The organism is Streptomyces sp. NBC_01463, assembly GCA_036227345.1.
GTDB lineage: Bacteria > Actinomycetota > Actinomycetes > Streptomycetales > Streptomycetaceae > Streptomyces.
Genome location: CP109468.1, coordinates 8,052,855 through 8,108,753, shown reverse-complemented (window position 1 = coordinate 8,108,753; position 55,899 = coordinate 8,052,855). Strand labels below are relative to the sequence as shown.

54 protein-coding genes and 1 tRNA gene (1 of these 55 cut by a window edge) are annotated in these 55,899 nt (G+C 72.0%); 30 read left to right on the top strand and 25 right to left on the bottom strand.

Annotated elements, in window-relative coordinates; all coding sequences use genetic code 11:
- The 3 genes from OG521_35590 to OG521_35580 form a co-directional block, all read left to right on the top strand.
- Positions 1-994, top strand: the 3' portion of a protein-coding gene (locus OG521_35590) for a serine/threonine-protein phosphatase (protein WUW25802.1). The gene continues 179 nt to the left of window position 1, outside the view; only the last 994 of its 1,173 coding nucleotides appear in the window; its start codon lies off the left edge, out of view; it ends in the stop codon at positions 992-994.
- Between the two features lie 88 nt (positions 995-1,082).
- Positions 1,083-1,622: a hypothetical protein gene (locus OG521_35585; protein ID WUW25801.1), complete on the top strand. Its 540-nt coding sequence runs from the start codon at positions 1,083-1,085 to the stop codon at positions 1,620-1,622.
- A 41-nt stretch (positions 1,623-1,663) separates the two neighbouring features.
- Positions 1,664-2,227: a YcxB family protein gene (locus OG521_35580; protein WUW25800.1), complete on the top strand. Its 564-nt coding sequence runs from the start codon at positions 1,664-1,666 to the stop codon at positions 2,225-2,227.
- Between the two features lie 81 nt (positions 2,228-2,308).
- On the opposite strand, the gene OG521_35575 is transcribed toward OG521_35580, so the two are convergent.
- Complete coding sequence (locus OG521_35575) at positions 2,309-3,001, bottom strand: hypothetical protein (protein WUW25799.1); 693 nt, start codon at positions 2,999-3,001, stop codon at positions 2,309-2,311.
- A 281-nt stretch (positions 3,002-3,282) separates the two neighbouring features.
- A complete protein-coding gene (locus OG521_35570; protein ID WUW25798.1) occupies positions 3,283-4,080 on the bottom strand; it encodes a hypothetical protein in 798 nt (265 codons plus the stop codon).
- Positions 4,081-4,397: 317 nt separating this feature from the next.
- Here OG521_35570 and OG521_35565 point away from each other — a divergent pair, with 317 nt between their 5' ends.
- The gene (locus OG521_35565) at positions 4,398-4,673 is read left to right on the top strand and encodes a hypothetical protein (protein ID WUW25797.1); all 276 of its coding nucleotides are present in this window, start codon (positions 4,398-4,400) and stop codon (positions 4,671-4,673) included.
- A gap of 346 nt (positions 4,674-5,019) precedes the next feature.
- Positions 5,020-6,405, top strand: coding sequence for an MHS family MFS transporter (locus tag OG521_35560; protein WUW25796.1), 1,386 nt, complete (start codon positions 5,020-5,022; stop codon positions 6,403-6,405).
- Between the two features lie 60 nt (positions 6,406-6,465).
- Here the strand turns inward: OG521_35560 and OG521_35555 are convergent, their stop codons facing one another.
- On the bottom strand, positions 6,466-6,948 hold the full coding sequence (locus tag OG521_35555) for an NUDIX domain-containing protein (GenBank protein WUW25795.1): 483 nt from the start codon (positions 6,946-6,948) through the stop codon (positions 6,466-6,468).
- Positions 6,949-6,978: 30 nt separating this feature from the next.
- The gene (gene lnt, locus OG521_35550) at positions 6,979-8,574 is read right to left on the bottom strand and encodes an apolipoprotein N-acyltransferase (GenBank protein ID WUW25794.1); all 1,596 of its coding nucleotides are present in this window, start codon (positions 8,572-8,574) and stop codon (positions 6,979-6,981) included.
- A gap of 194 nt (positions 8,575-8,768) precedes the next feature.
- Between lnt and OG521_35545 the strand changes: the two genes are divergently transcribed.
- On the top strand, positions 8,769-9,854 hold the full coding sequence (locus OG521_35545) for an O-antigen ligase family protein (protein WUW25793.1): 1,086 nt from the start codon (positions 8,769-8,771) through the stop codon (positions 9,852-9,854).
- 39 nt (positions 9,855-9,893) lie between these two features.
- Here the strand turns inward: OG521_35545 and OG521_35540 are convergent, their stop codons facing one another.
- A complete protein-coding gene (locus OG521_35540; protein WUW25792.1) occupies positions 9,894-10,463 on the bottom strand; it encodes a hypothetical protein in 570 nt (189 codons plus the stop codon).
- A gap of 69 nt (positions 10,464-10,532) precedes the next feature.
- Positions 10,533-11,318, bottom strand: coding sequence for an aspartate/glutamate racemase family protein (locus tag OG521_35535; protein WUW25791.1), 786 nt, complete (start codon positions 11,316-11,318; stop codon positions 10,533-10,535).
- A gap of 58 nt (positions 11,319-11,376) precedes the next feature.
- Between OG521_35535 and OG521_35530 the strand changes: the two genes are divergently transcribed.
- Complete coding sequence (locus OG521_35530; protein ID WUW25790.1) at positions 11,377-12,549, top strand: glycosyltransferase; 1,173 nt, start codon at positions 11,377-11,379, stop codon at positions 12,547-12,549.
- Between the two features lie 16 nt (positions 12,550-12,565).
- Here OG521_35530 and OG521_35525 read toward each other — a convergent pair whose 3' ends face one another.
- Entirely contained in the window at positions 12,566-13,915 is a 1,350-nt protein-coding gene (locus tag OG521_35525) for a TerD domain-containing protein (protein ID WUW25789.1), read from the bottom strand.
- Positions 13,916-14,171: 256 nt separating this feature from the next.
- Between OG521_35525 and OG521_35520 the strand changes: the two genes are divergently transcribed.
- From OG521_35520 to OG521_35505, 4 genes are all read left to right on the top strand, one after another.
- A complete protein-coding gene (locus OG521_35520) occupies positions 14,172-14,651 on the top strand; it encodes a hypothetical protein (protein ID WUW25788.1) in 480 nt (159 codons plus the stop codon).
- 63 nt (positions 14,652-14,714) lie between these two features.
- Positions 14,715-15,041: an MOSC domain-containing protein gene (locus tag OG521_35515; GenBank protein WUW25787.1), complete on the top strand. Its 327-nt coding sequence runs from the start codon at positions 14,715-14,717 to the stop codon at positions 15,039-15,041.
- Positions 15,042-15,231: 190 nt separating this feature from the next.
- On the top strand, positions 15,232-15,837 hold the full coding sequence (locus tag OG521_35510; GenBank protein WUW25786.1) for a hypothetical protein: 606 nt from the start codon (positions 15,232-15,234) through the stop codon (positions 15,835-15,837).
- Between the two features lie 151 nt (positions 15,838-15,988).
- A complete protein-coding gene (locus OG521_35505) occupies positions 15,989-18,424 on the top strand; it encodes a right-handed parallel beta-helix repeat-containing protein (protein WUW25785.1) in 2,436 nt (811 codons plus the stop codon).
- On the opposite strand, the gene OG521_35500 is transcribed toward OG521_35505, so the two are convergent.
- Entirely contained in the window at positions 18,384-20,666 is a 2,283-nt protein-coding gene (locus OG521_35500; GenBank protein WUW26908.1) for a hypothetical protein, read from the bottom strand. The two genes, OG521_35505 and OG521_35500, sit on opposite strands and share 41 nt — an antisense overlap.
- Positions 20,667-20,947: 281 nt before the next feature.
- On the opposite strand from OG521_35500, the gene OG521_35495 reads away from it, so the two are divergent.
- From OG521_35495 to OG521_35480, 4 genes are all read left to right on the top strand, one after another.
- The gene (locus tag OG521_35495) at positions 20,948-21,790 is read left to right on the top strand and encodes a DeoR/GlpR family DNA-binding transcription regulator (protein ID WUW25784.1); all 843 of its coding nucleotides are present in this window, start codon (positions 20,948-20,950) and stop codon (positions 21,788-21,790) included.
- Positions 21,791-21,854: 64 nt separating this feature from the next.
- Positions 21,855-22,307, top strand: coding sequence for an SRPBCC family protein (locus OG521_35490; protein WUW25783.1), 453 nt, complete (start codon positions 21,855-21,857; stop codon positions 22,305-22,307).
- Between the two features lie 120 nt (positions 22,308-22,427).
- Positions 22,428-24,437 (top strand): hypothetical protein, encoded by a 2,010-nt coding sequence (locus tag OG521_35485; GenBank protein ID WUW25782.1) that lies wholly within the window; start codon positions 22,428-22,430, stop codon positions 24,435-24,437.
- A 116-nt stretch (positions 24,438-24,553) separates the two neighbouring features.
- Complete coding sequence (locus OG521_35480; protein WUW25781.1) at positions 24,554-25,033, top strand: SRPBCC family protein; 480 nt, start codon at positions 24,554-24,556, stop codon at positions 25,031-25,033.
- A gap of 8 nt (positions 25,034-25,041) precedes the next feature.
- On the opposite strand, the gene OG521_35475 is transcribed toward OG521_35480, so the two are convergent.
- On the bottom strand, positions 25,042-26,202 hold the full coding sequence (locus OG521_35475; GenBank protein WUW25780.1) for a PLP-dependent cysteine synthase family protein: 1,161 nt from the start codon (positions 26,200-26,202) through the stop codon (positions 25,042-25,044).
- Positions 26,203-26,421: 219 nt separating this feature from the next.
- Here OG521_35475 and OG521_35470 point away from each other — a divergent pair, with 219 nt between their 5' ends.
- Together OG521_35470 and OG521_35465 are read left to right on the top strand one after the other, a co-directional pair.
- Positions 26,422-26,775 (top strand): hypothetical protein, encoded by a 354-nt coding sequence (locus OG521_35470; GenBank protein WUW25779.1) that lies wholly within the window; start codon positions 26,422-26,424, stop codon positions 26,773-26,775.
- A gap of 186 nt (positions 26,776-26,961) precedes the next feature.
- Entirely contained in the window at positions 26,962-27,483 is a 522-nt protein-coding gene (locus tag OG521_35465) for an ATP-binding protein (protein ID WUW25778.1), read from the top strand.
- A 68-nt stretch (positions 27,484-27,551) separates the two neighbouring features.
- Here OG521_35465 and OG521_35460 read toward each other — a convergent pair whose 3' ends face one another.
- The 3 genes from OG521_35460 to OG521_35450 are packed head-to-tail and all read right to left on the bottom strand — an operon-like array spanning position 27,552 to position 31,179.
- Positions 27,552-30,122, bottom strand: a complete 2,571-nt coding sequence (locus OG521_35460) for an ABC transporter permease (protein WUW25777.1) — start codon at positions 30,120-30,122, stop codon at positions 27,552-27,554.
- Positions 30,119-30,895, bottom strand: coding sequence for an ABC transporter ATP-binding protein (locus OG521_35455; protein WUW25776.1), 777 nt, complete (start codon positions 30,893-30,895; stop codon positions 30,119-30,121). The genes OG521_35460 and OG521_35455 overlap by 4 nt, the downstream gene beginning before the upstream one ends.
- Positions 30,892-31,179: an SHOCT domain-containing protein gene (locus OG521_35450; protein ID WUW25775.1), complete on the bottom strand. Its 288-nt coding sequence runs from the start codon at positions 31,177-31,179 to the stop codon at positions 30,892-30,894. The genes OG521_35455 and OG521_35450 overlap by 4 nt, the downstream gene beginning before the upstream one ends.
- Before the next feature lie 203 nt (positions 31,180-31,382).
- Here OG521_35450 and OG521_35445 point away from each other — a divergent pair, with 203 nt between their 5' ends.
- Genes OG521_35445 through OG521_35430 form a run of 4 tightly spaced genes read left to right on the top strand, consistent with a single transcriptional unit; the run spans position 31,383 to position 33,898 of the window.
- Entirely contained in the window at positions 31,383-31,952 is a 570-nt protein-coding gene (locus tag OG521_35445) for a TetR/AcrR family transcriptional regulator (GenBank protein ID WUW25774.1), read from the top strand.
- Positions 31,953-31,993: 41 nt separating this feature from the next.
- Positions 31,994-32,392 carry a cupin domain-containing protein gene (locus OG521_35440; GenBank protein ID WUW25773.1) on the top strand — a complete coding sequence of 133 codons (399 nt, stop codon included), beginning with the start codon at positions 31,994-31,996 and terminating at the stop codon, positions 32,390-32,392.
- Positions 32,393-32,402: 10 nt separating this feature from the next.
- Positions 32,403-32,984 carry a DUF4865 family protein gene (locus OG521_35435; GenBank protein ID WUW25772.1) on the top strand — a complete coding sequence of 194 codons (582 nt, stop codon included), beginning with the start codon at positions 32,403-32,405 and terminating at the stop codon, positions 32,982-32,984.
- On the top strand, positions 32,978-33,898 hold the full coding sequence (locus OG521_35430; protein WUW25771.1) for a phosphotriesterase: 921 nt from the start codon (positions 32,978-32,980) through the stop codon (positions 33,896-33,898). The genes OG521_35435 and OG521_35430 overlap by 7 nt, the downstream gene beginning before the upstream one ends.
- Before the next feature lie 35 nt (positions 33,899-33,933).
- Here OG521_35430 and OG521_35425 read toward each other — a convergent pair whose 3' ends face one another.
- The gene (locus OG521_35425; GenBank protein WUW25770.1) at positions 33,934-35,148 is read right to left on the bottom strand and encodes an ROK family protein; all 1,215 of its coding nucleotides are present in this window, start codon (positions 35,146-35,148) and stop codon (positions 33,934-33,936) included.
- A 179-nt stretch (positions 35,149-35,327) separates the two neighbouring features.
- On the opposite strand from OG521_35425, the gene OG521_35420 reads away from it, so the two are divergent.
- The 4 genes from OG521_35420 (at position 35,328) to OG521_35405 (ending at position 38,217) form a co-directional block, all read left to right on the top strand.
- Positions 35,328-36,545 carry an MFS transporter gene (locus tag OG521_35420; protein ID WUW25769.1) on the top strand — a complete coding sequence of 406 codons (1,218 nt, stop codon included), beginning with the start codon at positions 35,328-35,330 and terminating at the stop codon, positions 36,543-36,545.
- Positions 36,546-36,625: 80 nt separating this feature from the next.
- Positions 36,626-36,997 carry a hypothetical protein gene (locus OG521_35415; GenBank protein WUW25768.1) on the top strand — a complete coding sequence of 124 codons (372 nt, stop codon included), beginning with the start codon at positions 36,626-36,628 and terminating at the stop codon, positions 36,995-36,997.
- Between the two features lie 21 nt (positions 36,998-37,018).
- Positions 37,019-37,768 (top strand): maleylpyruvate isomerase family mycothiol-dependent enzyme, encoded by a 750-nt coding sequence (locus OG521_35410; protein WUW25767.1) that lies wholly within the window; start codon positions 37,019-37,021, stop codon positions 37,766-37,768.
- Positions 37,769-37,902: 134 nt separating this feature from the next.
- Positions 37,903-38,217, top strand: coding sequence for a DUF6332 family protein (locus OG521_35405; protein WUW25766.1), 315 nt, complete (start codon positions 37,903-37,905; stop codon positions 38,215-38,217).
- On the opposite strand, the gene OG521_35400 is transcribed toward OG521_35405, so the two are convergent.
- From OG521_35400 to OG521_35390, 3 genes are all read right to left on the bottom strand, one after another.
- Positions 38,178-38,843, bottom strand: coding sequence for a response regulator transcription factor (locus tag OG521_35400; GenBank protein ID WUW25765.1), 666 nt, complete (start codon positions 38,841-38,843; stop codon positions 38,178-38,180). The genes OG521_35405 and OG521_35400 overlap by 40 nt on opposite strands.
- Entirely contained in the window at positions 38,840-40,174 is a 1,335-nt protein-coding gene (locus tag OG521_35395) for a sensor histidine kinase (protein ID WUW25764.1), read from the bottom strand. The genes OG521_35400 and OG521_35395 overlap by 4 nt, the downstream gene beginning before the upstream one ends.
- A 144-nt stretch (positions 40,175-40,318) precedes the next feature.
- Complete coding sequence (locus OG521_35390; protein ID WUW25763.1) at positions 40,319-41,116, bottom strand: TetR/AcrR family transcriptional regulator; 798 nt, start codon at positions 41,114-41,116, stop codon at positions 40,319-40,321.
- Positions 41,117-41,244: 128 nt separating this feature from the next.
- Between OG521_35390 and OG521_35385 the strand changes: the two genes are divergently transcribed.
- Complete coding sequence (locus OG521_35385) at positions 41,245-41,697, top strand: nitroreductase family deazaflavin-dependent oxidoreductase (GenBank protein ID WUW25762.1); 453 nt, start codon at positions 41,245-41,247, stop codon at positions 41,695-41,697.
- A gap of 210 nt (positions 41,698-41,907) precedes the next feature.
- On the opposite strand, the gene OG521_35380 is transcribed toward OG521_35385, so the two are convergent.
- Positions 41,908-43,122: a geranylgeranyl reductase family protein gene (locus tag OG521_35380; protein ID WUW25761.1), complete on the bottom strand. Its 1,215-nt coding sequence runs from the start codon at positions 43,120-43,122 to the stop codon at positions 41,908-41,910.
- A gap of 183 nt (positions 43,123-43,305) precedes the next feature.
- Between OG521_35380 and OG521_35375 the strand changes: the two genes are divergently transcribed.
- On the top strand, positions 43,306-44,670 hold the full coding sequence (locus OG521_35375) for a dipeptidase (GenBank protein ID WUW25760.1): 1,365 nt from the start codon (positions 43,306-43,308) through the stop codon (positions 44,668-44,670).
- 166 nt (positions 44,671-44,836) lie between these two features.
- On the opposite strand, the gene OG521_35370 is transcribed toward OG521_35375, so the two are convergent.
- Entirely contained in the window at positions 44,837-45,874 is a 1,038-nt protein-coding gene (locus tag OG521_35370) for an NUDIX hydrolase (GenBank protein WUW25759.1), read from the bottom strand.
- Between the two features lie 217 nt (positions 45,875-46,091).
- On the opposite strand from OG521_35370, the gene OG521_35365 reads away from it, so the two are divergent.
- Positions 46,092-46,268 carry a hypothetical protein gene (locus tag OG521_35365; protein ID WUW25758.1) on the top strand — a complete coding sequence of 59 codons (177 nt, stop codon included), beginning with the start codon at positions 46,092-46,094 and terminating at the stop codon, positions 46,266-46,268.
- A gap of 157 nt (positions 46,269-46,425) precedes the next feature.
- Here OG521_35365 and OG521_35360 read toward each other — a convergent pair whose 3' ends face one another.
- Both OG521_35360 and OG521_35355 read right to left on the bottom strand, forming a co-directional pair.
- Complete coding sequence (locus OG521_35360; protein WUW25757.1) at positions 46,426-46,854, bottom strand: hypothetical protein; 429 nt, start codon at positions 46,852-46,854, stop codon at positions 46,426-46,428.
- 32 nt (positions 46,855-46,886) lie between these two features.
- The gene (locus OG521_35355; GenBank protein WUW25756.1) at positions 46,887-47,153 is read right to left on the bottom strand and encodes a hypothetical protein; all 267 of its coding nucleotides are present in this window, start codon (positions 47,151-47,153) and stop codon (positions 46,887-46,889) included.
- A gap of 125 nt (positions 47,154-47,278) precedes the next feature.
- Between OG521_35355 and OG521_35350 the strand changes: the two genes are divergently transcribed.
- Complete coding sequence (locus OG521_35350) at positions 47,279-48,403, top strand: hypothetical protein (protein WUW25755.1); 1,125 nt, start codon at positions 47,279-47,281, stop codon at positions 48,401-48,403.
- A 30-nt stretch (positions 48,404-48,433) separates the two neighbouring features.
- On the opposite strand, the gene OG521_35345 is transcribed toward OG521_35350, so the two are convergent.
- From OG521_35345 to OG521_35325, 5 genes are all read right to left on the bottom strand, one after another.
- On the bottom strand, positions 48,434-50,059 hold the full coding sequence (locus OG521_35345) for a TROVE domain-containing protein (protein ID WUW25754.1): 1,626 nt from the start codon (positions 50,057-50,059) through the stop codon (positions 48,434-48,436).
- A 102-nt stretch (positions 50,060-50,161) separates the two neighbouring features.
- Positions 50,162-50,232, bottom strand: a tRNA-Ser gene (locus OG521_35340).
- 213 nt (positions 50,233-50,445) lie between these two features.
- The gene (locus OG521_35335; GenBank protein WUW25753.1) at positions 50,446-51,360 is read right to left on the bottom strand and encodes a carbohydrate ABC transporter permease; all 915 of its coding nucleotides are present in this window, start codon (positions 51,358-51,360) and stop codon (positions 50,446-50,448) included.
- Positions 51,357-52,271: a sugar ABC transporter permease gene (locus tag OG521_35330; GenBank protein WUW25752.1), complete on the bottom strand. Its 915-nt coding sequence runs from the start codon at positions 52,269-52,271 to the stop codon at positions 51,357-51,359. The genes OG521_35335 and OG521_35330 overlap by 4 nt, the downstream gene beginning before the upstream one ends.
- A 16-nt stretch (positions 52,272-52,287) precedes the next feature.
- Entirely contained in the window at positions 52,288-53,577 is a 1,290-nt protein-coding gene (locus tag OG521_35325; protein WUW25751.1) for an ABC transporter substrate-binding protein, read from the bottom strand.
- A gap of 263 nt (positions 53,578-53,840) precedes the next feature.
- On the opposite strand from OG521_35325, the gene OG521_35320 reads away from it, so the two are divergent.
- Entirely contained in the window at positions 53,841-55,886 is a 2,046-nt protein-coding gene (locus OG521_35320; protein ID WUW25750.1) for an NPCBM/NEW2 domain-containing protein, read from the top strand.
- Positions 55,887-55,899: the final 13 nt, after the last annotated feature.

Below are 55,899 nucleotides of genomic sequence, written 5' to 3'. Positions count from 1 at the left end.
GTCGCAGTTCAACCGCCACGCCGGCCGTATTCAACTGGCCGGCAGCCTCTACGACCGAGTGCTGCGTGCCCAGGAACTGGTGCAGGCCCCCGACGCCGGTCGCGGAAAGCGGGTGCTCGCCCCGGTGAGCAATCGTGGCGACACGATCGGGGTGCTGGAGTTGTCCCTGCCGCACGTCGACCAGGAGATCCTGAAAGAGGTCCGCGAGGCCGCTCACGCGCTGGCGTACATCATCGTCACCGACCGTCGCTTCACCGACCTCTACCGCTTGGGCCAGCGCGCCACCCCGCTCAGCCTGGCCGCCGAGATCCAGCGGCAGCTCCTGCCCGACGCACCATCCTGCGAAGCCGCACAGTTCGCGCTCGCCGCGTCCCTCGTGCCGGCCGAATCCGCCGCCGGGGACACCTACGACTACACCCTTGACCACGACACCTTGCACCTGTCGATCACCGACGCCATGGGCCACGACATCAACGCAGCACTCATGGCCACTCTCCTGGTCAACGCCTCACGCAGCGCCCGCCGAGACGGCGCCGACCTGGCAGAGCAGGCCGGCCGGATCGACCAGGCCCTCCTCCACCACGGCAACCACACTCTCGCCACCGGCCAGCTACTGCGCGTCGCCCTGGACGGAACCGGCTCACAGCTCGTCAATGCCGGACACCCCCCACCCCTCCTCCTGCGCGCGGGCGCAGTGAAAGAGGCGCACCTGGACGTCGACCTGCTCTTCGGCGCACCCGGCGGCACCACCTACCGCATACAAAACCTCGATCTGCGCCCCGGCGACCGCCTCCTGCTCTACACCGACGGCATGCAGGAGCGGCAGGCCGGCTCCGTCGATCTGCCCCGCCTGATCCAGGACACCGCCACCGAACACCCCCGCGAGGTCGTGCGTGTCCTGGCAACGGCAGTCACCGACGCCTTCGACGGCCCCCTGGCCGACGACGCCACCGTACTGTGCCTCGACTGGCACGGCCCCCGCCACGAGAGCTGACCCGAGCCGGACACAGCACGGGCCACGAGGGAATTGATGAACGCGCGTTACAGTGTCCGCTCGTTACTGAGGGGCATAGGGGGCGGCCGTGGCAGAAAGGCTGAGCGAAGCGGCAGGTGCTGTCGTCGAGCTGAGATTCGAGTTGGGGCAGCCGGATTGGGCCGACGCGTTCCAAGCACGCGGGCGGGTGCGGGGGTTCAAGGGCCGACTGCATGGACTGCTCTTGCCGGTGCTCTTCGCAGTGGCGGTGTGGTTGCTTGCCAACAGCGTCCTGGCAGCGGGAGGCGCCTTCCTCGGCAGCCTGTTCGGGTTCATGGCCAGAAGGGGACTGCTGACCGCGCGGCATGCCAAGATGGGTGCCCCGCTGGGGCCTTGGACCGTGAACGTCGACGAGTCCAATGACGTTGTGTGCTTCACGGGTACGCACATGGAGACGCGCCGGGGCTGGCGGAGCCTTGGCGGGTACGTGGAGACCGCCGGCGGATTCGTGCTGCTGACGCCCGCGCCGTACCTGCTCATCGCGCACTATCTGCCCAAGCGCGCATTGGGCAGGGACGATACCAACCGGCTGCGTGGCATACTCGACCGCCACCTCCCCCGGCACGGCGGCCGTCCGCCCCGGCACTGAGGTTCGGTAGGGTTCGCAGTCTTTATGCCGGGGGAGGAACAATGGCCGAGGGCCAGAACGCCGAAGGCGTGCACCACACGCCATCGGTTGACGATGTCGTGGACGAGCAGACCGCGGTCCAGGTGGTGTACAAGCCTCGGTCTGATGACACACTGGTCGGCCTGCGGGTCCGCGGGCGGATCAAGCGGACCGGGTTGCTGCTGCGGGGTGTGTTTCTCACTCTGTGGGTAGGGCAGTGGTTGTTCGCCACTGTAGGTCGCGGCAAAGTCGACTTGGTCTCAACCGTCTTGTTCTTGTTCGTCGTTCTGACCGTGTGGGGGTACCCGCGCCTGCAGGCCGCCAGTGTGCAGCGGCTCGTCGGTTGGCAGGGCGAGTACCGCGCCATCGTGTCCCCGGCGGGGGTCACCTGCCAGACCGACCACAGCACGCTGGTCCTGAAGTGGTCCGTCTTCCAGGGCTACCGGGAGACTGCCGGCCATTTCGTCCTGCTGAGCCGGGACCCCAACATCATGTACCTCGGTGTCCTGCCCAAGCGGGGCGTGCATGAAGCCGAGGGCCTCGACCGGCTGCGGGCCATCCTGAACCAGCACACCACTCGCGTCTGAGCAACGCGAAGGGCCCCGCGCCGGCGGTCGAGCCGACTAAGTCCGCTGCCGCAAGGCTTTGCACCGCGCCGCTGCTGCTCGTCAGTAGCGGTGACCGGGCCAGAGTGGATCCATATAGCGGTCCTTACCGGTGAGCCCGAGCAGTCGTATCCGGTGCTGGAGCTCTGCCGGGGCGCCCGACTCGTGTAGCCGCACCGCAGCGTGGCCGACGAGCCAGGCGACCAGTTCGGCGCGCATCTCTTCCTCGTCGTGCTCATACCAGCCGATGTGCCACGGCAGGCTGTCTCCCAGGAGTTCGTACTCCCATTCTGCGACGGCCTCGGCGAGGCGGCGGTTGCTGAGTCTCCCGGTTTGCTTCTCCCAATCGGCAAGCCAGGGGCCAACCGTTCCGGATGCCTCGGCACACAGTACGAAGACCTGGTGCGCCGGGACGGCCGTATCCGGATCGGTGAGGCTGTGCTCCCACCAGGCATGCAGAAACTCGCGTACGCAAGCGGCGTGGTCGTCCGGCCACTGCTGCCAGCGGCCTCGGGCGAAGGAATACCCGGCCTCTTCCAGTCCGAACACGGGATCCGCGCGACCGGCGACCAGTACCGGGGCGAACTGCGGCAGGACGCGCTTCAGCACGGCGGCATGATCGGTCCAGTCTATGGCCGTCCAGGTCCGGCGCAGGAGGTCCGGTTCCAGTTCCACGTCCGGCGTCTTCAACAGGGCTAGTTCCCGCGCACTGCCCCAATGGCACTCGCAGTTACTCTCGTCCGGATGCGCGGTCATACCTCGGAAAGTGACGGCGAGGTCATCCAGGGCGGCGCTGAGGCGGTGGCGTGAGGGATGGTCGACGAGATGCATGATGGTGTGCCCGGCCTTCGAAGACTTCGTACGGCTTCCGCCAGCCGAAGAGCGCTACCTTACCGAGTTCTGCGGGCCTGCGGCTGGTCGGGCTGCCAGTTGGGCGTCGGAAGTGTATGGGGCTGCGCGGTCCGCAGCTGCCGGCGCCAGGAGTAGCACCTCGAGCGGGCGAGGTGGCTGCGGACCTCATTGGCGGTCGAGTTCGGTCAGTCGCTCTCCTGGTAGTTCATGAACCAGTGGGTATCGAAATAGCGGGCCATCGTGAACCGGTGGTGCGGGTCGATGAGGATGCGACAGACGAACTCCGCGGTTTGACAGTCGAAGAGGACGTCCCCGTCGTCGAAGGTCCGGACGGCGACGGGCCACTGGTCAGGGTCGTCGCCGCTGACCCGCCAGCAGTACAGCTCCTCGTGCTCCGTGCCCGCCCAGATGAGTAGCCCGTCCTCTCTGAGACTCGTCCACGGCTCCTGATGCAGGCTCAGCCATGCATCGAAGGCACCGTCGCCGAACGTATTGACCATGCGCTTGTAGTCGGTCGGAAGCGTGGTGCCCAGGCGTGACTCCACATCCACCCAACGCGCGTCCGGCTGTTGGACAGGCTGCGTCCAGCCGGTGATCTGTACGAGTCGCTCCACCCAGTCAGCGTTCTCGTGAGGAGCGAATGCCAGAGGTTCCATCACCCGCCTGTGAGCGACCACCAGCACCGGCCGCTCGGCGTCTTCGTCATCTCGGGTCGCGCCCATGCCGACCCACTGATCCCCATAGGCCCAGGCCCGCATCGTTACAGCACGGTCGCCGAAAGGGGCGAGGAGACCGGCTCCGCTGAGCTCTTCGACCGACGGATCGGTGAAACCGTCGAGGACGAGGGTGCGTGGGGTTCCGTATCTGTCGGCGAGCAGGTCGGTCAGAACTTGCGGATCCAGGTCATCTGGAAGGTACATGTGGCCGTCCGCCGGGCCAAGCTGAGCCAACAGATCGTTGATGGTCATCTGCGTGAGCTTCATGGCGGACAGTGAAGCGCACGGCACTGACAAGGGACTTGCTCCAGCGCATCCTCCGCCGTCTATCTGACGGTTGCCGGGCCGGTGTTCCTCCAGCGAGATCGCGGTGGCCTTTGAGTTCTTGGCGAGCACAGCACGCCGGCGCGCCCACCGACACGGCAGGCTCTGCAATCGTGGACATCAGCCGGACCACGTATGCCGTCACCGACTGCTGAGACCCACTCTGCGCGCCCCACTGGCATCCTCCGGGCGCACGACATACACCATGCTGGCTGGCCGAGCGGCAAACCCGCTGGCCCCGCACCCTCAACCGGCACGTCTTGGTGTCCCGACAGACCGCCAACGGCACCAACCCGGTCAGCGCCTACTTCCTCAAACGGCAGCTCACGCTGCACGGTGTCAGTCTGGACGGGGTTCGCGCCGACCGCGTCCTGGGCGAGGCACTCGCAAGCGGAGCCGACCCCCTGCACCTGATCGCGATCTTCCGCCTCTCCGAGGCAACCGCCCTGAAGTACGCAACCCTCACCCGCCGGCTCCTCGCCCCGGGAGACCGCGAAGCCGCACTCAAGGCGCGACCCCCTCACAGCCAGCGGTAACAGCCCTGGGTTCTCGCGGAAGAACTCTCAGAAATCTTGAACCCACGGTCCATACCTGCGGCAGCGTCGGCGCCGCCGTCCTCACAGACCCCTTCGAGACTGAGATGCGCGCCCCACGCAGCACGGGAGTCAGCACCGCCCTGCGAAACATACCGAACAGTGCAACTCGGACAACCCTCTACCGCCCACCCCTGAAGCGGAAACGGGCTCGCGCCCCCGCCCCGTAGCGCCGGCCCGCACACCGGCAACCCGAACTATGGTGTCCCGCCACATACGCCCCTGACCTGGCCCTTCCTACGGTGTGGCGACACGAACCGTCCCCGCCCACCGTCCGGAAGTGGTATCCATGGCCGCCCCAGCATCCGCTCCCCCACCCCCCGCCAGCCTCAAGCGCATCGTCGCCGCCAGCCTCATCGGCACGACCATCGAGTGGTACGACTTCTTCCTGTACGGATCAGCGGCCGCCCTGGTCTTCAACAAGCTGTTCTTCCCCGAGTCCGAACCGCTCGTCGGCACTCTCCTGTCCTTCCTCACGTACGCCGTCGGCTTCGCCGCGCGGCCGATCGGCGCGCTGGTCTTCGGGCACTACGGCGACCGGCTCGGGCGCAAGAAGCTGCTGGTGCTCAGCCTGCTGATGATGGGCGGGGCCACGTTCGCGATCGGGCTGCTGCCGACGCACGCGACCGTGGGGGTCGCCGCTCCCGTGCTGCTCACCGTGTTGCGGCTGGTGCAGGGCTTCGCCCTCGGCGGTGAGTGGGGCGGGGCCGTGCTGCTCGTGTCGGAGCACGGGGACGCGAAGCGGCGCGGGTTCTGGGCCTCGTGGCCGCAGACCGGCGCACCGGCCGGGCAGCTGCTCGCCACCGGGGTGCTGTCCGCGCTCACCGCGCTCATGTCGGACTCGGCCTTCGAGGCCTGGGGCTGGCGTATCCCCTTCCTGCTCTCGGGCGTTCTGGTCATGGTCGGTCTGTGGATTCGTCTGTCTGTCGATGAATCGCCTTTGTTCAAGGCCGCGCTGGCCCGTGCCGAGGAGCGCAGGACCGCCTCCGGGGCTGCGGAGAAGATGCCGGTCGTGTCCGTGCTCCGGCACCACTGGCGCGATGTGCTGATCGCCATGGGCGCCCGGATGGCGGAGAACATCAGCTACTACGTCATCACGGCGTTCGTCCTCGTCTACGCGATGACCGCAGCCGATCTGAGCAAGCAGACGGCGCTCAACGCCGTGCTCATCGCGTCGGCGGTCCACTTCGCCGTGATCCCGCTGTGGGGCGCGCTGTCCGACCGGGTCGGGCGCAGGCCCGTCTATCTGGTCGGCGCCGTCGGGGTGGGGCTCTGGGTGTTCCCGTTCTTCGCGCTGATCGACACCCGCGGCTTCGGGAACCTGCTGCTCGCCGTCACGGTCGGGCTGTTCTTCCACGGGGCGATGTACGCGCCGCAGGCGGCGTTCTTCTCGGAGCTGTTCGCGACCCGGATGCGGTACTCGGGTGCCTCGATGGGTGCCCAGTTCTCGTCCGTCGCGGCCGGCGCCCCGGCCCCGCTCATCGCCACCGCGCTGCTCGCGGACTACGACAGCTCGACGCCGATCGCGCTGTACGTGATCGCGGCGGCGATCATCACCGTGCTGGCGGTCCTGTGCGCCAAGGAGACCCGGCACCGCGATCTGGCGGACGTCGAGCCTGGTGCCGGGAAGGACGCGCCCGCGGAGCCCGCCCCGGACGCCGTGCGCAGCGTCTGATCCGGAACGGGCCGGGGGCCGGGTGGTGCGTGCGTGCACGGACCACCCAACCCCTTCCCGTCATGCCTGCGGTGCGGTGGCCTCGAACCAGGTGGGGGCGTCGGACATCGACTGCTTGATCCGGAAGAGCGCGAACTCCTCCAGCGGCGGCAGCGCGTCCACGTGGAACCAGCCCACCTCAAGCGACTCGTCGTCGTTCACCCGGGCCGTGCCGCCGGTGGCACGGCAGCGGAAGGTGACGTCCAGGTACTGGCAGCGGTCGCCGTTCTCGTACTGCATGGCCGGCAGGGCCTGGGTGAGGACCACCCGCTCCGCCACGCAGTGCACGGCCGTCTCCTCGTACACCTCGCGCTCCGCCGTCGCCGCGGGCTGCTCGCCCGGCTCGGAGATGCCGCCGATGACCGACCACTCGCCGGTGTCGGAACGCCGTCCGAGCAGCACTCTTCCCTCGTCGTCGAAGACGATGGCGGTGACGCCCGGCAGCAGGAGCAACTGGTGACCCGCGGTGGCGCGGATCTCGCGGATGAAGTCAGGAGTGGCCATGGGACGACCCTACGTGGCGCCCGGGCCGAGTCAGCGGGCGCGTCGGGCGCGTACCGCCCGCGTGGCCACCCAGCCGAGGCCGATCACCGCGAGCAGCGACAGCAGCCCCTCGGGGAGCGGGCCCATCCGGGTCGCGGGGGTCAGCGAGGAGCGCAGGGGCACCTCGTCCACCAGGGCGTCCGGCGTGAACATCTTCGTCTTCTGGACGATGGTGCCGTCCGGGCGGATGACCGCGCTGACCCCGCTGGTGACGGGGACGACCACGGACCGGCTGTGCTCGACCGCGCGCACCCGGGACATGGCGAGCTGCTGGTAGGTCATCTCGCTGCGGCCGAAGGTGGCGTTGTTGCTGGGGACTGCGATCATCTGGGCGCCGTGCTCGACGGTGTCGCGCACGGCGTCGTCGAACGCGGCCTCGTAGCAGGTGACGAGCCCGACGTCGGTGCCCGCCAGGTCGAAGACGCCGACCTTCTTGCCGGGGCCGAAGTCGCGCTGCACCCGGTCCACGTCCGAGCTGAAGATGCGGACGAAGGACCGCATCGGCATGTACTCGCCGAACGGCTGGATGTGCCGCTTGTCGTACGTGGCCACGGGGCCCTTGTCCGGGTCCCACTGAATGAGGGTGTTGCGGAGGTTCCCGGTGTCGGGTTCGACGACCGCGCCGACGACGGTCGGCACCCCGATCGCCTTCACCGCGTCGTCGATGACGATCCGCGCGTCGGCGTTGCGGTAGGGGTCGAGGTCGGAGGAGTTCTCGGGCCACAGGACGAAGTCGGGCTGGGGGACCTTGCCCGCCTTCACGTCCCGGGCGAGCTGCTCGGTGCGGTTGGCATGGTTGTCCAGGACGGCGCGGCGCTGCGAGTTGAAGTCGAGTCCGAGCCGCGGCACGTTGCCCTGCACCGCGGCGACGGTGGCGGTGCCGTCCTCGGCCGAGTCGTCCACCAGCGGCAGCGACGCGAGGGCCGCGGCCACGGGTACGAGGACGGTCGCGGCAACCGCGACGACGGCGCCCCGGGGCAGTTCACCGGTGGCGCGGTGGATGCGGAAGCGGCGGACCGCCTCGAAGAGGCCGAAGCCGCACAGCACCACGGCGAACGAGAGCAGGGGCGTACCGCCCAGTGCCGCGAGCGGCAGGAACACGCTGTCCGCCTGCCCGAAGGCGATCTTGCCCCAGGGGAAGCCGCCGAACGGCACCCGGGCGCGGAGCGCCTCGTCGAGCGTCCAGACCGCGGCTGCCCAGAGCGGCCCGCAGGCGAGCCGGGAGACCGCGGAGATGCCGATGCAGCCCACGGCGATGAACAGCGCCTCGGCGGCGGCCAGCGCCAGCCACGGCACCGGTCCGACCTCCTCGCCGGTCCAGTGCAGCAGCGGCAGCATGAAGCCGAGCCCGGCGAGCAGGCCGAGGCCGAACGCGGCGCGGAACCTGCGCTCGAACAGCACCCAGCCGAGCAGCGCGAAACCGGGCAGAACCAGCCACCACAGCGGCCGGGGCGGGAAGCTCGCGTACAGCAGCACCCCGGAGAGCACGGCGGCGGCGGGCCGCGCGAGACGCGGCAGCAGGCGCCCTGCTCGGGGGGCGGGGACGGGCTTCTGCGGGTCGCCGACCTGGGCGATGGTGGTGCTCACCCGGCGGAGTCTACGGTGACGGGCCAGTTCTCCGGCAGCCCCGTCGTGCTGACGGAATCCCTGCCGCCGGATCGTTTCTTCGCATCTCGCGCCCATATGACCGCTGTGACCGTTAACCTGTGCGCCAGTCCCCCGCCGACCGGCCGGATCCGGCCTTCGCGATCGGGACGGTCACAGGCCGGGGGACGGACGTGATGACTGCACGAGCAGAGCGCGGGCCCGAGGACGCGAACGCGTCCGACGCCGCCGGGGCCCTGATTCTCGCCGCGTGTGCGATCTGGTCGCTGATCAGCGCGGCCGGCCGCGAGACCCGGCCCGAGGGCGTGCTGCTCGCCCTGCTCGCCGTCGCCGCGGGATTCGCCTGCGGACGCATCTGCGGAACGCTCCTGCCGGTCGCCACCGCGGCCGTGGCCGCCCTGGCCTCGCTCGTCATGGCGTTCGTCTGGCGCCACGGCATGCCCGGCGCGACGGCCACCATGGACACCGCCCCCGGACACACCGGTGCGGCCGCGGCGCTGCTGGTCCTGGCGGCCGGGGCCGCCTGCTGCGCGGCGGCCGCGGCCCGCGGGGAGTCACTGCGGCTCACCCTGCGGCTGCTGGCCCTCGGCACGGCCTGCGCCTCGCTCTGGCTCGGCTCGGTCGCCGGGTTCGCGGCGGCGCTCGGCGTGCTGCTGTGCTCCCTGGCCGCGGTCAGGACGCGCCGGCGGCTGCTCGGTCTCGCCGGGCTGGCCCTGGCCGCGGCCCTGATGGCCGGACTCTCGTGGGCGGTGGCCGAGGACGTACTGCCCGACGGGCTCACCGCCTCCCTGGAGGGCCGGCTCACCGGCTACCGGGTGCGGCTGTGGCAGGACGCGGCTCGGCTGGCCGGTGAACACCCGTTGCTCGGCATCGGCCCCGACCGCTTCGCCGAGCTGAGCCCCACCGCGCAGCAGACCCTCGGCTCCGACGGCAAGCCGCACTCGGCCGCGCTGCAGCAGGCGGCCGAGCAGGGTGTGGTGGGGGTGGTGCTGCTGGCGGCCGCGTTCGGCTGGCTCCTGTACGTCCTGTGGCGCTCGCCCCGCAGCACCGCGGTCGCCCTGACCGCCGGCGCCGCGCTCACGGCTCTGGCGGCCCTGGCGAGCGTCGGCAACGCGCTGAGCTTCACGCCGGTGACGGCGGGGGCGGGGCTGCTCGCAGGACTGGCTTCGGCGCGGCGGCCGATCGGGGCGGAGGGCTCTCCGGACACTCCCGGGGACGGGATCGGTGCGCGGCGGCTGCCTCGCGACCGCGCGGGCCGGTGAGACGCGGAGCCGCACCGCACGCAGAGGTACCTGCGGCGGTCAGGCGCCCGCCGGTGCTCCCGTGGACGGCAGGTGCAGGCGGTCGCGGATGAACCGGACACCCGCCTCCGCGTCGTCCACCGTGACCGTGAAGGTCCGTCCGTCGCCCAGCCTGAGCACCAGGCCCTCGCCCCGGCGCACGACCACGGCCGTGCCCTGCTCGGGACGCCAGCGGTAGCCCCAGCCGCCCCACTGGCGCGGGGTGACCCGCGGGGCGAAATCCGCGCCCACCACATGGGTGAGCAGGATCCTGCGGCGCGGCAGCCCCATGTGGCCGCAGCGCACTTCGAGGGCGTCGCCGTCGACGCGGACCGCCACGTTCACGAAGGCGAGGGTCCCGAACAGCATGAGCAGTCCGGCCGCCACACAGCCGATCACCGACATGAGCAGCGGGGCGATGCCGGAGGTCCAGGTGGAGCTGACGGCGAGCTGGATGCCGAGCGCCAGGCAGGCGGCGCCTGCGGCCGCGAGCACCCACTGGGTCCGGTTGCTGGCCCGGCCGGTCCAGACCGCGGTGGCGGCGTGGGTGTCGGCACCGGTGCGGGTCGGTTCTCGGGAGTGGTCCCTCATGCCAAGCAGCGTACTGAAGAATCCGCGCGCGGGGACGGGCCCGAAGGCTCCTGTCGGGCCGCCGGAGGGTCAGCGGGCGGAGCCGACGACGGCGAGCAGGCGCCCTTCCGGGTAGGCCAGGGCGACATCCGGCAGCTCGCCGGCGTGTCCGCCGAGGAGCACGGCGATGCCTGCGGCGGGTTCGGCCGACGGGGCGGGTTCGGCCCCGATCCGGCGCAGGGCCTGGGCGGCCACGGCGTCGGCCGAGCCGTACAGGTCCACGCCCGGCCGGCCGGGCTGCCGCACGGCGTCGCGGATGCGCTCGGCGACGAGCTCGTAGTGGGTGCAGCCCAGGACGACGGCGCGGACGTCGGGCGGGGTGAGCGCCGCGGCTGCGGCCAGGGCCTTCTCGATCCCGGCCTCGTCCGCGTACTGCACGGCGTCGGCCAGTCCGGGGCACGGCACCTCGGTGACGGCCGCGGTCCCGGAGAAGTCACGGATGAGCCCGCGCTGGTACGGGCTGCCCGTGGTGGCCGGGGTGGCCCAGATCGCGACCGGGCCGCCCGCCGCGGCGGCGGGCTTGATCGCGGGGACGGTGCCGATGACGGGCAGCGCCGGCTCCAGCTCGGCCCGCAATGCCGCCAGCGCGTGGACCGATGCCGTGTTGCAGGCGACGATCAGCGCGTCGGGCCGGTGGGCGGCGGCCGCCCGGGCGACCGCGAGGGCGCGCGCCGTGACGTCCTCGGGCGTCCGGGGCCCCCAGGGCATGCTGCCGGGGTCCGAGGAGAGCACCAGATCGGCGTCCGGCCTCAGCCGGCGTACTGCGGCGGCGGCGGCGAGCAGGCCGATTCCGGAGTCCATGAGCGCGATCTTCACCCGGTCACCATAGTCGACCACCCTTGCGGTCCCGGCTCAGTGGGGCAGACTTCGGCGAATGAGCGCCGTTGCCTGGATCGCCGTGGGTTCGCTGGTCGTGTGGGTGTGGCTGCTGCTGGGGCAGGGGTTCTTCTGGCGGACCGACCAGCGGCTGCCACGCCGGGCGGAACCGGCGCACTGGCCCTCGGTCGCGGTGGTCGTGCCCGCGCGTGACGAGGCGGACATGCTGCCGGTGAGCCTGCCGTCGCTGCTCGCGCAGGACTATCCGGGGGCCGCCGAGATCTTCCTGGTCGACGACTGCAGCAAGGACGGCACCGGTGATCTCGCCCGTGAGCTGTCCGTACGGTACGGCGGGCTGCCGGTCACAGTGGTCTCGCCCGGGGAGCCCGAGCCCGGCTGGACGGGCAAGCTCTGGGCCGTGCGGCACGGCATCGCGCTGGCCCGGTCCCGGGATCCGGAGTACCTGCTGCTGACGGACGCCGACATCGCGCACGAGCCGGACAGTCTGCGGGAGCTGGTGGCCGCCGCCGGGTCGGGCGGCTTCGACCTGGTCTCGCAGATGGCGCGGCTGCGGGTGGAGAGCGTCTGGGAACGCCTGGTCGTGCCGGCCTTCGTCTACTTCTTCTCGCAGCTCTATCCGTTCCGGTGGGTGAACCGGGCGGGGGCGCGGACGGCGGCCGCGGCGGGCGGCTGCGTACTGCTGCGGACCGAGGCGGCCGTGCGGGCCCGGGTACCGGAGTCGATCCGGCAGGCCGTGATCGACGACGTGTCCCTGGCCCGGGCGGTGCGGAACAGCGGGGGGCGGATCTGGCTGGGGCTCGCGGAGCGGGTGGACAGCGTGCGGCCCTATCCGCGCCTGGCGGACCTGTGGCGCATGGTCTCGCGGAGCGCGTACGCCCAGCTGCGGCACAGTCCGCTGGTGCTGGCCGGCACGGTGCTCGGGCTCGCGATCGTGTACCTGGCCCCGCCCGTGACGCTCGTGGCGGGGCTGCTGGGCGGCGATCCGGCGGCCGCCTGGGCCGGTGGCGCGGCGTGGGCCGTGATGGCCGGGACGTACATGCCGATGCTCGGGTACTACCGGCAGTCGCTGTGGCTCGCCCCGCTGCTGCCGTTCACCGCGCTGCTGTACCTGCTGATGACGGTCGACTCCGCGGTGCAGCACTACCGCGGCCGCGGTGCGGCCTGGAAGGGGCGTACGTACGCCCGTCCCGAGGCCGCACCGGATCAGTGACCGGCGCCTCGGCCCGCTACTTGCGGCCGGGCGTCCAGTTCATGCCCCAGCCGTAGGCCTGGTCGATGGTGCGCTGCGGGCTCACTCCGCGCTGCGGTACGAGATAGCGGGCCTCGCGCTGCACGGTGAGGTCGTTCCCGTTGGTGGTGATGAGGGCGAGCGCGCAGACCGTCGAGGGGACGGTGCATTCGTCGAGCGAGAAGTCGATCGCCGCGCCGTGCTGTGGCTGGAGGGTGACGGTGGCGTGCAGATCGGCGAAACTCCGGGCGCCCTCGTAGATGGTGACGAAGATCAGGACGCGGCGGATCCTGGCCTTCTGGTCGAGGTTGATCGTCAGGTTCTCGCCGGAGGCGACGGCGCCCGTGCGGTCGTCGCCGTCGAGCTGGATATAGGGCGGCTGGTGAAGAGCGCCGAAGGCGTTTCCGAGTGCCTGCACCACGCCCTTGCGGCCGTCGGTGAGTTCGTACAGCGCGCAGAGATCAAGATCGAGATCCGCGTGGTGCGCGACGGCCCGGCCGAGTTTGCTGCCCCACCCCTTGAACTGCTTGCGCACTTCCCAGTTGAGATTGACACGCATGGCGCCCGAGGTGCCGCCCTGTTTCGCGAGCGAGACGGACGGGGCCTCCTTCGTCAGCGTCACCTTGGTGAGGCGGACCGGCTGGGGTGCGGGCGGCGCCGGGGGTGCGGGAGGGGCCGGCGGTGCCATCGGGGCGGCGAGCGTCGGCTGGGGATACTGAGGAGGCGGGGTGGCGGCCACCCGCGTTGCAGGGTGGGGCGGTTGGGGCTGCGGAGGTGCTTGGGGCTGGGGGGCCTGCTGCGGCTGCTGCGGTTCGTCGACGGAGATCCCGAAGTCCGTGGCGAGGCCTTCGAGTCCGGTGCCGTAGCCCTGGCCGACCGCCCGGAACTTCCAGGCGCCCTGGCGCCGGTAGAGCTCCCCGAGGATGAACGCCGTCTCGACGGTGGCGTCGGTGCTGTCGAAGCGGGCCAGCTCCGCCCCCGTCGCCGCGTCCGCGACCCGTACGTAGAGCCCGGTCACCCGGCCGAACGAACCGCCGTCCGAGGAGGCCGCGAGGACCACCCGGTCGATGGCGGGTTCCACCCGGGCCAGGTCGACGGCGAGCGTGTCGGTGGCCGCGCCCCCGGCGGTCCGCTTGCCCTCGTGGCGCACCGCTCCGGAGGCGTGGGCCGGCTGGTTGTAAAAGACGAAGTCGGCGTCGCTGCGGACCTTTCCCGAGCCGAGGAGAAGGAGCGCCGAGGCGTCCACGTCCGGTGTCCCGGGGGCGGTGTGCCACCCCAATTCGACGCGCACGGCCTGAGCCGTCACCGGAACATTGGTTCCTTTAAGCATGGTCATGCTCGCCCCCATCGCGAGTCCTGCTGCCGAGACTTATCCCGGTCAACCTAATGCCCCTCGCGCCACGAGGCCCACAGTGGTGCCGGGACGGGTCCGCGGACCCGTGGGTAACCCCTCGTGATCTCGCCTTTTACACGATCACTACGCTTCCGGGCGCCCTTTTTTCCCAAGTTCGCTCGCATTGGGGATCGCCGTTCACTCACAACACGTAAAACAACCCTCTTATCGGGCTCCCCAATCAGCACATCGTGGGCTTAACTTAGGTGCCATGACCTCCCCCCGCTCCACCTACGGCGGCGGCTACTACGCCGCACCGTCGTTCCCCGACACTCCGATCTACGACTCCCTGGTCGCGGAGCGGGGCACGCCTCAGATCGCACCGATCCGAGTGCCTGCCGCCTATGACACCGGCAACAGCTATCTGCCGGCGCTCCCGTCGGCCCTGCCGGCCCTCCCCGCGGCGCCGTCCCAGCCCGGGCCGTCCTACGGCTACCAGCAGCCGATGGCGCAGCAGGGCTACGCGCCGATGCAGCCGGCGCAGCTGCAGCACGCCCCGGCGCCGTACATCCCGCAGCAGCCGACCGCGGCCCGCGGCGGGTACCAGTCGCCCCCGCAGCAGCATCAGCAGCAGCGGCCCGCGCCGGGCACCGGCTACGAGTCGATGCGTCCCGCGTCGCCGCGCCCCGCCCCCGCGCAGTCCCCGTACGAGGACCCGTACAACCGTCCGTACCAGGGCCGGGGCTACTAGGGAGCACCGCGCCCGCGGCGCGGCCGGCCCGCGGGCCGCCGGGTGGTGGCAGGCCATGGGTGCATGCTCTCCGCCGAACTGCGTGCGGTCCACATCCATCCGGTCGGGTCGCCGGCCGCACAGGCCGTCGGTGAGGCCGTCGTCGAGCCATGGGGACTCGACGGCGACCGCCGCTGGATGCCGGCCGGCACTGCGGGCAAGGTCGTCACGCGACGTCAGCAGCCCCGTACGGCGCTGATCTCCGCCCCCCCCCTCGCCGGGTGGCGGCATCACGCCGGCCGCGCCGGGGAGCGCGGCACTGACCGTGGAGGTCCCGGAGCCACGGGGGACGGTCAACGCGCTGCCGCACCGCGGGCCGGGAGCTGCGCTTCGGCCGGAGTCCGCATCTGATCCCTGGCACGGCGGGCGTCATCCGGGCCGGGGACCCGGTCAGTATCCTCGGCCGAAAAACCTCCCCGAGAGCGGGAACTCTCGGGGAGGCGTGGTGCGTTGGCCGGGTGAGGTTGCTCTCTCTTCGTCTCTTCAGCGCGCGGACCGCGCCGTATCGGGTTAAGACGGATACGGAAGGGGGTGCAGGACTGTGCGAGCGCTCACGGGAGTCTGGCGTTGGCGGCACAACCCCCTGCGCCGCGCCACGGACAGGCGCGAGGCGTGGGTGGCTCTGGTCGCGTTTCTTCTGCTGGTGCTGGCCGCACCGGCCCTCGGCTGGTACTGCGGAGCGCGTACCGACGACACACTGCAGCAGTCCGTGCGCGCCCAGCACGCGGGCCGGCAGCTCACCACCGCCGTCGTGGTCCGCCAGGTCTCGCCCCGGCACTACGTGTCCGACCCCGAGGTCGCCACGGACCGGATGGCGCAGACCCCGGTGGTGGCCCGCTGGCACGCCCCGGACGGCACGGCGCGCAGCGCCACGGTGACGACCACCTCGCACGACACAGCGGTCGGCGCGCGGGTGCGGATCTGGACCGACCGGTCGGGCAATCCCGCGCTGCGCCCGATGGACGCGCCGACGGCGCACACGCACGCCGCGCTGGCAGGTTTCGGTGCGGCCCTGCTGGCCGTGGTCCTGATCGAGGGCGGTCGCCGTCTGGTCGTATGGCGCATGGTGCAACGGCGGTACGAACGGCTCGACCGGGCCTGGGCCAAGGCCGGTCCGGACTGGGGCAGGACGGGCACGGGCAGCTGACGACCTGCTCATCGGGTCAACTCCCGCCCTCCGCGCGCGCTACGGTGGACCGGCCAGCCCGTCACTCCTTCGAGGGGATCCCGGGTGGTCGCTGCCGCGAGGCCGGTGACACGGGCATCACACACGCACGAGGTGGGGGCACAACAGCGCCATGGCACAGGGCACGGTCCAGGTGACGCACACCGGCACATCGCGGTGGCGGCGCCGCACAGGCGAGTACGCCTCCCTCACCGCGGCTCTGGAAGCGGCGGCGGACGGTGATGTCCTCACCGTCGCACCGGGCACCTATCGGGAGAACCTGGTCATCGCCCGCGCGGTGACCCTGCGCGGGCCCGAGGGCACCGTCGGCTCCGTACGGATCGCGCCCGTGGACGGCGTGCCGCTGACCCTGCGCGCCTCCGCCGTCGTCCAGGACCTGCATGTGGAGGGTCAGGACTCCGCCGCGCCGGCGCTGCTGGTCGAGGAGGGCGCACCGGACCTCTCGGACCTGCGGATCGTGACGCGCTCGGCCGCCGGCATCGAGGTGCGCGGCGCGGCCCGGCCTACCGTGCGCCGCTGCACCGTCGACAACCCGGCCGGGGTCGGCATCGCCGTACTCGACGGTGCGGGCGGGGTGTTCGAGGAGTGCGAGGTCGTCTCGGCCGGCCAGTCCGGAGTGTCGGTGCGCGACGGAGCGCACCCCCGGCTGGAGCGCTGCCGCATCCACCACTCCTCGGGCGCGGGACTCTCCGTGACGGGTGAGGGCAGCGGTCTGGAGGCCGTCGGCTGCGAGGTGTACGAGATCAAGGGCAGCGGGATACAGGTGTCCGCCCGGGCCTCGGCCCATCTCACCGACTGCACGGTGCACCGCACCTCCGCGGACGGGGTCACCCTCGACACCGACGCGGTGCTCACGCTGGCCGACTGCGACATCCACGACATCCCCGAGAACGCGGTGGACCTGCGCTCGCGCTCGGTCCTCACCCTGACCCGTTCGACGGTGCGGCGGTTCGGCCGCAACGGGCTCTCGGTCTGGGACCCGGGCACCCGGGTCGACGCGAACCAGTGCGAGATCCACGACAGTACGGGCGACTACCCGGCGGTCTGGGTCAGCGACGGTGCCACCGTGATACTGGATTCCTGCCGGGTCCACGACGTGCCGGACGCCCTCTTCGTGCTCGACCGGGGCTCACGCGCCGACGTCGTCGACAGCGATCTGTCCCAGGTCCGCAACACCGCGGTGTCGGTCAGCGACGGGGCGACGGCCCAGCTCGACGACTGCCGGATCCGGGAGGCGTCCACCGGCGCCTGGTTCCGCGACCACGGCAGTGGCGGCACGCTGAACAACTGCACGATCGACGCGGCACAGACCGGCGTGATCGTCACCAAGGGCGCGGATCCCACCATCGAGCGCTGCACCGTCATCTCCCCCGCCGAGGCCGGTTTCTACGTGTCGGCCGAGGGGCGCGGCACCTTCCACAGCTGCCGGGTGACCGGGAGCGAGGGCTACGGCTTCCATGTGATGGACGGCTGCCGTACGACGCTGACGCGCTGCCGTACCGAACGGTGTGCCCGTGGCGGGTACGAGTTCGCGGAGGGCGGGGCCCACGGGGACGGTTCGGGGACGGGGCCCGTGGTGGAGGACTGCACGAGCGACGAGAGCGGTCTGCGGACCGCCACTCCCCCGCCGCCCGCCGTGCTGACGGCCACGCAGTCGGCCCCCGGGCTGCTGGGCGCGGTGCCCGCACCGCGAGCGGTGGAGCCCGTCGCGGTGACGGAGGAGCCGGCCGAGCCGGCGCGCACCTCCGGCGCGGTGCTGGGTGAACTGGACGCGCTGGTCGGCCTCGACAGCGTGAAGCGCGAGGTGCGCGCCCTCACGGACATGATCGAGGTGGGGCGGCGGCGTCAGCAGGCGGGGCTGAAGGCCGCGTCGGTCCGCCGGCATCTGGTCTTCACCGGCTCCCCCGGCACCGGCAAGACCACGGTCGCCCGCCTGTACGGCGAGATCCTGGCCTCCCTCGGGGTGCTGGACCGGGGCCATCTCGTCGAGGTGTCCCGGGTCGACCTGGTCGGGGAGCACATCGGCTCGACGGCCATCCGCACCCAGGAGGCCTTCGACCGGGCGCGCGGCGGGGTGCTGTTCGTCGACGAGGCGTACGCCCTGTCCCCCGAGGACTCCGGCCGGGACTTCGGCCGGGAGGCCATCGACACGCTGGTGAAGCTGATGGAGGACCACCGGGAGGCGGTCGTCGTCATCGTCGCCGGGTACACCCACGAGATGGAGCGCTTCCTCACCGTCAACCCCGGCGTGGCGTCCCGGTTCTCACGGACCATCACCTTCAGCGACTACGACCCGGAGGAGCTGCTGAGGATCGTCGAGCAGCAGACCGAGGAGCAGGAGTACAGCCTGGCGTCCGGCACCGGGGACGCGCTGCTGAAGTACTTCACGGAGCTGCCCAAGGGGCCGGCCTTCGGCAACGGCCGTACCGCCCGCCAGACCTTCGAGTCGATGGTCGAGCGGCATGCCGGCCGGGTCGCCCAGCTCGCCGAGACGAGCACGGACGACCTCACTCTGCTGTATCCGGAAGACCTTCCGGAACTTCCCTGACGCCTCGGCCGGACCCGTCCGCCTGCTGGGGCAGGACGGGAGCCAGCCGTTCCAGGAGTGCGGCCCGCTCCTGGGCGAAGACGGGGTCGGCCTGGTAGTCGGAGTGTCCCAGCACCGGCTCGGGCAGCGGGTGTTCGGGAGTGCGTCCGTAGACCAGCGGGTCCTTCAGCGGGCCCCGGTCCACCTCGGGTCCGGACTCCTCGCCGAGCCGCACCGCGCCGCCGATCGGATCGGTGGCCCGCCACAGATTGCGCCAGCAGTGCACCGACCGGTGCAGCCCGTGCAGCTGGGCGGGGCCGAAGTAGGCCGGGAACCAGCGCCCGTAGAGCCGCTCGATGGGCGATCCGTAGGTGAGCAGGGCGACCCGGCCACGGGTCTCGGCGGGCAGCTGCCAGACCGCCGACGCGGCAAGCACGCTGCCCTGGGAGTGGCCGGAGATGACGAGCCTGCCGCGGGTGCGCGCGGTCCATCCGGACATCCGCGAGGCCAGGTCGGGCACGGCCCGCTCGGCGTAGCAGGGCGGTGCGAAGGGGTGCGCGGCGCGCGGCCAGAACGTACCGACGTCCCAGAGGATGCCGATGGTGCGCCGGGCCGAGGCGTCGCGGTAGGCGCGCCGCCCGCAGGCGACGAACAGCAGGAAGCCGAAGCCGATCAGCCAGGAGCCGGTGGACTGCGCGGCCTCGGCCACCGATTCGACGAAGGGGCTGCTGCCGTCCATGGCGAGCCCGGGGACCTGGCCGCTCGCCCACGCCCCGCCGACCGCCCCCGCGCCGAGCAGCAGCGTGGCACCGGAGACCAGGCCGAGCATGCCGGGTGCGGAGTCGGTCAGCGCGGCCGCGGCCCGGATCCTGGCGATCTGCCGGGTCCGCACGTCGTCGGGCCGCGCCTGTCCGTACTCCGAGTCGATCAGCGGTTCCAGCCGGCGGGCCGCACGGTAGGTCCGTACGCCCAGCACGAGGCCGGGGACCAGGAGCAGCACCAGCAGGACGGGGATGACGGAGGCCTGCCAGCTGAGGAGCACCGGCGGTCCCTCTATGACGGCGCTGCGGCCCATGCCGGGGCTGCCGGGACCGTCGAGCCAGTCGGCGACGCGCTGGGCCACGCCGCCGGTCATGACGCCGCCGAGCGCGCAGGCGAGCATCGCGACGGCGGGGCCACCGAGTCCGCGCATCACGGTGCGCGGCTCGGGGCTGCGCCGGTAGAGGCTCAGCGACACGACGGCGAGGACGACGACGAGGGCGCCCTGGGCGAGCGTGACGACGCGGAAGGTCATGTCACCGGGGAGGGTTCCGGCGGAGGTCCAGCCGGGCCGGGACCAGCCGGCGTGCAGTGAGGCGAGGACGAGCAGGGCGAGGGCGGTGACGGGCAGGTAGGTGACGACGGCGCGGTCGAGGCGGTTGTCGAGGCGCCGTTCGCTGCGGCCGCGCCGGCACACCACCCACAGGACGACGAGCATCCCCATCACGAGGGCCACCTCGATCAGCCGCCCGAACACCTCGGGCACCGGCCCGGCGACGGCACGGTCCCGGCGGGCGGTGGCGCCCGTGACGGATGCGGTGACGGTCAGGAACCCGGCGGCGGTGTGCGCGGCGCGCAGGCGCGCGACGAGCCGTCGTCCGTACCAGAATCCGGGCCGTCCGAGCGCGGGCCGCACCACGGGGGCGGTGGCCGGCGGTGCACCCTCCTCGGGGCCGGAGCCGCTGAGCGGGCGCGCCGACTCGTAGGTGCTCCAGGTCCGGTTGGAGAGGTACCAGAGGAGTCCCACCAGGGCGGTCGGCACCAGCGCGGCCAGTGCGAGCCTGCGCCCGGGCTGGGACCACCAGCCGCCCTGTGCGGAGGACAGGAAGCCCAGCCACGACCGCTGGTCGGAACAGTCCGGTACGCCCGCGCACTGCCAGGCGGTCAGATCGAGCGCGACCTCGCAGGCGGCGGCGGTCAGCAGCACGGTGAGGCTCAGGGCGAGGAGCCTGACGATCGCGCCGTACAGCCGGACCGTCCGGGGGCGGCGGGTGGCGGCCGGACGCATCCAGTGGGCGAGGTTGATCACCATGAACGGGAGCAGCAGGAGCCACAGCGCGCGGGAGCCGTTGCCGGAGGTGAGGTTGGACCAGCAGTACGCCTCGGCGATGGGCCGGTCCCGGTACCGCTCGGGGTGTGCCTCCGCGTCGATGTCGCCGGGGCGGCGGTATATGGCGGCAGTGGCGTCCCCGGTGACGCGGACCGTGCGCGGGTCGGTGAGCATCTCCTGGGGAGTGGCTCCGCCCACGCCGTGGACCAGCAGTTCCAGTGCGGGTCCTTCGCTCTGCGGGGCCTGGGTGGCAGGTGGCACGGGGGTGACTCGCTCTCGGAGGTGGAAGCCCTGGGACGACGCGGCTGACGCCCGGTCACCAGAGTGGTGGATGCGTCCGGGCGTCCGCACCGCTCTCACCGAATCTCCCCAGTGCGGCGGTGTGCGACACCGCGTGGCAGGATGAGCCGTCGACATGGACCGCCGCACGGCCAGAGGGAAGGACCGGACCCGCGTTGAGCGAGAATCAGAATCTGCTCGCGGAGCAGCGGCGTGCGCTGATCCTCGACGAGGTGCGCAGGCGCGGCGGGGTCCGGGTCAACGAGCTGACCCGGAAGCTGAACGTCTCCGACATGACGGTGCGCCGTGACCTGGACGCGCTGGCCCGCCAGGGCGTCATCGAGAAGGTGCACGGCGGCGCCGTGCCGGTGGTCGAGGCGAGTACCCACGAGCCCGGTTTCGAGGCGAAGTCGGCGCTGGAGCTGACCGCCAAGGAGGACATCGCCCGGGCGGCCTCGGCGATGGCCGTGCCCGGCAGCGCCATCGCGCTCTCCGGCGGCACCACCACCTACGCCCTGGCCCAGCAGCTGCTGGACGTACCGGACTTGACGGTGGTGACCAATTCGGTGCGGGTCGCCGACGTGTTCCATGCCGCGCAGCGTCCCGGTTCGCCGGGCGCGCGGCCCGGCGCCGCGACCGTGGTGCTCACCGGCGGGGTGCGGACCCCGTCCGACTCGCTGGTGGGCCCGGTCGCCGACCGGGCGATCGCCTCGCTCCACTTCGATGTGCTCTTCCTCGGGGTGCACGGGATCTCGGTGGAGGGCGGGCTGTCCACGCCGAATCTCGCGGAGGCCGAGACCAACCGCCGTTTCGTCCAGTCGGCACGGCGGGTGGTGGTCGTCGCCGACCACACCAAGTGGGGCACGGTGGGCCTGAGTTCGTTCGCCGCGCTGGACCAGGTGCACACGTTCGTCACCGACGCGGGTCTGTCGGAGGGCGCCCGCGAGGAGATCGAGGAGCATCTGCCGGGCCTCGTCGTGGCGGGCCGGACCGCGAGCGGTGAGCCCGCACAGGACTGAGCGGCCGCCCCGGCCCGGGTTCCACTCCGCTCGCGCCGTGGCCATGACGTCCTAGGATCGAGCTGTGGCCGTCTTCCGGATCGAACGCTTCACCCCTCTGCCCGCCGCCGAGTCCTGGCGCCGGGTGACGGACTGGGAACGGCACGCCGCACAGGTCCCGCTGACGACGATCACGGTGCCGACCGGCCTGCCGACCCGGGTCGGGACGGTGTTCGTGGCGCGTACCGGGATCGGCCCGCTGGCGTTCGACGATCCGATGGAAGTGGTGCGCTGGTCGCCTCCGGCGGGCAGCCGGGCGGGGATGTGCCGGCTGGAGAAGCGCGGCGGGGTGGTGCGGGGCCGTGCCTCGATCGACGTGTATCCCACCCATGCCGGCTCCCATGTGGTGTGGGTGGAGGAGCTCGCTGTGCGGCTGCTGCCCCGGTGGGGCGATCCACTGATCGCCGGCGCGGGACGGCGGGTGTTCGGCCGGGTGCTCGACTCCATGCTCGACCGGCCCGCGCAGCCGTACGCCTGACGGCGGTGCCGTCCCGGCACGGTCCGCCGCAGGCGTCATGAGCAGGTGATGTGACCGTCACACGATCGAGTCGTTTTACGGTGTGACGGTTTTCGCCTACGGCTCAGAAGGCACCGAATCATGCCGATCCACCCTCCGCGGCAGCGGTCCACCGGCAGCAGCGAGCGCCCCGGCGTGCAGCAGGCCGAGTCCGCGCTCATGGAGCACTACCCCCGTCTCGTCCGGCTCGCCTATCTGGTGCTGCCGCCGTCCCTCGGCCGGCACCGCCGGGTGCTCGCCGCGCACGCGGCGGTGCAGCGCGCGCTGCCCGGCGTGCGTGCGGCGCCCGAGGCCCCGGCCCTGTCGCGGGTCCCGGCCCAGACCCGTGGTGCCGCGCACCGGCCTGCCCCGGACGGCTCCGGCTCGGCGTACGCCTGGATGCGGCTGCGGGTGCTGCGCGCCGCGCTCGGGCACGAGCGCCGGCCGCGCTGGTGGCCGGACCGGCTCCCGGCGCCCGCGGCGCTGCGGCCCTCGCTCCCGTCCGTCTGGGGCCTGCGGCTCTTCCCGCGGGCCGGCGGCGCGGCGGAACTGGCCCTGGACCAGGCGCTGTCGGCGGTCCCCGGGGCGGTGCGGGCCGCGTTCGCGCTGCGGCTGCTGGAGGAGCTGGACGCCCGGGACACGCAGGCCCTGCTCGCCCGGGCGGGCGCGCCGGACGCTGCGGACGCGGTACGGGCCGCCGCTCGGCTGGGTGACGCCGACCGGGCGGGCACCGAAGCGCTGCTGCGCTCGGAGGAGTTCGACCCGTGTGTGCTGCAGACGCGTCCGAGCGATCTGCTGCGGCGCAGGCACCGGATGCGGGCGGTGGCGGCCGCCGCGGCGCTCTGCGTGGTGGCCGGCGTCCTGGTCTCGGTGGCGGAGGACGGTGCGCCGGTCCCGGCACCCGCCGTCGGCGGCACGCGGAGCGTGCCGGCTCCCGCACTCGATCCGGCCACGCTGCTCAGCACCGCGGCCGAGGAGTGGGCGGACACCTCCCGCATCGACTTCACCGCCTGGCCGGCCCGCGGGAACCGGGCCGGGGACCGGGCCCTGCTGAGCCGGGCGCTGCGCGCCTGGGGACGTACCCCGCAGAGCGTCGCCGTCTCGGCCACGCCCGGGACGCTCGCGGTCCCGCCCGCGCAGCCACCGCAGTTGTTGTACGCGGGTGAGGTGGACGGCGCCGCCGTGGTGATGTTCCACGACCGCGGCGTGCGGGTGGTGCGTTACGCGGAGCCGCTGACCGGGACCGGGACGCCCGCACTGGACTTCGCGCGGACGGACGGCGCGGACGTGACGACGGGGGCCGCCCTGGTCGTCAGCCGCAGCGGGGGCCGGGCCCGCTTCCTGATGGCTCCGTGGATCTCGCGGACCACGACGCGCGACCTGCTGGCGCCGGACAGCCCGGCGCGCACGCTGGAGGTGAACGCGGACGGGGTCACGGCGGCCGTGCCGCGCCCGTCGCCGGGCGGCAGCTGCGACTCCTGGCCGGCGCTCCAGCTGCGCTCATCCGAACGCATCGTGGAGAACCACGCGTTCCTCCTCACCGACCTGGGCGACCTCGCCCCGGTCCATCTCACCTTCACCCCCGGTCCGGCCGCCGGCGCCGCGGCACGACAGCCCAGGGAGGCGACGAGCACACCCGCCCTGCTGGCCTGGGCCCGCACCGCCTGTTCGCTGACGGCGCTGCGGGGCACCGGTGTCCGCGCGGTCAACAACTGGAACTTCGCCGAACAGCGGCTGCCCGAGTCCGGCACGCCCGCCGAGTGGCTCTGCACCCGCGCCGACACCTGGCAGGGCCCCGGACGCGTGCTGGTGCAGTTCCTGGCCCCCAGCGCCTCGCCCACCGGGCGGGGGACGGTGGTGGCGGACGAGCGCGACACGGCCCGGTGCAGCCGGTTCGGCCAGCACGTCCTGGCGGGCACGCACTGGAGGGCGCCGTCCGGCCAGTGGTACGTACTGGCCGCGGGAAGCCGTGCGGTGAGCGGGATCGAGGCAACCGGGGCCGTGCGCGAGAAGGCGGCCGGCACGACGCTCGCGGTGCGGGCGCCGCGGGACGCGCCGGTGGAACTGACGGCCCGGCTGAAGGAGGGCGGCTCGCTCACCGCGGTGCGCTGACCCCGTCCGCGTACCGCGGGCCGATCCGGTTCCGTTGCACCTGGCGACTTCTGACGGTCTGCCGGTTATGGTGTGCGCGGCCCCGTCCCCCGCCGATCGCACGGGAGGTGCGTTCCATGGCACGCCGACTCCGCTCCGTGAGCCTCGACTTCGTCGACTCCGCTCCGGTGAGGCTGGTCTTCGCCGCCGAGGTGTCCGCACCGCCCGATGCCGTGTACCGGGCGCTGGCCGACGACGTCGAGGGCTGGCCCCGCTGGTTCACGCAGGTGACGGCGGCGCTGCCGCTCGACGGCGGGGCGGGTCGCGAGGTGCGGCTGCGGGGCGGGATCGCGTTCCGGGAGACGATCGTGGCGACCGATCCCGGTGAGCGGTACGCGTACCGGATCGACCAGTCCAACGCGCCGGGCCTGCAGGCCCTGTTGGAGGAGTGGCGGCTGACCCCGGCGGGCACCGGCACCCGGGTGCAGTGGACCTTCGCCGCCGACGGCTCGCCGCTGTTCCGGTTCACGCTGCGGCGGGCCCGGTCGGCGGTGGGCAGGTCGTTCCGGGACGCGGTGCGCAATCTGGACCGGCGCCTCTCGGCCGCCGCCGCCTGACGGGCCGGTCAGCTCGTCCGGGCCGCGCACTCCTCCTGGCCGGGCCAGTTGCCGGTGGCGAGGAAGCGTTCGATCGTCCGGCTGTACGGGTCGATGTCCAAGTTCTGGGCGGCCAGCCAGGCATCGGAGTAGTACTTGTCGAGGTAGCGGTCGCCCGGGTCGCAGATCAGGGTGACGATGCTGCCGGTGCGGCCCTGCCCGACCATCTCGGCGACCAGCTTGAAGGCGCTCCACAGGCCGGTCCCGGTGGAGCCGCCGGCCTTGCGGCCGATGGCCCGGTCCAGGGCACGCACGGCCGCGACGCTGGCCGCGTCCGGGACCTTCATCATCCGGTCGACGGCGCCCGGCACGAAGCTCGGCTCCATCCGCGGCCTGCCGATGCCCTCGATGCGGGAGCCGCGGTCGCTGGTGGCGTGCGGATCGTGGTTCGTCCAGCCGTCGAAGAAACAGGAGTTCTCCGGGTCGGGCACACAGATGCGGGTGTCGTGCTGCATGTAGTGCACGTACCGCGCGATGGTCGCCGAGGTGCCGCCCGTGCCCGCGGTGGCGACGATCCAGGCGGGCTCCGGGTAGCGCTCCAGCCTCAGCTGCTGGTAGATCGACTCCGCGATGTTGTTGTTGCCCCGCCAGTCCGTGGCCCGCTCGGCGTAGGTGAACTGGTCCATGTAGTGACCGCCGGTGTCCGCGGCGAGCGTGGCGGACTCCTCGTACAGCGTGCGCGAGTCGTCGACGAAGTGGCAGCGGCCGCCGTGGAATTCGATCAGCCGGCACTTCTCGGGGCTCGTGGTGCGGGGCATCACGGCGATGAACGGCACGCCGATCAGCTTGGCGAAGTACGCCTCCGAGACGGCGGTCGAACCGCTCGACGCCTCGATCACCGGCTTCCCGGGACGGATCCAGCCGTTGCAGAGCCCGTAGAGGAACAGCGAGCGCGCCAGCCGGTGCTTGAGGCTGCCGGTGGGGTGCGTCGACTCGTCCTTGAGGTAGAGGTCGATGCCCCAGCTCTCGGGGAGCGGGAACCTCAGCAGATGGGTGTCGGCGGAGCGGTTGGCGTCGGCCTGGACCTTGCGCACCGCCTCCTTGAGCCAGGCCCGGTAGGCCAGGTCGGTGCGATCGATGTCGACGGTCGCCACGATGTCGCCGTCGTGTCTGTGCTCACTCGTGTCCATCAGCGCGCTTCTCCTCGTACGACCGGTCTCGGCGAGCCCCACGATATGCCCCCTACCTGCACAAACGATGACTTTGATGCTCCATAGCGATGCCTTGGCCCCGTCGGCCGGGCGGTGGCGGGGCCGGTGCCGGGAAGGGGACCTGTGTCCTGGTCCGCTCTGGTGCACATGCCCCGGGATGTGCACACTTCTTCTCAGGGGTGCGACGGAGGGGGCGAAGTGGCCGTTTACGAGCCGGAGTTCAGCGAGGCGGGGTTCGACGAGAGCGGGTTCAGCGAGACGGGCGTGCGGATCGACCGGTGGGCGCGTTCGGTCACCCGGGCGGGGCAGGTCACCGTGAAGGACGGCCGGGTGGCGCTGCTGACCAGCTACGGCCGGGAGATCGACAGCGCGCCGGCCGGGACGGTGAGCGCGGGCAGACCGTGGTTCGCGGGCGCGGACAGGACGGTGGCGCGGGTCAACGGGAGGCGGTACCGGCTGACGATGCCGCGGCGCCGCGACAAGCCCGACAGTGCCGCTCCCGCGCGCCGGTTCCTGGAAGCGGTGCTCAGGGCGGGCGGCCGGCGGGGCTGACGGAGCGGCGCCGCGGGGACACCGCGAGTTGCGGTGCCGCGGCCGCTGGGCGACATTGGAGGCACGTCACTCATGGTTTACCGGCGGTGACACTGCGATCCAGGCCGCCGGGCCAGATCAGCAGCCAGCCATCTGCTGGATCCGTTCCTTCGTCTTCTTCCGGACCTATTTCGGGGAGTCGCAGCCGTGATCAGCGAGCCAAGCAGGCACTGCACGGTGGAGCTCCAGGCCCTGCCGTCGCGGATCGGTCAGGTCCGCAGAATCATCTCGGCGCAGTTGCGCTACTGGCATCTCGATCCCTTGATCGACCAGGCAGCGCTCGGCGTCACAGAACTGCTGACCAATGTCCACCGGCATGCACAGCCGGACAAATCATGCACCGTCGAGATCGAGTTGCTGCTCGAACGGCTGACGGTGTCCGTCCATGACCACGACCCACGGATGCCGACCGTGCGCGAGGCCAGCGACTCCAGTACGTCGGGGCGCGGACTCGCACTGATTGCCGCGGTCAGTGAGAGCTGGGGCGTCCGCCCCCGGGGCGGTGCGGGGAAGGTGGTCTGGTTCACCCTTCCGACGCCCTCCCTGTTCGCCACGCAGCCGCCGCACGTGCTGTACGGGGCGACGACCGACGGTCCGTTCGAACTGAGCGGCATCGTGGCGCCGGAGGGTGCGTCGCCCTCGGTGGCCCGGTCGGTGGTCGTCGGCTGACGCGGCAGGAGCGGGGCGCCCCCGGTGAGGGGCGCCCCGCTCCTGCACTGCCGTTCCGCCCGCGGCGGCTAGTCGGTGGCGATGGCGCGGAGCACGTCCAGTCGCGCCGCCCGCCGGGCCGGCCGCCATCCCGCCAGCGCGCCCGCGGTGATGCCGACCGCCGCGACCACGAGCAGCCGCATCGGCGGCAGGGCGAAGGCGAACGCGGTGTCGCCCGCCCCTTCGGAGGCCTTGACCAGCACCCAGCCGAGGAAGCCGCCCAGCAGGAGGCCGCCCGCCGTGCCGAACGCGGCGACCAGGACGGATTCCCAGCGGACCATGGCCCGCAGTTGCTTCCTGGTCTGCCCGACGGCCCGCAACAGGCCCAGCTCCCTGGTGCGTTCGTGAACGGCCAGGGTGAGGGTGTTCGCGATGCCGAGCAGGGCGATCAGTACGGCGAGTGCCAGCAGGGCGTAGACCAGGGTGAGCATCATGTCGATGCCGCCGGCCGAGGACTGCGCGTACTCGCCGCGGGTCTGCACGTCCGGGTTGCCGTACGCGGCGGCGGCCTTCTCGACCGCGGCCTTGCCGTCGGCCGTGGAGACCCCGTCCGCGAAGGAGACGGCGATCAGTGAGTCGGAGTCCTGGCCGCGGTGCGGGGCCCATGCCCGGCGGGTGATGACGTAGTCCCCGGCGAGCTCGGACTGTCCGTACACGGCCCGGACGGTGAAGATCCGCTCCTGGCCGTCGGTGAAGGTCAGCCGTGCGGTGGAGCCGGTGTGCAGCCCGCGCTTGCCTGCCTCGGTGTCGGAGACGGCGAGTCCGTCTCCGCCCAGCGTCTTCATCGACCCGTCGATCCGGCCGAGGTCGAAGACCCTGGCCAGTGCCGCCGGGTCGGTCACGGTGAGGGCGCGTCCGGTGCCGTCGACCTCCGCGACGCCCTTGCCGAGGCCGACCGCGGTGTCCACGTCCGGCAGCCGGTCGACGGCCGGGGCGAGGCCGGGACTGAGCCCGCTGCCGCCGGCCCCGAAGGCGGGGGCGCTGATGGCGACGTCACCGGCGAACGAACGGTCGACGGTCTGGTTCATGGTGGCCTTCAGCGAGGCGCCGAACACCGTGAAGAGCGAGACCACCGCGACACCGATCATCAGGGCGGTCGCGGTCGACGCGGTCCGCTTCGGGTTGCGCAGCGCGTTGCGCCGGGCCAGCCGGCCGGTGGTGCCGCGCAGCCGGCCGAGCGGGCCCCCGAGGATCCGTACGGCGTACGAGGAGGCCACCGGCCCGAGCACGACGAACGCGGCGAGGGCGAGGACCGCTCCGGCGGCCGACAGCCAGATGGACGGGTCGGCCAGGGCGCCGGTCAGGATCACCCCCACCGCGGCGGTCAGCAGCGCGAGCCCGGTGACGGCGCGGGGCCGGGAGGCGGCCGAGTCGTCGACGGCGGTCTCGCGGAGGGCGGCGAGCGGAGCGGTCCGTCCGGCGTGGACGGCGGGCACCAGGGCGGAGCCGGCGCAGACCACGACTCCGACGGCGAGCGGCAGCAGCATGGACACACCGCTGATGACGAGCGATCCGTCGGGGAACGGGAACCCGATGGCCGGGAAGAGCGCCTGGAGTCCGGCGGCGATCCCGATGCCGCCGGCCAGACCTGCCGCGGAGGCGATCACGCCGACGATCGCCGCCTCGGTCAGGGTCGAGCCGAGGATCTGCCGGCGCGAGGCGCCGAGCGCGCGCAGCAGGGCGTTCTCCCGGGTGCGCTGGGCGACGACGATGGCGAAGGTGTTGTGGATGGAGAAGGTCGCGACCAGCAGCACGATGCCGGAGAACACCAGCAGCAGGGTGGTGAACAGGCTCAGGAAGGCGCCGGAGATCATGTCCTGGTTCTCGGCGGCCGAGGCCTGTCCGGTGATGGCCTCGGTGTCCGGGGGCAGCACGGGCCGCAGGGCGTCGACGAGTTCCTGCTGACTGGTGCCGGGACCGGCCCTCACCTGGATGCTCGAGGCCTGGCCGGGCTTCGGTGTGAGGTGCTGCTCGGCGTCGGCGAGCGTCATTCCGGTGTAGGTCACCTGCGCCATGCCGTCCTCGCCGCCGAAGGTGGCCAGGCCGACGACGGTGACCCGGACCGGGTCGGGGGTGCGCAGGACGGTCGTGTCGCCGATCTTCAGTCCGCCCTTGTCGGCGGTGCCGCGGTTGATGACGACCTCGCCGGCTGCGGAGGGGGCGTGTCCCTCGGCGAGCCGGTAGGGGTTGAGCTCGGGGTCGTCGATCCAGTTCCCGGCGAGGGTGGGCGGTCCCTGGCCGCCGATGGGCTTGCCGTCGGCGCCGAGCAGCTGGCCGGCGCCCTGGATGTCGGGGGCGGCCGCGGCGACCTGGGGCAGCCGGTCGATGCGCCGCACGAGGCCGGTGCTCACGGGCTGCCTGGTGCCTTCGGACTCGCCGGAGACGGTGACGACGTTGGTGGAGCGGACGACGGCGTCGGTGCCGCTCGCCGCGTTGCCGAACATCGTGTCGAAACTCGCGCGCAGGGTGTCCCCCATGACGAGGGTTCCGGCGAGGAACGCGACGCCGAGCAGGACGGCGGTCAGGGTGCCGGCGAACCGGCGCCGGTGGGTGCGGAGGGAGGAGAGGCTGAGGCGCACGGTGGCGCCGGTGCTGGTCATGGCGTCCCCTGGGTGCTCGGGGCGGGGTCGAACGCCTTGAGGCGGTCGAGTACGCGTTCGGCGGTGGGGTCCGGCATCCGGTCGACGAGGCGTCCGTCGGCCAGGAAGACGACCTCGTCGGCGTGCGCGGCGGCGACCGGGTCATGGGTGACCATGACGACGGTGCGGCCGGTCTGCCGGACGGTGCGGCCGAGCAGCCGGAGCACTTCCTGTCCGGCGCGCGAGTCGAGGTTGCCGGTGGGTTCGTCGGCGAAGACGACGTCGGGGCCGCCCGCGAAGGCCCGGGCGACGGCGACGCGCTGCTGCTGGCCGCCGGACAGTTCGCTCGGCCGGTGGTGCAGGCGGTCGCGGAGTCCGACGGTGTCGATGAGCGCGTCCAGCCGGGCCCGGTCGGGCCGCTCCCCCGCGAGGTCCATGGGGAGCGTGATGTTCTCGGCGACGGTGAGGGTCGGCAGGAGGTTGAAGGCCTGGAAGACGAACCCGATGCGCCGGCGGCGCAGCAGGGTGAGCCTGCGGTCGTCGAGCGCCCCGAGTTCGGTGTCGCCGATGAACGCGGTGCCGGAGGTGAGGGTGTCGAGTCCGGCGGCGCAGTGCATCAGGGTGGACTTGCCGGAGCCCGAGGGCCCCATGATCGCGGTGAAGCGGCCGGCCGGGAAGTCGACGCTCACCCCGTCCAGGGCCCTGACCTCGGTGTCGCCCGAGCCGTAGACCTTCACGGCGTCGACGACCCGGGCGGCGGTCGTGGTGCCGGTGGCGGGAACGGTGGTGGTCATGCCGCACCGTCCTTGCCACGGATCCCGAACTGCTCGTCGAGGACGGAGAGGCGGCGCCAGTACTCGTCCTCGTCGATCTCACCGGCGGCGAAGCGCCGGCCGAGCAGGGTGATCGGTGAGGTCTCGGCGGGGCCGTTCGGCATCGCGCGGTTGTGCCAGGGGCCGCGGCCGCGCCAGACGGTGCGACGCAGGACGGTGACGACGGTGATGACGACGGCTGCCCAGACGAGCGGGAAGAGGAGGACCCACGGTCCGGGTCCGCCGTCGAAGGCCAGGGTGTTCATCTCGGTCAGCTCCTCGGTTCACGGTTCGGGACTCACGCTTTTCCTTCACCACCGAGCCTGTCTCCGGGGAGGGGGCCGCGTCGTCGTACGGCCAGCGGCAGTGGGCGTACCCCGTGGGGAGTAGACGGCGCTCCGGCTCCTGCTCCCGGGGGGCCGTGAGGCGCGTTCTGGATTCTGTACCTACTAGTATGTACAGTGGGTTCATGAGCACTCCGGACCGTCTGATCGAAGCCACTCGCGAGCTCCTGTGGGAGCGCGGTTACGTGGGCACCAGCCCCAAGGCCATCCAGCAGCACGCCGGCGCGGGCCAGGGCAGCATGTACCACCACTTCGCGGGCAAGCCCGATCTGGCACTGGCGGCCATCCGCCGCACGGCCGAGGAACTGCGCGGGACGGCGGGCGGCCTGCTGGACGCTCCCGGCACGGCGTACGAGCGGATCTCGGGATATCTGCTGCGCGAGCGCGATGTGCTGCGGGGCTGCCCGGTGGGGCGGCTGACGATGGATCCGGAGGTCATCGCGAGCGACGAACTGCGGGCGCCCGTCGACGAGACGATCGCCTGGCTCCGCGGCCGGCTCACGGAGATCGTCCAGGAGGGTCTGGACCGGGGCGAGTTCGCCCCTTCCCTGCCCCCCGGGGACATCGCCGCGACGATCGTCGCGACCGTGCAGGGCGGTTACGTGCTGGCCCGCGCATCGGGCTCGACGGACGCCTTCGACGCGGCCGCCCGCGGGCTGCTCGCCCTGCTCGCCCCGCGCCCCGACGCCGCCTGACCCCCTCGCGTACACCACCGACCCCGAGGAGCACCTCACCCATGCGCATCACCAGGAACCGCCCCGGCACGCAGTCCGGACCGGCCGCGCACTTCAACGGCTCGGTCTGGCTCGACGAGCTCGCCGCCCCCGGACCGCCTTCCCGGCTGCGGTTGTTCAGCGTGCACTTCGCACCGGGCGGGCACACCGGCTGGCACACCCACCCGCACGGCCAGGTCCTCCACGTCACCGAGGGCGAGGGCCTCGTGCAGCGAAGGGGCGGTCCGGTGGAGGCGATCCGGGCCGGCGACACGGTGTGGATCGAACCGGACGAGTGGCACTGGCACGGCGCGGCACCGCACACCTTCATGACGCATCTGGCCGTCGTCGAGGCGGCCGATGACGGCAGCACCATCCACTGGCACACCGACGCCGCCGTCCCCGAGTACCCGGCAGCCTGAGGAGCGCGCGATGCATGCCATGCAGTACGAGATCACTCTGCCTGCCGACTACGACATGGGCATCGTCCGCGACCGGGTGGCGACGAAGGGCCACCTCATGGACGCCTTCCCGGGGCTCGGCATCAAGGCGTACCTGGTCCGGGAGCGCGGACGGGACTCGCCGGTCAACCAGTACGCGCCGTTCTATCTGTGGACCGGGGCCGCGGGCATGAACTCCTTCCTCTGGGGTCCCGGATTCCAGGGCGTCGTGCGGGACTTCGGCCGCCCCGAGGTGCAGCACTGGACCGGCCTGTCCTACGCGGAGGGCCCGTCGTCGGGATCACTGCCCCGGTCGGCGACGCGCCTGCGCTCCCCCGTACCGCAGGCGGCCGCTCCGGCGGACGCGGTCGATGCCGCCCTGGAGGAGAGCCGGCGGCTGGCCGAGGAGCCCGGAGTGGTGGCCACCGCGCTGGCCGCCGACCCCCGGCACTGGGAACTGCTCCACTTCACGCTCTGGGACCACCCCGGGCCGCGGGAGCTCGGCGAGCGGTACGAGGTGCTCCACCTCAGCCGGCCGGAGCGGGACCGGCTCGGGGAGGGACGCCAGTGGTAGCCGCGGTCCGGACCGTCCTCGGGGACGTCCCCGCGGCCGAGCTGGGGGTCTGCGACGCCCATGACCACCTCTTCCTGCGCAGCCCCGTGCTGCCGGGCCAGGAGCTCGACGACCCCGTGGCAGCCGGCGAACGGCTGCGCGCCTTCCGCGGGTTCGGCGGCCGGTCCGTCGTCCAGTGGACGCCGTACGGAATGGGCCGCCGGGCAGACGCACTGGCGGAGCTGTCCCGCTCGACGGGCACGCACGTGGTGGCGGCGACGGGTCTGCACCAGGCGGTGCACTATCCGGCCGCACTGCTCGACCGGATCCGCGACGACCTCGCCTCGCTGTTCGTGTCCGAGCTGACCGCGGGCATCGGCGGCACGACGGTGCGGGCGGGCCTGATCAAGGTCGCCGGTGCCTTCCACACGCTCGACGCCCACGCCCGGCTCACCATGACGGCGGCCGCGGAGGCGCATCACCGCACGGGGGCGCCGATCGCCGTCCACCTGGAGCTGGGGACAGCCGCGCTCGACGTACTCGACCTGCTGTGCGGCACGTCGGGCGTCCCGCCGCACCGGGTGATCCTCGGCCACCTGGGCCGGTCGCCGGACGGCACGGAGCAGCTGGAGGCGGCCCGGGCGGGGGCGTTCCTCGCGTTCGACGGTCCGTCACGGGCCCACCATGCGACGGACTGGCGGCTGCCGGAGGAACTGGCGGCGCTGGCCGGGGCCGGGTTCGGCGGGCAGCTGCTGCTGGGCGGCGACACCACGATGCCGGAGACCCCGGGCATGCCGCACCTGTTGCGCCGCCTGCGCCCCCGGCTGACGGAGGTACTGGGAGCGGACGCCGTGGACAACATGCTGGTCGCCAACCCGGCGCGGGCGTTCGCGTTCGCGGCACCGGAAGGGGGCGGCCGAGGGGCGCCCCGGTGACGGAGCCCGGCCGTCCCGCCCCCGGGTGAGCAGCCTCAGGCGAGCGCGCCCAGCGGGTCGTCCAGCACCGGCTGCCAGGCCAGCTCCGCCGCCCCGACCAGGCTGTTGTGGTCGAGGGTGCAGGGCAGGATCGGCACACTGCCGCTGCGCCCCCACAGGCTGCGGTCGGCGACCACCGCGCGCAGCCGTTCAGGGTCGGCGTCCAGCAGCGCGCGGTGCAGTCCGCCGAGGATGATGCGGTCCGGGTTGAGGATGTTGACGAGTCCGGCGAGTCCGAGGCCGAGACGGTCGATCAGTTCCTCCGCCGCGTTGCGCACCGTCGCGTCGCCGTACTCGTTGCGCAGCAGGTCCCCGGACTGCTTGAGCAGGGACTCCTCGGGGCCGGGCACGCGGCCGGCGGCGGTGAGGAAGGCGAGCGGGTCGGTCTCCACGTCGAGGCAGCCGCGGCCGCCGCAGTGGCAGGGGCGGCCCTCGGGGTTGACGGTGAGATGGCCGACCTCCAGGGCGAGTCCCGAACTCCCGGTGTGCAGGCGGCCGTCCAGGACGAGCGCGCCGCCGACCCCGCGGTGGCCGGTGGCGACGCACAGCAGGTGCTGAGCCCCTCGCCCGGCCCCGTGGCGGTGTTCGGCGAGCGCGGCGAGGTTGACGTCGTTGCCGGTGAACGCCGGTCCGGTGATGCCCGCTTCGCGGACGCATGTGGCGAAGATCTCGCGGACGGGGGCCCCGGCGGGCCAGGCGATGTGGAGGGGGTTGAGGGCGGTGCCCTCCGGCTCGGCGACCGCGGAGGGCACCGCGAGGCCGGCCCCGACGCATCGCAGACCGCTGTCGCGCAGCAACCGTGCACAGTCGTCCACGACTTCGCCGATGACCTGTGCCGGGTCGGCCGTGATGGTGACACAGCCGGGGGCGGTCGCGACGAGCCGGCCGCCGAGACCGACCAGCGCGGCCCGGAATCCGTCCGCGTGCACCTGGGCGGCCAGCGCCACCGGCCCGGACTCGCGCACGGCCAGCCGGTGCGAGGGGCGGCCCTGCGAGCCCGCCGCCGACCCGGGGCTGGAGTCGACCCGGATCAGGCCAAGCGCCTCCAGCTCGGCGGCCACCGCGCCCGCCGTGGCGCGGGTGACCCCGAGCTCGGAGGTGAGGACGGCGCGGGTGGGCGCGCGTCCGGTGTGCACCAGTTCCAGCGCGGGCCCGAGCGCGCTGCGGCCCCTCTCCAACTTCGTCCGGGTGGTGGTCCCCTTGCCGTTCATGGGGGCGAGTCTCCCATGATCCGGAGGCACTGCCGACGCGGCGGTACCCGGCTTCCCACCCGCGCCGCCCCGCTCCTCGGCGTACCGGCGCCGCTCCCGGCACACCGCGCCCGGCCGGGTTGACAGCGGGGTGGACGGCCGTCTTGCGTCCGCTGTCCACGGGCCCCTATGCTGAGTTTGTGCCGCAACTAAACAAACTGCGGACGGCACTGCCGGGGGACCCGGGCGGAAACACCGCCACACCTCCGTCGGCCCGCCTCCGTACCGCGCTGACCGTGTTCTTCGCCCTCGACGGGTTCCTCTTCGCCGGCTGGGTGGTCCGCATCCCGGCCATCAAGCACCAGACCGGCGCCTCGGCCTCCACCCTCGGCCTCGCACTGCTCGGCGTATCCGCCGGCGCCGTGATCACCATGATGCTGACCGGCCGGCTCTGCCGCCGGTTCGGCAGCCACCCGGTCACCGTCGTCTGCGGTTTCCTGCTGTCGCTCAGCATCGCGCTTCCCGCCCAGACCCACTCGGCGCTCTCCCTCGGGCTGGTGCTGCTGGTGTTCGGCGCGGCGTACGGCGGCATGAACGTGGCGATGAACAGCGCGGCGGTGGACCTCGTCACCGCCCTGCGGCGGCCCGTGATGCCCAGTTTCCACGCCGCGTTCAGCCTCGGCGGCATGATCGGCGCCGGGCTCGGCGGCCTCGTGGCGGCCGGCCTCTCGCCCTCCGCGCACCTGCTCTGCCTGACCGGAATCGGACTGCTGGTCACCGCCCTCGTGGGCCCGGTCCTGCTGCGGTACCCGTCCCGCAAGGCCGTCCCGGCGACGGCCGACGGCGGAAAGGGCGCCCAGCGCCTGACCGGACGGGCACGCCGTGTGGTGCTGCTGTTCGGCGTGATCGCGCTCTGCACCGCGTACGGCGAGGGCGCGCTGGCCGACTGGGGCGCGCTCCACCTGGAGCAGGACCTGCACGCCCACCCCGGGGTGGCGGCGGCCGGCTACTCCCTCTTCGCACTCGCCATGACGGCGGGCCGGCTCAGCGGCACGGCACTGCTCGAACGGCTCGGACAGACCCGCACCCTGGTCGCGGGCGGCACCACCGCGGCGGCCGGGATGCTGCTCGGCTCGCTCGCCCCGACCACCTGGCTCGCGCTCCTCGGCTTCGCCGTCACCGGGCTCGGCCTCGCCAACATCTTCCCGGTGGCGGTCAGCAGGGCGGGCGAACTGGCGGGTCCCGGCGGGGTGGCCGCGGCCTCGACGCTCGGCTACGGCGGGATGCTCCTCGGGCCGCCCGCGATCGGCTTCCTCACCGACTGGTTCTCGCTGCCCGTGGCCCTGACCACGGTGGCCCTGCTCGCGATGGCCGCGGCCGCCCTCGGCTACGGCGCCCGCAACGCGGCACACACCTGAGCGAGTGAGTAGCCGTACTCAGGCAGGAACGATTCACCCGGCGCAGGATGGAGAGGTCAGCCATCTACGGGGAGCACACCATGAACAAGCCGGTCCTGACCACGCGGCACGTCCGCGCACTCGCCCGACTCACCTTCGGTAACGTCGCCTCGCTGATCTACCTGGGCGTGGTGGCGGCGACCGCCGTGTTCGTCACCGTGGACACCCTGTTCGTCGCCCACGAGGACGCGTCGTTCGCGGGCGTGTGGCTCTTCTTCCTGGCGGCGCCGACCGTGTTCGTCTTCTTCGTCGGCGGCGCGGTGCTGGGCGCGGAGGCGGCGGGACCGGCCTGGTTCCTCTACCTGGCGCTGGTGGTGTCCGTGCTGGTGCAGTCGCTCGCGCTCGGCTGGTTCGTACGGCTGGTGCGCGGCGTCACCGGCCGGGCCCGCCCGGCCCACCCGCAGGGCGCCTGATCCCCTGGCACAATCCCAGCCATGAAGATCACGGAGTACATACATTCCCTGGCCGCCGACGGCCGGTTGCTGGCGGACGCGGCCGAGGGGGCGGGGACCGGGGCACCGGTGCCGACCTGTCCGGGCTGGCAGGTCCGCGATCTCCTCAGGCACACCGCGATGGTGCACACCTGGGCGGCCGCCTTCGTGACCGAGGGCCACACCTCCTACGTACCGGACGGCGGGGAGCCGGACCTGGACGGGCCGGAACTGATCGCCCGCTTCCGGGAGGGACACCGGCAGCTGGTCGACGCGCTGGGGAGCGCGCCGGAGGACCTGGACTGCTGGGCCTTTTTCCCCGCCCCTTCGCCCCTCGCCTTCTGGGCGCGGCGGCAGGCCCACGAGACCACGATCCACCGGGTGGACGCGGAGTCCGCGCGCGGCCGGGACCTGTCGCCCGTGGCGCCCGCCCACGCGGTGGACGGCGTCGACGAGCTGCTGCGCGGCTTCCACGCCCGGCCGAAGAGCCGGGTGCGGACCGAGACCGCGCGCACTCTGCGCGTGCGCGCGACGGACACCGAGGCGGCATGGACGGTGCGGCTCTCCAACGAGCCGCCGGCGGCGGTCCGCGAGGACGGAACGGCCGCGGACTCCCCCGTGGACTGCGAGCTGAGCGGCACGGCCGAGCAGCTCTACCTCACGCTCTGGAACCGGCTGCCGCTCACCGCCGTCACGGTGACGGGCGACGCGGACCTCGCACGGCTGTGGCGCGAGAACTCCTCCGTCACCTGATCCTGACCCGGCGGGGCCCTGCGCGGACGGCGCCGGCGCGTCCTCCGGCGCGTCCTCCGGTGCGTACGGAGCGGGCGCGTGGTGGCCGGAAGCCGGGGTTGTCCGGCGGCCACCGCGCCTGTGAGACTTCGGACATGGGACACCGGAGCCAGGCGGACCGTGACGCGATGACCGTCGAGATCGGCTTCGCCGTGGTGACCGGAGCCCTGCTGGCCGGAGCCGCGTTCCTCACGGTCTGCGCCCCGGCGCTCCTGCTCACCTCACGCGACTCGGTGCCCTCCGCGCTGTTCATGGCCGCGACCGCCGTGGCCGCGCTGGTCTTCGTCGGCCGCGTCGTCGACGTGCTGTGGCGGTTCGGTCACCGCGACACCGAGCCCGAGATCGGCAGGCACGGCCCCGTACTGCCGGATCAGCCCAGCCAGCCGGGGCGGACGAGACCTGACTCATAGGCCAGGACGACCAGTTGAGCCCGGTCGCGGGCGCCGAGCTTCACCATCGTCCGGCTGACGTGGGTCTTGGCGGTGAGCGGGCTGACGACGAGGCGGCGGGCGATCTCCTCGTTGGAGAGACCGATGCCGACGAGCGCCATCACCTCCCGCTCCCGTTCGGTCAGTTCGCTCAGCCCGTCAGCGGCGGCCGGCTCCTTGGACCGGGCCGCGAACTCGGCGATCAGGCGGCGCGTGACGCCCGGGGAGAGCAGTGCGTCACCCCCGACCACCGCCCGGACGGCCCGCAGCAGTTCCTCCGGTTCGGTGTCCTTGACCAGAAAGCCGGAGGCCCCGGAGCGGATCGCCTCGAAGACGTACTCGTCGAGCTCGAAGGTGGTGAGCATGATCACCTTCACCTCGTCGAGCGCGGTGTCCCCGGTGATGGCGCGGGTGGCGGCGAGGCCGTCGAGGTGCGGCATCCGGATGTCCATCAGCACGGCGTCCGGCCGCAGCTCACGCACCAGCCGGACGGCCTCCTCGCCGTCGGCCGCCTCACCCGCCACCTCGATGTCCGGCTGGGCGTCGAGCAGGGCGCGGAATCCCGCCCGGACCAGCAGCTGGTCATCGGCGAGCAGTACGCGAATCACGGTGTCTCCTTCTGGTGCGCCGCGCCGGAACCGGCGGCCGGCAGCGGGAGTTCGGCCCGTACCCGGAAGCCGCCGTCGGGCCTTGTCCCGGCCTCGATCGTGCCACCCAGGGCCGCCGCCCGCTCGCGCATCCCGGCCAGCCCGTTGCCGCTGCCCCCGGCGTCCGTGCCGGTCGCGGGTCCCGCGTCGTCGATCCGGAGCCGGATGCGGCCGCCCCCGTAACCGACCCTGACCTCGGCGGTACGCGAACCGGAGTGCCGCACCACGTTGGTCAGCGCCTCCTGCACGATCCGGAACGCGGCCAGGTCGGCGCCGGGCGGCACCGTGCCGCGTGCTCCGTCGGTCTCGACCGTGACGGCCAGCCCCGTGCTCGCGGCCTGTTCGACCAGCTCGGGCAGCCGGTCGAGTCCGGGGGCCGGCGCCCTGGGCGCGTCCCCGGGCGTACGGAGCGTGTCCAGGACCTGCCGGACCTCGCCCAGCGCTTCCTTGCTGGCGGCCTTGATGGTGGTCAGAGCCGTACGGGCCTGCTCGGGGTCGCTGTCGAGCAGGGCGAGTCCGACGCCTGCCTGGACGTTGATGACGGAGATGCTGTGCGCGAGGACGTCATGGAGTTCGCGCGCCATCCGCAGCCGCTCCTCGTCGGCCCGCCGCTTCTCCGCGAGTCGCCGCTCGGCACGCTGCGCGGCCCACTGTTCCCGGCGCACGCGGACGAACTCGGCGGCCGCGACGATGGCCACCACCCAGGCGGCGACCGCCAGTTCCTGCCCCCAGGGCGGGGCGTCGTCGCCCTCGGGCGGCAGCCAGCGGTAGAGCCAGTGCGCGACCAGGAGGTGGCCGACCCACACCATGGCCACCGCCGACCACGCGGCACGCCGGTGTCCGGCGACGACGGCGCTGAAACAGCCCACGGCCACGGCCAGGAACACCGGGCCGTACGGATAGCCGGCCCCGAGGTAGACCATGGCCGCGGCAGAGGCCCCGAAGACGGCCACCACGGGGTGGCGGTGACGGAGGAGCAGCACGGCGACGGCGGCGAGGAGGAGCAGCCGGGCGAAGAGGTCGAGCGGGGCCTTCTCGTCGGCCTGGCCATGGGCCGCGAAGGTCGAACCGACCATGACGAAGATGCCGAGCAGGATCGTCGATGCCCAGGGCAGTCGGCGGGCGGACCCACCCGACGCGCCCGTCAGCCAGCGCGGCGGTTCGCCCTGGCTCCAGAAGCCCCGCGGGCCCGGAGCGCCGGCCGTCCCGCCGCGCGCCCAGGGCGGCCGGCGCGCCGGCCCGCCCTGTTCCCCGGAGGGACCGTCGCCTGTCTGTGAGCGCTGCTCTTCCATGCCGGCCACGCTAGACCGCACACCCGCGCCCCGGCGTCCGCCGGGCGTGGTGATCACCCGTACTCCCTGGGGAGTACGGCGAACGGGGCCGGCGAAGGCCCCGGTGCGGAGGAGGAGGCGGCCGGGTGCTGCCGCCGCGCGGTCCTACCGGTGGCCGTCCAGCAGACCGACCGTACGGGCCAGCTCGGCCGCGGCCTGGCGGAAGAAGACCTCGCGGTCCTCCACCACGCGGTTGAACTGGCCGAAGATCTCGAACGACACCAGTCCGAAGAGCTGCGACCACGCGGCGACCAGGCGCGCGGCCGCCGCCGGCGGCAGACCGGGCGCGAGATCGGCGGCGAGCCGTTCGGCCTCGGGGCGCAGTTCCCCGGCGAGCGGTGGCAGGGCGATCCCCTGCGCCTCATGGGCCTCCACCACGATGGCGATGAGGGTGAGCCCGACCCGGGACGCGGGGCCGACGGTGGCCTGCGGCGCGGTGTAGCCGGGCACGGGCGAACCGTAGATCAGGGCGTACTCGTGGGGGTGCGCCAGGGCCCAGTCGCGTACGGCGCAGGCGACCGCGACCCAGCGGTTCAGATGAACGGCGGAGCCGGTGGGCGGGGCGGTACGGGCGGAGCCGGTGGGCGGGGCGGTACGGGCGGAGGCGGTGGGCGGGCGGCGGGCCGCGGCGCGTCCGTCGCCTTCGGCGGTCGCGGTCCGGTGGGCGTGCTCTGCGGCTTCGCCGACGGAGTCGTACGCATCGACGATCAGGGCGGTGAGCAGCTCGTCGCGACTGGGGAAGTAGCGGTAGAGCGCCGACGAGACCATGCCGAGCTCGCGCGCCACGGCACGGAGGGAGAGCTTGGCCGCACCCTCGGCCGCGAGCTGCTTTCTCGCCTCGTCCTTGATGGCGGCGGTGACCTCGATACGGGCCCGTTCCCTGGCTCCCCGGATAGCGCTCATGTCTGCCAGTCTGCCACGAATTGGAGCACTGACCAATAACGAGAGCAGTGCTCTTGCTTTTGAGCACCCATTCCGTGCACACTGATCTCAAGCGAGAGCACCGCTCTCCCAAATGTGTGGGGGTCCCCATGTCGCAGCCGTACTACCTTCAGGGAAGCCCGTTCGCCATCCGGATGAACAGCATGATCGGGTGGCTGGCGCGGCACGGAGTCAGCCTGCTCGGATCGCAGGAGCTGTCGGTGCGGGGCCGCAAGAGCGGGCAGATGCAGCGCGTCCCCGTGAACCTCCACACCTACGAGGGTGTGCAGTACCTCGTCTCCGCACGCGGCCACTCGCAGTGGGTGCGCAACATGCGGGCGGCCGGCGGCGGCGAGCTGCGGGTGGGCCGCAGGACCCGCGCGTTCACGGCCACGGAGATCGCGGACGACGAGCAGAAGATGATCGTCGTCCGCGCCTACCTGGAGCGCTGGGGCTGGGAGGTCAACCAGTACTTCAAGGGCATCACGGCGAAGTCCACGGATGCCGAACTGCTGGCGGCCTGCCCCGACCACCCCGTCTTCCGGATCGCGGTGGAGAACTGACCCCCTGCCGGACGGGACCCCACGACGCCGCGAGCCGGCCGGACACCTCACGGCCGGCGGCGGCGTGACAGCGGACCCCACGGACCCGGCAGGACTCGCGGATCTCGCGGACCCTGCGGGCCCCGCAGGCCCCGCAGGCCCCGCAGGAGCAGACCCCACGGCCGGTCAGCAGAATCCGAGCCGGTCAACCGGATCCGAGCCGAGCAGCCCTCAGCGGTCCATCGCCGACAGCGCCCGCTGCGCCAGCGGGTGCGAGCGGACCAGCTCGGCCAGCGAGGTCGTCCCACGGGTGATGCCCGCGAACGCGTTCCACGCGGGGCGGAAGCCCGTCAGTACCGCGTGCAGCAGACCCGGGCGCCGCTCGAAGAGCTTCAGCATGCGTCGTCCCACGCTCATCTCGACGCCGAGTCCGGCCTTGATGGCGAAGGCGTAGTTGAGCGCCTGGCGGCGGGCGTCGACCGCGTCGTGCGACTCCGCGACCCGCACCGCCCACTCACCGGCGAGCCGCCCCGAACGCAGCGCGAACGAGATGCCCTCGCGGGTCCACGGCTCCAGCAGACCTGCCGCGTCCCCGCACACGAGCACCCGGCCGCGCGAGAGCGGCGAGTCGTCGCTGCGGCAGCGCGTCAGATGGCCGGAGGAGATCTTCGGCTCGAACCCGGCCAGGCCGAGCCGCGCGATGAAGTCCTCCAGATACCGCTTGGTGCCGCCGCCGTCGCCGCGCGCCGAGATCACACCGACCGTCAGCGTGTCCCCCTTGGGGAAGACCCAGCCGTAACTCCCGGGCATCGGGCCCCAGTCGATCAGCACCCGGCCCGCCCAGTCCTCCGCGACCGTCTCGGGCACGGGGATCTCGGCCTCCAGGCCGAGGTCCACCTGGTCAAGCTTCACCCCGACATGTGCTCCTATCCGCCCGGCACTGCCGTCCGCGCCCACGACCGCACGGGCCAGGACCGTCTCGCCGCCGGACAGCACGACCGCGACCGTGCGCCGGTCGGGCACCGCGGCACCGTGCTGCTCGACCCGGGAGACCGTCGCCCCGGTGCGCAGTTCGGCGCCGGCCTTCTGCGCCTCCTCCACCAGGCCCGCGTCGAACTCGGGGCGGTTGATGAGGCCGAAGAGCATGCGCCTGGAGCGGCGGGTGCGTGCCAGCCTGCCGTTCAGCGAGAACGTGACCGCGTGGATCCGGTCCCTCAGCGGCAGTTCGAAACCGGGCGGCAGGGAATCGCGTGAATATCCGATGATGCCGCCGCCGCACGTCTTGTAACGGGGCAGCTCCGCTTTCTCCAGGAGCAGTACCCGACGGCCGGCGACCGCCGCCGCGTATGCCGCGGAGGCTCCCGCCGGTCCGGCGCCGACTACGACGACGTCCCACACGGACGACTCTTCGTGCTCATGTCCGGCGTCTGCGTTCTCGCTGCTCACGATGTGCTTCTGCTCCCGATCCGACCAGTGGCCCAAGCTGCTTCCGGCATCCTACGGCGCGCCGCGGCCGACCCCTGCTGTGGGAGGATCGGCCGAGCCTCCGTCGTACCTGCAACGCCGCACTCCTGGCGTGCATGTACCCGGATTCATACACATAACGTCGCACCTACGAGGAGCGTGCCCATGACCGCCCATCCGATTTCCGAGACCGTCGCCTCGCTGATGCCCCGCGCCAAGGCGGAGCTGACCGAGCTGGTGGCTTTCCAGTCGGTGGCGGATCCCGCGGTGTTCCCGAAGAGCGAGTGCGAGGCGGCCGCGGGCTGGGTCGCCGACGCGCTGCGCGCCGAGGGCTTCCAGGACGTCGCCCTGCTCGACACCCCGGACGGCACCCAGTCCGTCTACGGCTTCCTGCCCGGTCCGGCCGGCTCCCCCACCGTGCTGCTCTACGCGCACTACGACGTGCAGCCGCCGCTCGACGAGTCCGCGTGGCTCTCCCCGCCGTTCGAGCTGACGGAGCGCGGCGGCCGCTGGTTCGGCCGCGGCGCGGCCGACTGCAAGGGCGGCTTCGTCATGCACCTCCTCGCGCTGCGCGCCCTCAAGGCGAACGGCGGGGTCCCGGTCTCGGTGAAGGTGATCGTGGAAGGCTCGGAGGAGCAGGGCACCGGCGGTCTGGAGCAGTACGCGCAGGCCCACCCCGAGTTGCTCGCCGCGGACACCGTCGTGATCGGCGACACCGGCAACTTCCGGGTCGGTCTGCCGACCGTCACCTCGACCCTGCGCGGGATGACGATGCTGCGGGTGCAGCTCGACACCCTCGAAGGGAATCTGCACTCCGGACAGTTCGGCGGCGCCGCGCCCGACGCGCTGGCCGCGATGATCCAGCTGCTCGCGTCGCTGCGCGCCGAGGACGGCACGACGACCGTCGACGGCCTGACCACGGACACGGAGTGGGACGGTCTGCAGTACCCGGAGGAGGAGTTCCGCAAGGACGCCAAGGTCCTGGACGGGGTGGAGCTGATCAGCACGGGTACGGTCGCGGACCGGATCTGGGCGCGCCCCGCCGTCACCGTGATCGGCATCGACTGCCCGCCGGTCGTCGGCGCGACGCCCTCGGTGCAGGCGAGCGCACGGGCACAGGTCAGCCTGCGGGTGCCGCCGGGCGAGAACGCCGATGAGGCGACGAAGCTGCTGACCGCACACCTGCGGGCGCACGCACCGTGGGGCGCGCGGGTCTCGGTCGAACAGGTCGGCCAGGGGCAGCCGTTCCGCGCCGACATCACCAGCCCGGCGTACACCGCGATGGCGGACGCCATGCGGATCGCGTACCCCGGCCAGGAGATGCAGTCCTCCGGCATGGGCGGCTCGATCCCGCTCTGCAACGCGCTCTCCGAGCTGTACCCGGAGGCGGAGATCCTGCTGATCGGGCTGAGCGAGCCGGAGGCGCAGATCCACGCGGTGAACGAGAGCGTGTCCCCCGAGGAGCTGGAGCGGCTGTCGGTCACCGAGGCGCTGTTCCTGCAGAACTACGCGGCCTCGAAGAACGTCTGAGCGAGCCTCCGGGCACGACTGTGCTCCGGGCGGAACCGCCCGGAGCGCACGTCGCAGGCGGGCCGTGGCCTCGCTCCGGCGGCCGTCCGCCGCCGAGAGCGGCCACGGTCCGCCTGCGCCACAGCACCCCGCTCACCCCGGCGCCGCCACGCCCGTGCGTGCCCCATCAGCCGACCGGGACCCCGGCCTCCAGGTTGAGGACGGCCGACCGCTCACGGGCACGGAGCGCCCAGCGCAGCCGTTCGTACCGGGTGGGCGGCAGCAGGTCTGCCGCCTCCTCCTCGGTGACGAACCGCCAGCCGCGCAGCTCGGAACCGGGCAGCAGGAGCCGTTCGGCGTCGGCGCCCGGCAGCGTCCCGCCGTCGAAGAGCAGCCGCAGCCCGCCGAAACCGGGCGGCCGGGGCGCCTCCCAGTCGACGACGAGGAGTCTGGGCACCCGTTCGAGATGGATCCCTATCTCCTCGGCGACTTCCCTGATCCCGGCCTGCGCCGGGGCCTCGCCCGCCTCCACCACACCGCCGGGGAACTCCCAGCCGGGCTTGTACGTGGGGTCGACGAGCAGGACCCGGTCGTGTTCGTCGAAGAGCAGCACCCCGGCCGCGACGGTCTCCGCCGTGGGGTCGGGTGTCTGGACGATCTCGCACGCCGGGGCCGCACCGGTGCGCACGGCCTCGGCGATGAGCTCGGCCGTCTCGCGGGGGGTGAGTGCGCTGTTGTCTATGGTGTGGGCGTCCCCGGTGATCCAGTCGAGCGCCGAGCGGTAGGGCTCGATGCTCTCGTACGCCCACTGCCCGGTGCCGTCGGGCTGCTCCGGATCGTCGGGGAAATCTGCCCGGTGCGCGATCCGTTGCCGCAGGATCGTTTCCTCAGGTGAGAGCAGTACATGACGCACCGCGATGCGTCTGGAGGCGAGCCCTCCGAATATCTCGTCGCGATACTCCTGTCGCAGCAGCGTCATCGGCACCACCAGCACCCCACCGACCTCGGCGAGCAGAGCCGCCGCGGTGTCCACCACGAGACGCCGCCAGATCGGCAGGTCCTGGAAGTCGGTCACCTCGGCGAACTTCTTCTGGGGCAACAGGGTTCCCAGCCCCGTACCGGTCAGTTCCGGGTCGTAGAAGGTGCTGTTCGGGATCAGATCGATCAGTTCGCGCGCGGCGCTCGTCTTGCCCGCGCCGAACGCACCGTTGATCCAGACGATCACGGTTCCCCCTCTTCCGTAGCCCCCTGTGGCTTGCCCGCAACACCCTGCCGCGAAAACACGACTGTGGCGATGACGTTGCGGGAACGCAACCGCGCCTGCCGGCCGGCAGACGTCTTCAGGTACGGGGAACGGGGCCCGGTCCGGCACAATCCGGCCGTAACGGCGACGGCGGGGCGTCGTTGGAGCGGACAGCAGAACGAACGACAGGGGGTGGGCCGTGCGCCGCACCGTGCTTGAGCAGTTTCCCGCAGGGGACCCGCGGGGCAGCTGGCCCGCGGAGGAGTTCGCGGCGGCCCGCCGCGGCGAGGGTGTCGCGGCGGAAGTCGTGATGGACCTGGAACAGGACGCGTTCCTGGTGATCGTGCCGCAGCAGTCCTCGGACCGGGGACGCTGAGGAGGTCCGGAGCATGCGGGTGACCGGAGCTTGCGGGGGGCGTGAACAGGCCGGTCACCGGGACGCGAACGCGTGACCGGCCCGGCCCTGAGAGCGCGGCAGGCGGTCGGCCCGATCAGTCCGTCCTATCAGTCAGCCAGCCCGTCCGTCCTATTAGTCAGTCCGACCGACCGACCCCGTCCGGATCCGACCGGTCGTCCCCCGGCGCTTCGTTCCGTCGCGCGGCCACGGCGTCGAAGAGAGTCCAGCCGTCCACGGCCAGGACCTGTGGAGCATCGGTGCACCAGCCGCGGAGCAGCGCTTCGTCGAGCAGGGCACGGCTGGTGCCCGGCTCATGGAGGTTGAGGAAGCCGCCCTCCCCCATGCCCACCGCACCGGAGGGCACGTAGGCCTCGGGCACCAGCCGGCCCGGACCCGCCCTGAAGGTGACCTCCAGCCCGCCCCGCTCCTCGGCCGGGTAGACGGCAAGGACCTCCCGGCAGTCCAGGGTCCTGCCGTCTTCCCCGCGGTGCCGGTGGCTCACCTTCCAGTGGAAGGTGGTGCCGTCGGCAACGAGACGTCGGGCCTTCTTCTCTCTGCGCGCCATCCGGGGATGCTAGTGCCTCCCGGCACCGGCGCTCAGGGCGTGTCGCCCCGCCAGTCCCACTTGTACGGGTCATCGGCCCGTGGCCCGTACTCCGCCCTGCCGCCGGCACCGTAGGAGCCGATCTCGGTGATCAGCGCGGAGCCGTCCGCGAGGGCCACCTCCGTCCAGCCGGTCACGTCCAGCAGCAGCCCGTCGAGCGGACCGCCCACCAGCTCCCGGTAGACACGCCCCGGCCGGGGACCCGGATCGGGGTCGTCGTGATCGGCGCCGTACACCCTGCGCCGCATGATCTCGTCCATACCCGCAGGATCGCACCCACCACTGACAACCGCTTCGGCCGGTGAGCCCGTGCGACTCGATCGGAGGTACCTCCCGGGCTCCGGAGCGCCTTGATCCTTCCGTTCCGTGCCTGTTCAATCGGCGGATGGCCGGAAGTGATGCCGATCCGAACCCCTGGACCGCACTGTCCGCGAGCCTTCGTCCCTCCGAGGACACCGCCGTGGCGTGGCTGCGCGGTCTGGGGAACAACCCGGCCGCGCCGCCGGAGGTGCTGGTCGGTCTCTTCGACGCGGGCCCACGGCCCTGTGTGTACTTCCTGTACCGCGACGACCTGCCGGACGGCGTGCTCGACGCGGCGGTCGTGCACCCGGCCAAGAGTGTCCGGGTCACGGCAGCGGAAGCGGGGAGGCTATCGCCGGCCCAGTGGAGCCGGCTCCTCGCCGCGACCGACGACCCGGCGCTGCGCGCCGTTCTGGCGGAGCTGGCGGTGGACCAGGCCTCGTACCGGGCATCCGGGGCGCGCATCGGGGTGGCGAATCCGCCGTCCCCCGGGTCCCGGCCCCCGTCGACCCCGGCCGAGATCGCCACGATGGCGGCCGCCGTGCCCGATATCACCGCCGACTCCCGTACGTACGCGGTGTGGTGGATCGCCGCGCTCCACTCCGACACCGACGCGATGCGCCGGCTGGCCGCCTCGCCGAACCTGCTGATCCGCCGGAGTGTGGCCCGCGCCCCACGCCTTCCGCCGGACGTCGTGGAACTCCTCTCGCACGACACGGACCGCGTCGTACGCCTCTTCCTCAGCGAGTCCTGCGAGGACGCCCCGGCGGACCTGCTCCTGGAGGTGTGGAGCTGGTGGTCCGGCAGCTTCTCCTTTCCGGGGCGCCCGCGCAATCACCCCAACTTCCCCCGCCACGGCCTGCTCCGCTTCGCGGAGGACCCGGCCCCCCGGATGCGCCTCCTGGCACTCGACGACCCCGCTTCGTCCGCCCTTCTGGTCGAACGGTTCAGCCACGACCCCGACGCCCTCGTGCGGACGAGGGCCGCCCTCGACCCGCGCCTGTCCGCGGCATCCGCTGTCAGGCTGACCGGCGACGCCGATCACCATGTCCACAGCTCGGCCCGGCGGAATCCGGCACTGCCGGCGGACGCCCTGGTCTCCTCGCTCCTCGATGACCACTGTGCCGAGGCGGCCGCCCGGAACCCCGCCATCCCGACGGCCGTCATGCACCGCATGATCTCCCTGGCGACCCCGCGCCAACGACCGTGACGTGCCGGCCGCCGGTCGGACCGCAACGGGTCAGACGGCCGCGGTTTCCCACGGCCACGCCGCGTCCCGGCCCGCTTCGAGCAGCGGGATCATGCGGAACGCCTGGTCGGTGAGGCCGCCGAAGGTGTGCCGCGCGCCCTGGCCGGACGGGGTGTGCCCGGCTTCGTACCCGGCGAGGTTCCAGGTGTACATCGGGGTCGCCGCCGGAATCGCCTCGGTGACCTCCTGTGCGTCGTGGCCTGCCTGTTCGTCGGTGACGATGACGACCCGGTCGTGGCCGCGGAACGTCTCGCGGAGCGCCGGGGCCGTATCGGTGCCCCCGCCGAGGAACCAGCCCCCGTCCTTCCACTTCCGGACGTCACCGAGCAGGGAGCCCCCCAGGGTGACGCGGAACGCCTTCGTCCTCGCACCGGGCGGCTGGTCCCAGTACTGGCGGGCCGAGGAGAACGACACCACGTCCGCCTTCGCGCACCGCCGCCCCAGCGCGATGCCGAAGAGGGCCGCGGCGTCCCACCGCATGAGGGAGCCGTCGCGGGAGAACGACGCGTCCATCGACGACGACGTGTCGACGAGGATCAGCGTCCGCCCGCCCAGCTGCGGAATGCTGGAGAGCGAGCAGGTGAGCGCCTGGTCGAGTGCGTGTCCCCAGCGCAGGGACGGCGCGGCGTTGAACGCGGAGTAGAACCGCATGGGCAACTGCCGTGACCGGGCGACCTGCTCGGGGTCGGAGAGCCGCTTCGCCACCTGCTCGGCCACCTCGTCGCCGACGCCCGCCTCGTCGAAGTTCCGGAGGTTGCGCAGCAGCGCCATGTACCCCATGGAGGGTATGACCGCCTCCCACGCCTTCGCGTCCATGGGGCCCTGGAGCCAGCCGGCCAGCGCCTCCCATGTCATGCCTGCCTCGCGGAACAGGTCCGTCACCCGGGGGTCCTCAAGGACACCGCGGCGGTCCTCGGCCGGCATCCTCATCAGCGCGTCGCGGGCGCGCAGCATGGGGAGGACGGTCGGTATCTCCTCGTCCCGGTTCTTGCGCCGGTCGATGGCGTGCTTGAACAGCGCTCCCTGCCAGGGCTTGTCGTCGGCGGGGCTGGGGTGGACGAGGTTGAGGACGTCGCCGAAGCGGTAGCCCTTGGAGCCGGTGTCGTACGCGAGCAGGCTCCGCTCGTTGTAGAGACGCTGTACGGCGTCGGCGACGCCGCGCTTCAGGGGCTTCGGAAGCCTGCGGCCGTACGTGGACGTCCAGTAGCCGAGCAGTTCGCCGGGCTCGTCGGCGCGCTGGAGCACCGAGTCGACGGTCTGACGGGAATGGCCCGGCGCCTCCTTCAGCAGCCGCTCGGCCGTGAACTCGGCGGCACCGACCAGGGCGGCGGTGCGCATGTTGCCCTCGCCGCGCAGCCACTTGAGGAGTCCGGCGACCCACTCGGGGTCGCTGACCGCGAGCTTGCGGACGAGCTGGGCGTAGCGGTCGTCGCGGGCCTCGCCCTTCTCGTAGAAGGTGTTCTGCGTGACGAAGTTGCTCACCGCCAGCAGGAAGAGCTCGGACTTGGCGTCCCGGAGGTACCCGGTGCCGCCCTCCGCGGTGCGCGTGTGCGTCCCGGTGCTGCGTACGGGCGAGGCGGCGGCCGGACGGGAACCGCGCTTGTTGAAACGGGACATGAATGGCCCCCTCCTGTGGAGGGGAAGCTCAGCGTGGGGTGCCCGAGATCAAGGTCGGTGACGGAACGAAGTGCTCTGGGCCGCTGAGCTACCTCCGGTCCGTGGACCGGCGGCCGGGATTCGAACCCGGGTCCCTCTCTTGACAGGAGAAGTATCCGTCGCCTGCGCACCGGGCACCCCGGCGCTGTGCCTCCCGAGATAAGGACGGGCCCGCCGGGCTTGTGAGAGAAGTAGGCGGTCCCTGCGCACCGGGAGGTGCATGTGCTGATCGCCCCACCATAATCATCAAGCCTTCGTGCACACAGGGATTTTTGACCCGCCCGGCCGGCCTGGCGCGCCCGGACCGCCCGGGCCTCCGGAACCGCCCCGCCCGGCCCGTCCGTCGCTCAGCCCTTGCTGGAGCCCAAGGTCAGCCCCGCGATGAAGTGCCGCTGCAACAGCAGGAAGACCACCAGGGTCGGGAGGGCGACGATCACCGATCCGGCGGCCAGCAGGTTGTAGTCGGTGAAGAACTGGCCGCGCAGGTTGTTCAGCGCCGAGGTGACCGGGAGTTTGTCGCCGTCGGAGATGAAGACCAGGGCCCAGAGGAAGTCGTTGTACATCCAGGTGAACTGGAGCGTGCCCAGGGCCGCGAGCGCGGGGCGGCACAGGGGCAGGGTGATGCGCCAGAACTGGGTCCAGACGCCCGCGCCGTCCACGACGGCCGCCTCCAGGATCTCCTGCGGGAGGGTCCGCATGAAGTTGGCCAGGACGAAGACGCAGAAGCCGAGCTGGAATCCGATCTGCACCAGGATGACGGCCCAGTAGGAGTCGAACATCGTCATCGAGTCGGACATCCAGTAGGGCAGCGGGATGCGGTTGAAGACGACGTACAGCGGGGTGACGATCACCTGTTGCGGAAGCAGGTTGCCCGCGGTGAAGAGCATGAGCAGGACGAGCCCGCCGCGCATCTTGAGCCGGGCGAGCGCGAACGCCACGAACGAGGCGAGGAAGAGGGTGATGAGTACCCCGGGCACCGCGATGATCATGGTGTTGACGAAGTACTTCGTCATGCCGGAGTCGGAGAACGCCTGCCGGTAGTAGTCCAGCGAGAGGTGGCGCGGCAGCGAGAAGTAGCCGTACTCCGACGTCTCGTCGTACGGCCTCAGGGAGGCGTACACGGCGAGCAGCAGCGGGGCGAGGAAGGCCAGCGACACGGCCATCAGGAAGGCGTGCACCCCGAGGCGGCCGGGCCGGATCCGGCGCCGGGGCGTGACCGGGGCTCCGGGCGCCGGGCGGACGGCTGCGGTCTGCGTGGTCATCGGTTCTTCTCCCCTCGGAGTTCCTGGACCAGGTACGTGACGACGAATCCCAGGGAGACGGCCAGCAGGACGACGGCGATGGCGGAGCCGAACCCGATCCGGCTGGCCTCGCCGATGATGTTGTCGGTGACGAGCACCGAGAGCAGTTCGAGGCCGTTGCGGCCGTGGTTGACCGCGTACACGATGTCGAACGCGCGCAGCGACTCGATGACGGTGATGACGCCGACGATGATGTTGACCGGGCGCAGCGTGGGGAAGACGATGCGGAAGAAGGTCTGGGCCTCGCTCGCCCCGTCGATCGCGGCGGCCTCCTTGAGGGAGGAGTCGACGGCCTTGAGGCCGGCGAGGTAGAGGATCATCACGTAGCCGGTGTGGCGCCAGGCGGCGGCCAGCAGGACCATCCAGATGTTGAGGTCGGGGTCGCCCAGCCAGTCGGTGGGGTTCCTGGTGTCGCCGACGATCGCGTTGAGGGCTCCCTGGTCGCGGGAGAAGATCAGCTGCGCGATGAAGCCGACCACCGCGAGGGAGAGCACGACGGGCATATACAGGGTCGACTGGTAGAAGCGGCTGAAGCGCACGCCCCTGTCGATGAGTACGGCGAGGAGCAGCCCGAACGGCGTGGCGACCAGGCCGAGGAAGGCGAGCCAGAGCAGGTTGTGGCGGGCGGCCGGCCAGAACTGCGGGTAGTTCGTGAACAGGTTGGTGTAGTTGCGCGTCCCGACCCACTCGATGTCGCCGATGCCGTCCCAGCTGGTGAACGAGAGGACGACGGAGGCGAGGGTCGGCCCCCAGACGATGGCGATGTCGAGCAGGACGGGTATGCCGAGCAGCGCCCCGAGCACGACGAGGTCGCGGCGGGTGAACCGCCGCGTGCCCCGTCGTCCGGTGCGCCGCCCCGAGGTGAACGGCACGGTCGGTACTCCCGGTTCAGTCCGAGGCGAAGATGGTCTTCTTCTGCCGTTCGATGTCGTTGACCAGGCCGTCCACGTCGTTCGGGCTGCTGATGAACTTCTGGATCGCCGGGATCATGACCGTGGACGAGAAGTCCGGGCGGGTGTCCCGGTCCAGGAACTGGGAGATCTGCTTCGCCCCGGAGACCAGCTCGACGGCCTTCTTCTGGATGGCGGAGTACTGGGAGGTGTCGGCCTGGTCGCTGACCGCGATGTTGTTCGGGTCGCTCTTCAGGTAGATGTCCTCGGCCTTGCCGGTGGCGAGCCACTTCAGCAGGTCCTTGGCGCTCTCCAGGCTCTTCTTGTTCTTGAGGTTCTTCGACTTCTTCGCGAGCAGGAACCCGTCGATCGGCGCCTCGACGGCGTCCTGGCCGTGCTCGGGGTTGATGACGGGGAAGGGGAAGAAGTCGAGGTCGGCCTGTTCGCCCTTGGGGAACTGGGCCCCGGGGTGCGGCAGTCCGAGGACGGTCATGCCCGCCTCGCGCTTCTGCAGGCTGGTGGCGGCCTCCTGCCAGGTACGGCCGTTGGCGCCCTGCTGGCAGTACGGGAGCAGGCGCCGCCAGGTGTCGAAGACCTCCCGGACCCGTTTGTCGGTCCAGGCCTCCTCGCCTGCCATCAGGCTCTTGTGGAATTCGTATCCGTTGGTCCGCATGTTGATGTAGTCGAAGGTGCCCATGGCGGGCCAGCCGTCCTTGTCGCAGAACGCGATGGGGTCCAGCTTGTCCTTCTGCATCTGCTTGGCGAGGGCCACGTACTCGTCGAGCGTTTTGGGCGCCTGATAGCCGCGCTCGGTGAAGAGGCTCTTCCGGTGGAACACGGCCCACGGATAGTAGTAGTAGGGCGTGAGGTACTGCTTGCCGTCCTCGCCGGTGGACTGGGCCTTCAGGGCGTCCGAGAATCCCTCGTAGCCCTCCCAGTTGTCACTGATGTCGTGCAGCAGCCCCTTCTTGGCGAAGAACTGCATGCGATTTCCGGCGAACCACATGAAGACGTCGTCGGGCTTGCCCTGGAGATATCGGTTGATGTTCTCCTGAAAGGTGTTGTGGTCAACGGTGTTGACCTTCACCTTGCGGCCGTCCGACTGGGCGGCGTAGGCCTTGAAGGCGTCGGCGAACGCCTTCTTCGGAATGGGGTCGGACGAGTTCGATCCCAGGGTGATGGTCTTGCCGTCACCGCCGGGTCCGCCGCCGCAGGCGGTGAGCAGAGCGGGCAGCGTGACCGCGCCGGCTCCGACTGCCGCGCCCCGCAGCAGACTTCGCCGGGACATCCGATGTCCCGCGACACTGCCGGGCAGATCTGACCTGTCGTACGAGTGCGCCATGACCCCCTCCTCCGGAAGGCAACCGAACACAACCGAACGTGCGCTTGGATCTCACCCCCAACCAGCAGTGGCGTCAAGGGTTTTGACGAGATACCGAACAACCGGCACCACCCCTCTTCCAACAGACTTCAACACGCTCTAACGTAATCGCTCGTCTTGGCGTGCACATGTCGCCACCCGTTTCGGCACGAGCCAGGAGGAACGTAACGATGCGTCATCTTCCAAGCCGTACAACCCGAACAGGCCGCCGCAGAGTCATCGGAGCGCTCGCCGCGGGCCTGCTGTGCGCGGCGGGAGTCACCGTTCCCGCCGCCGCCCAGTCCCCCGCCACCGCGTCCGCGACACCAGGCGCCGCGCGGGCCGGCAACGGTCTCGCCCTCACACCCCCCATGGGGTTCAACAACTGGAACTCGACCCATTGCCGGGCCGAGTTCGACGAGGCGATGGTGAAGGGCATCGCCGATATCTTCGTGGCGAAGGGACTCAGGGAAGCGGGCTACGAGTTCGTCAATCTGGACGACTGCTGGGCGAAGCCGCAGCGCAACGCGGACGGCAAGCTGGAAGCCGATCCGGCGCGATTCCCGAACGGGATCAAGGCGGTCGCCGACTACGTCCACTCGAAGGGGCTCAAGCTCGGCATATACACCAGCGCGGGCACCAAGACCTGCGACAGCGTCGGACTCCCGGGCGCGCTCGGGCACGAGTACAGCGACGCTCAGCAGTTCGCAGACTGGGGCGTCGACTATCTCAAGTACGACAACTGCAACAACCAGGGCGTGGACGCCAAGGAGCGCTATACGACGATGCGTGACGCGCTGGCCGCGACCGGCCGGCCCATCGTCTACAGCATTTGCGAATGGGGCGAGAACAAACCCTGGGAGTGGGCCGCCGGTCTGGGCAATCTCTGGCGCACCACGGGCGACATCAACGACAGCTGGGGCAGCATGCTGTCGATCATGAAGCAGAACCTGCCGCTCGCGGCGGCCGCGGGCCCCGGCCACTGGAACGACCCCGACATGCTGGAGGTCGGGAACGGCGGGATGACGGACACGGAGTACCGCACCCACTTCTCCATGTGGTCGGTGATGGCCGCACCCCTGCTCATCGGCTCCGATCTGCGCACGGCGACGCCCGAGACGTACGAGATCCTCGCGAACCACGAGGTCATCGCCGTCGACCAGGACCCGCTCGGCAAGCAGGGCACCGTGCTCTCGTCCGAGGGCGGGCGCTGGGTCGTCGCCAAGGAGATGGCGGACGGCAGCCGGGTGGTGGCGCTGTTCAACGAGACCGGGAGCGCGCAGCGGATCTCCACGACGGCTACGGCGGCGGGGCTGCCGCAGGCCTCCGCGTACACCGTGCGCGATCTCTGGGCGCACACCACGCAGAACACGGCGGGCAGCCTCTCGGCGACCGTCCCGGCCCATGGGACCGTCCTGCTGCGTGTCGCCGCCGACAGCGACTGGGCCGCCTATCCGCCCGCGGTGGAACTGGGGCTCGGCACAAACCCGTTCGTGGAGGCCGGCCGCACGCAGCAGCTGACCACCACGGTCACCGGCCTGGGCCGGACGCCCGCCGTGAAGGTGTCGGCCGCGCTCTCCGGGCCGGCCGGCTGGCGGGTCAGGGCCGATTCCGCGACCACGGCTGCCGCCCTGCCGACCGGCAGGGCGCTGACCACCCGCTGGCGCGTCACGGCTCCGGCCGGCACGGCAACCGGTGCCTACGATCTGACACTCACCGCGCAGTACCGCTCGCCCTCGGGACAGCGGGTGCGGACCTCCGTACCGTTCCAGGCCCACGTGGTGGTGGCGCCACCGGCCGGCGACGGCTACCTGAGCGATCTGCCGCAGCTCTCCGCGGCCAACGGCTACGGACCGGTCGAGAAGGACACCAGCAACGGTGAGAGCGCGGCCGGTGACGGCCATCCGCTCACCATCGGCGGCGAGGTGTACGCGAAGGGGCTGGGGGTGCACGCGGACAGTGCCGTCGAGTTCTACACGGGCGGCGCGTGCAGCGCGCTGACGGCCCGAGTCGGGGTCGACGACGAGAAGGGCGACGACAAGGGAAGCGTGGGCTTCGAGATCTGGGCGGACGGCACGAAGGCGGCATCGACCGGGGTGCTGACCAACGCGATGGCCGCGCAGCCGGTCTCGGCCGACGTGAGCGGTGCGCAGGTCGTGCGTCTGGTGGTCACCGACGGGGGCGACGGCGTCGACTCCGACCACGCAGACTGGGCGGACCTCCGCATCACCTGCTGAGGCCGCCGCCCCG

What these genes read in the sequence shown, in the direction of transcription:
- OG521_35500 (WUW26908.1), bottom strand. Translation starts at nt 20,666, where the DNA reads ATGCTCACCGACCCGCGCACGGTCCGCGTCACCGGGGACGCCACTGCC.
- OG521_35415 (WUW25768.1), top strand. Translation starts at nt 36,626, where the DNA reads ATGAACAAGCCGGTCCTGACCACGCGGCACGTCCGCGCACTCGCCCGA.
- OG521_35355 (WUW25756.1), bottom strand. Translation starts at nt 47,153, where the DNA reads ATGGACGAGATCATGCGGCGCAGGGTGTACGGCGCCGATCACGACGAC.
- OG521_35575 (WUW25799.1), bottom strand. Translation starts at nt 3,001, where the DNA reads ATGACCGCGCATCCGGACGAGAGTAACTGCGAGTGCCATTGGGGCAGT.
- OG521_35325 (WUW25751.1), bottom strand. Translation starts at nt 53,577, where the DNA reads ATGTCCCGGCGAAGTCTGCTGCGGGGCGCGGCAGTCGGAGCCGGCGCG.
- OG521_35345 (WUW25754.1), bottom strand. Translation starts at nt 50,059, where the DNA reads ATGTCCCGTTTCAACAAGCGCGGTTCCCGTCCGGCCGCCGCCTCGCCC.
- OG521_35375 (WUW25760.1), top strand. Translation starts at nt 43,306, where the DNA reads ATGACCGCCCATCCGATTTCCGAGACCGTCGCCTCGCTGATGCCCCGC.
- OG521_35460 (WUW25777.1), bottom strand. Translation starts at nt 30,122, where the DNA reads ATGACCAGCACCGGCGCCACCGTGCGCCTCAGCCTCTCCTCCCTCCGC.
- OG521_35520 (WUW25788.1), top strand. Translation starts at nt 14,172, where the DNA reads ATGACCTCCCCCCGCTCCACCTACGGCGGCGGCTACTACGCCGCACCG.
- OG521_35505 (WUW25785.1), top strand. Translation starts at nt 15,989, where the DNA reads ATGGCACAGGGCACGGTCCAGGTGACGCACACCGGCACATCGCGGTGG.
- OG521_35320 (WUW25750.1), top strand. Translation starts at nt 53,841, where the DNA reads ATGCGTCATCTTCCAAGCCGTACAACCCGAACAGGCCGCCGCAGAGTC.
- OG521_35435 (WUW25772.1), top strand. Translation starts at nt 32,403, where the DNA reads ATGCATGCCATGCAGTACGAGATCACTCTGCCTGCCGACTACGACATG.
- OG521_35525 (WUW25789.1), bottom strand. Translation starts at nt 13,915, where the DNA reads ATGGGGGCGAGCATGACCATGCTTAAAGGAACCAATGTTCCGGTGACG.
- OG521_35445 (WUW25774.1), top strand. Translation starts at nt 31,383, where the DNA reads ATGAGCACTCCGGACCGTCTGATCGAAGCCACTCGCGAGCTCCTGTGG.
- OG521_35480 (WUW25781.1), top strand. Translation starts at nt 24,554, where the DNA reads ATGGCACGCCGACTCCGCTCCGTGAGCCTCGACTTCGTCGACTCCGCT.
- OG521_35540 (WUW25792.1), bottom strand. Translation starts at nt 10,463, where the DNA reads ATGAGGGACCACTCCCGAGAACCGACCCGCACCGGTGCCGACACCCAC.
- OG521_35545 (WUW25793.1), top strand. Translation starts at nt 8,769, where the DNA reads ATGACTGCACGAGCAGAGCGCGGGCCCGAGGACGCGAACGCGTCCGAC.
- OG521_35555 (WUW25795.1), bottom strand. Translation starts at nt 6,948, where the DNA reads ATGGCCACTCCTGACTTCATCCGCGAGATCCGCGCCACCGCGGGTCAC.
- OG521_35455 (WUW25776.1), bottom strand. Translation starts at nt 30,895, where the DNA reads ATGACCACCACCGTTCCCGCCACCGGCACCACGACCGCCGCCCGGGTC.
- OG521_35440 (WUW25773.1), top strand. Translation starts at nt 31,994, where the DNA reads ATGCGCATCACCAGGAACCGCCCCGGCACGCAGTCCGGACCGGCCGCG.
- OG521_35570 (WUW25798.1), bottom strand. Translation starts at nt 4,080, where the DNA reads ATGAAGCTCACGCAGATGACCATCAACGATCTGTTGGCTCAGCTTGGC.
- OG521_35335 (WUW25753.1), bottom strand. Translation starts at nt 51,360, where the DNA reads ATGACCACGCAGACCGCAGCCGTCCGCCCGGCGCCCGGAGCCCCGGTC.
- OG521_35405 (WUW25766.1), top strand. Translation starts at nt 37,903, where the DNA reads ATGGGACACCGGAGCCAGGCGGACCGTGACGCGATGACCGTCGAGATC.
- OG521_35450 (WUW25775.1), bottom strand. Translation starts at nt 31,179, where the DNA reads ATGAACACCCTGGCCTTCGACGGCGGACCCGGACCGTGGGTCCTCCTC.
- OG521_35385 (WUW25762.1), top strand. Translation starts at nt 41,245, where the DNA reads ATGTCGCAGCCGTACTACCTTCAGGGAAGCCCGTTCGCCATCCGGATG.
- OG521_35425 (WUW25770.1), bottom strand. Translation starts at nt 35,148, where the DNA reads ATGAACGGCAAGGGGACCACCACCCGGACGAAGTTGGAGAGGGGCCGC.
- OG521_35410 (WUW25767.1), top strand. Translation starts at nt 37,019, where the DNA reads ATGAAGATCACGGAGTACATACATTCCCTGGCCGCCGACGGCCGGTTG.
- OG521_35580 (WUW25800.1), top strand. Translation starts at nt 1,664, where the DNA reads ATGGCCGAGGGCCAGAACGCCGAAGGCGTGCACCACACGCCATCGGTT.
- OG521_35395 (WUW25764.1), bottom strand. Translation starts at nt 40,174, where the DNA reads ATGGAAGAGCAGCGCTCACAGACAGGCGACGGTCCCTCCGGGGAACAG.
- OG521_35530 (WUW25790.1), top strand. Translation starts at nt 11,377, where the DNA reads ATGAGCGCCGTTGCCTGGATCGCCGTGGGTTCGCTGGTCGTGTGGGTG.
- OG521_35485 (WUW25782.1), top strand. Translation starts at nt 22,428, where the DNA reads ATGCCGATCCACCCTCCGCGGCAGCGGTCCACCGGCAGCAGCGAGCGC.
- OG521_35360 (WUW25757.1), bottom strand. Translation starts at nt 46,854, where the DNA reads ATGGCGCGCAGAGAGAAGAAGGCCCGACGTCTCGTTGCCGACGGCACC.
- OG521_35350 (WUW25755.1), top strand. Translation starts at nt 47,279, where the DNA reads ATGGCCGGAAGTGATGCCGATCCGAACCCCTGGACCGCACTGTCCGCG.
- OG521_35560 (WUW25796.1), top strand. Translation starts at nt 5,020, where the DNA reads ATGGCCGCCCCAGCATCCGCTCCCCCACCCCCCGCCAGCCTCAAGCGC.
- OG521_35515 (WUW25787.1), top strand. Translation starts at nt 14,715, where the DNA reads ATGCTCTCCGCCGAACTGCGTGCGGTCCACATCCATCCGGTCGGGTCG.
- OG521_35475 (WUW25780.1), bottom strand. Translation starts at nt 26,202, where the DNA reads ATGGACACGAGTGAGCACAGACACGACGGCGACATCGTGGCGACCGTC.
- OG521_35390 (WUW25763.1), bottom strand. Translation starts at nt 41,116, where the DNA reads ATGAGCGCTATCCGGGGAGCCAGGGAACGGGCCCGTATCGAGGTCACC.